Raw genomic sequence first — 55,869 nt, forward strand, 5'->3', positions numbered from 1 at the left:
TCGGCTATCGTCACTACGCCGACGACGTGGTGGACAGGTTCGTCGAGCGCGCCAGGACCAACGGCGTCGACGTCTTCCGCGTCTTCGACGCCATGAACGACCCGCGCAACCTGGAGCGCGCCATCCAGGCGGTGCGCAAGGTCGAGGGTCACGCCCAGGGGACGCTCTCCTACACGGTGAGCCCGGCGCACACCCTGGACGGCTGGGTCGAACTCGGCAAGACCATCGCCGCCATGGGGGCCGATTCCCTGGCGATCAAGGACATGGCGGGCCTGCTCAAGCCCTACGACGCCTATGAGCTGGTCTCCAAGCTGAAGGCTGCGCTGGATATCCGCATCCATTTGCACTGCCACGCCACCACGGGCATGTCCACCGCTACCGCCATCAAGGCCGCCGAGGCCGGCATCGACAACGTCGATACGGCCATCTCCTCGATGTCGATGACCTACGGCCACAGCCCCACCGAGTCGGTGGTGGCGATCCTGCAGGGCACCGAGCGCGACACCGGCCTCGACCTCGAGCTGCTCGAGGAGATCGCCGCCTACTTCCGCGAGGTGCGCAAGAAGTACGCCGCCTTCGAGGGCTCGCTGAAGGGCATCGACTCGCGCATCCTGATCGCCCAGGTGCCGGGCGGCATGCTCACCAACATGGAGGGCCAGCTCAAGGAGCAGGGCGCCGGCGACAAGCTCGACGACGTGCTCCAGGAGATCCCCAGGGTCCGCGAGGACCTGGGCTTCATCCCGCTGGTGACGCCCACCTCCCAGATCGTCGGCACCCAGGCGGTGATGAACGTGATGATGGGCGAGCGCTACAAGTCGATCTCCAAGGAGGTCCAGGCGCTGCTGAAGGGTGAGTATGGCGCCGCGCCGGCCGAGTTCAACAAGGAGCTGCAGGCCCGCGTGCTGGAGGGCAAGGAACCCATCACCTGCCGCCCGGCGGACCTGCTCGAGCCCGAGATGGACAGGCTCGCCGCGGAGCTCAAGGAGAAGGCCGGGACCGACGGCATCCGCCTGGCCGAGGGCGAGCGCGAGATCGATGATGTCCTGACCTACGCGCTGTTCCCGCAGATCGGCCTGAAGTTCCTCAAGAACCGCGACAACCCCGACGCCTTCGAGCCGGCGCCCCAGGCGCCGGATACCAGTGCCAGCGCCAACCTGCCGGCGAAGGCCGAGGCCAGGGCGCCGGTGGCCCAGGGCGCGGCACCGGCCGGTCCCGAGACCTACACCATCACCGTCAACGGCAAGCAGTACGTGGTGGAGGTCGCCGAGGGCGGCGAGATCGGCCAGGTCGCCGAGAAGGGCGAGGCCGCCAAGCCCGCCCAGAGCGCCCCGGCGGCTCCGACCGGCGAAGCGATCACCGCGCCGCTGGCCGGCAACATCTTCAAGGTCAACGTGCGCGAGGGGGACAGCGTCAAGGAGGGCGACGTGGTGATCATCCTCGAGGCGATGAAGATGGAAACCGAAGTGCGGGCCAGCAGTGCCGGTACGGTGTCGGCCATCCGGGTCAGCGAGGGCGACAGCGTCGCCGTCGGTGACACCCTGATCGAGCTTTAAGGGTCTGCCCATGGACAAGCTACTGACGCTATGGGAGGGCTCGGGGGCCTACAACCTGACCCCGGGGCAGGCCGTGATGATCGTCGTCGGCCTGGTACTGCTCTATCTCGCCATCCACAAGCGCTTCGAACCGCTGCTCCTGGTGCCGATCGGCTTCGGCGGCATTCTCGCCAACATTCCCGAGGCGGGGCTGGCCATCTCGGCGCTGGACCAGGCCATCGAGGTGGCGCGCCCGGCGGTGCTGCAGCAGATCGCCGCGGCGCTGGGTGCCACCCTCGACCCGCTGGCCGGCGAGGCGGCCTGGCGCGAGACGCTCAAGGCGGTGGTCGATAACGGTGTCTCGCCGGACCAGCTGCGTGCGGCCAAGGACGTGGCGGTCAACGTCGGCTATGGCGATGGCCTGCTCTACGTCTTCTACTCGGTGGCCGTGGCTTCGGGCATCGCCCCGCTGCTGATCTTCATGGGCGTGGGCGCGATGACCGACTTCGGCCCGCTGCTGGCCAACCCGCGCACGCTGTTCCTCGGCGCCGCTGCACAGTTCGGCATCTTCGCCACCCTGTTCGGTGCGGTGGGCATGTCGGCCATGGGCTGGATGGACTTCTCGCTCAACCAGGCCGCCGCCATCGGTATCATCGGCGGTGCCGACGGTCCCACCTCGATCTACGTGTCGAGCGTGCTGGCCCCGGAACTGCTGGGCGCCATCGCCGTGGCGGCCTATGCCTACATGGCCCTGGTGCCGATGATCCAGCCGCCGATCATGAAGCTCCTGACCTCGCGGCGCGAGCGCGAGATCGCCATGACCCAGCTGCGCCCGGTGTCGAAGCTCGAGAAGATCGTGTTTCCGCTGGCCCTGCTGGTGCTGGTGGCACTGTTCCTGCCGGACGCCTCGCCGCTGCTCGGCATGTTCTGCTTCGGCAACCTGATGCGCGAGTGCGGCGTGGTGGAGCGCCTCACCGACACCGCCCAGAACGCCCTGATCAACATCGTCACCATCGTGCTGGGCCTGGCCGTGGGCTCCAAGCTGATGGCCGAGAGCTTCCTGGCGGTGGAGACCCTGGGCATCATGGGGCTGGGCATCGTGGCCTTCGCCATCGGCACTGCCGCCGGCGTGCTGATGGCCAAGCTGATGAACGTGGTGAGCAAGATGCCGATCAACCCGCTGATCGGGGCCGCCGGGGTCTCGGCGGTACCCATGGCGGCCCGCGTCGCCAACAAGGTGGGGCTGGAGTCGAACCCGCACAACTTCCTGCTGATGCACGCCATGGGCCCCAACGTGGCCGGGGTGATCGGCTCGGCGGTGGCCGCCGGGGTGATGATCAAGTACCTGGCGTGAGCCACGGGCTTGCTGACACGAAGAAGGGCGCCCCTTGGGGCGCCCTTCTTCGTGGAGTGCCGTCAGCAGCCGGCGGCGCCGCCGTCGCTGCGCGGGTCGTGGGCCCCTTCGATCAGGCCGTCCGGGTGATGCACGATACCCCCGGCATGGCCCATGGTGTCGCTGTAGGCCTCCGGGAGCACCTCCACATCGTGCCCCGCCGCGCGCAGCGCGGCCACGGTGCGTTCGGGAAAGCGTGACTCCAGCTTGAGGTTGGTGCTGCTCTCGCCCCAGGTACGGCCCAGCAGCCAGCGAGGTGCACTGACCGCAGCCTGGAGCGGCATTCCGTGGAAGGCATACCGCGAGAACACCGCCGCCTGTGTCTGGGGCTGGCCCTCGCCGCCCATGGTGCCGTACACCAGGGTTCGCCCGTCATGAAAGCGCGCCAGCGCCGGGTTGAGGGTATGGAACGGCTTGCGTCCCGGGCCCAGCCCGCGGAGGGAGTCGGTATCCAGGGAGAAACTGATGCCGCGATTCTGCCACAGCACACCACTTTCCGGGAGCACCAGCCCGCTGCCGAACTCCCAGTAGATGCTCTGGATGAAGCTTACCGCCCGCCCCTGGCGGTCCACGGTGCCCATCCAGATGGTATCCCCCGGCGCCGGCTCATGGGGCCATGGCAGGGCCTTGTGCATGTCGATCCGGGCGGCTTCGCGGTCCAGGAGCGCGGCATCCAGCAGGCCCTGGAGCGGCTCGGGCAGGCGCTCGGGGTCAGTCACGTGTCGGTCGCGCAGGAGGAAGGACCGCTTGGTCGCTTCGATGAGGCCGTGGATGTGCTCCACGCGCTCGCCCTCGGCAACCCTCAACCGTTCATAGAGCGCGAGGATCATCAGCGAGGCGACACCCTGGGTCGGCGCCGGCAGGTTATACAGAGTGACGTCCGCGAGACTGACCTCGAGTGGCGTGACTTGCCGGGCACGGTAACCGCTGAAGTCGTCCCGGCGCAGCGGGCTGCCGACGGCATCCAGGTCATGTGCCATGCTGGCGGCCAGCTCGCCGCGATAGAAGTCAGCGAGGCCCGCCGAGGCGAGGCGCTCGAGGGTCACGGCGAGGCGTGGCTGGCGCAGCCGCTCCCCCTCGTGGGGTGCCTGGCCATCGATCAGGAATGTCTCGTTGAAACCGGGGCTCTGCGACAGGCGAGCCTGATGCCTGGCGGTGAGCTGCTGTTGGCTCCTGGAGACGGCCACGCCCTCCCGGGCATGGCGAATGGCGTCGGCCAGCAGGTCGGGCAACGGCACGGCCGAGCCCCAGCGACCGGCAAGCTTCAGGGCCTCGTCCCACCCTCCCACGGTCCCGGCCATGGTCAGGGCCGCCTCGGGCCCGCGCTCGGGTATGGTGTCATGCCCCCGGTAGAAGGCTGGCGTGGCGAGCCCGGCCGCGGCGCCACAGGCGTCGATCGCCACCGGCGGTTGTCCGGGTTCGTGGATCAGCCAGAAGCCGTCGCCGCCGATGGCATTCATGTGAGGGTAGGCCACGGCAATGGTGGCGGCAGCGGCGACCATGGCCTCCACGGCGTTGCCGCCGGCCCTGAGCACATCGCGACCGGCCTCCGCCGCCAGGTGGTGTGGGGCGACACACATGCCGCCGTAACTGCGTCGGGTATGGATCATCAGGCATGCCTCTTCATGGGAATGAAAGCGATGGTGCTGGCGGTATTGTCACCAGCGGGCGTCGTGGTGTCCCTTCCCTACCAGCCGATCGCGTCGGGCAGCCAGGTGGCAATCGAGGGAAAGGCAAACACCAGGGCCACTGCCATGAACTGCAGGGCGATGAAGGGCAGCGCCCCCTTGTAGATATCGAGCGTGGAGACATCATCGGGGGCCACGCCCTTGAGGAAGAACAGCGACCACCCGAAGGGTGGGGTCAGAAACGAGGTCTGCAGGATCAGGCCCACCAGGATTCCCAGCCATACCATGTCCACTCCCATCTGCACGAAGAACGGCAGGAACAGGGGGAGTGCGATATAGGTGATCTCGATCCATTCGAGGAAGAAGCCGAGAACGAACATCAGCAGCAGCATGAAGAGCAGGGTGCCGGTCTCGCCGCCGGGGACCCACTCGAACATCCGTGCCACCAGGTGCTCGCCGCCGAGTCCCCGGAAGGCCAGGCCAAACACCTGGGCACAGATCAGGATGAAGAACACCATGGCCGAGATCAGCAGCGTCGACTTGGCCACCGCCATGAGCAGCGCCAAGTTCAGACGGCCGGAGAGGCCGACGAACAGCAGGGCACCGATGGCCCCCATGCCCGCGGCTTCGGTGGGAGCGGCGATGCCGCCGATGATTGATCCCAGCACGGCGATCACCAGGCCTACGGGCGGGCCTACCACCAGGACCACCTTGCTCAGCAGTTCGGCACGCGGCATCGCCGTTCGCTCCTCCAGCGGGATCGGCGGCATCAGGCCCGGACGCAGTGCGGCCAGCACGAGAATGGCGATGAGGTACACCGCAGCGAGGGTCAGGCCCGGTACCATCGCGGCCGCGAACATGGTGCCGACCGATTCCCCGAGGATCTCGGCCAGCAGGATCAGGACCAGGCTGGGAGGGATGATCTGTCCCAGCGTGCCCGACGCACAGATCATCCCCGTGGCCAGCGGCTTGGGGTAGCCGCGTCGCAGCAGGGGCGGCAGCGTCAGCAGCCCCAGTGTGACGATAGTCGCGCCGACGATGCCGGTGGCCGCGCCGAGCAGCACGCCGACGGCGATGATGGCGACTCCCATGCCCCCCGGCACGCCGCCGAACAGGTGGCCGACCACGTCGATCAGTTCCTCGGCGAGCCGTGACTTCTCCAGCATCACTCCCATGAACACGAACAGGGGAATGGCCATGAAGGTGTAGTTGGTCACCACGCCGAAGATGCGGGAAGGCAGCAGGTTGAAGAGCGCCGGACCAAAGCCCAGGTAGCCGAAGAAGAAGGCGCTGCTGGCGATGGCGATTCCCACCGGCAGTCCGATCAGCAGCAGCACGAAAAAGGCCCCGATCATGGCGATCGCAAGCCACTCGTTGGGAGACATCGGTCATTCACCTCCTGAGGGAAGGGCAAAGGCGTGACGGAGCACATGCGCCAGGCTCTGCAGGGCAAGCAGCAGGAATCCGAGCGGGAGGAAGGCCTTCAGGGCCCAGCGCCATGGCAGCCCGCCGGGATTGGGTGATCCCTCGTTGCGCAACCATGACTGGCTCAGCCAAGGCAGGGTCAACCAGGCGGCATAGAGCGCGATGCCCAGCAGCAGCAAGCCTCCGGTCACCTCGATGGTGCGTTTCAGCGCATCGGGGAAGCGCTCGTAGAACACGTCCACGCGTACCTGCTCCCCGGAGTAGAGGGCGAAGGACATGCCGAATAGCGCAATGGGCGAGATCAGGTGCCACTGCAGTTCCTGAAGCCACACGGCACCGATCCGGAACAGGTAGCGCATGACCACGTCCCCGGTCACCAGCAGGACAAGGACCACGCAGACCCAGGCGGCCATCCAGCCGGACAGCCGGACAACCGCCTCGAGCCCGTGGACCACGCGTTCCACGGCTTTCATCTCAGGCTCCCAGGATCGATGCATGCCAGGGTCCTTCACTGATGTCGGCCCAGCGGTCGTGGTTGGCCTTGAACGCCATGTAGCTGTCGTGAACCCGGCGCACCAGCGGGTCCGCATTGGCTTCCGTGGCCAGGGTGTCGAGCGTCGCTTCACGCAGTGCGCTCACCACCGTGTCGGGCAGGACCCGAGCGATGACCCCGTGGTTCTCCACCAGATCGGTCAGGGCCTCACCATTCACCGCTTCCGACCAGGCCAGGCTGTCGAGGCAGGAGGCCATGCAGGCCGTGCGGACGATCATCTTCAGGTCATCCGGCAGGCTGTCCCAGTGGGATCTGGAGATCAGCAGTTCCCCGGTCGTGGCGGGCTCATGCCAGCCGGTGGTGTGGTAGTACCTGGCGGCGTTCTGCAGGCCCAGGCGTCGGTCCTGATAGGGGCCGACGAACTCTGCGGCATCGATCACGCCGCGCTCCAGGGCGGGGAAGATCTCGCCGCCCGGCAGGACGCGGGCATCGACGCCAAGCGCGGCGTAGACCTTGCCGGCCAGGCCGGGGATCCTCATGCGCAGGCCATTGAGCTGGTTGACGTCCTCGATCGGTTCGCGGAACCAGCCGGTCATCTGCACGCCGGTGTTGTTGAGTGGCAGTGCCACCAGACCATAGGGCTCGTAGACCTCCTGCCACAGTTCCAGGCCGCCGCCATGGAACAGCCAGGCCATATGGCCCATGTAGCTCATGCCGAACGGCACCGTGGTGAAGTACTGGGCGGCGAAGGTGGTGCCGGACCAGAAGTAGCTGTTTGCGGCATTCATCTCGATGGTGCCGGACTGCACGGCCTCGAAGCCCTCGAAGGCCGGAATCAGCTCCCCGGCGGCGAAGTGCTGGATGTTCAGTCGGCCGCCCGACATGGTGTGGATCTTCTTGATCATGTCCGTAGGACTGCCGGGACCCTCGACATAGAAGGGGGAGCCCGGTCCGTAGGCATTGGTCATGCGCCAGTTGAAGGTCCGGGGAGACTGGGCAGTGGCAATGGCCGGCGCGGCGAGGATCAGTCCCGCGGTGGAGGAGGCCGCGGCCGTGGTGAGGAACTTGCGACGTGACAGAGACATGACTTTACCTTTCGTGATGGGTTGGAGAAACATCCTTGACACCCATCAAGTAGCAAGCGGCATGCCAGATAATCGATTTTCCTTGCTTTAAAAGATTTATCTCCCCTGCATCGGTATCGCTCGGCAGGGTCACGCATCCGTATCGCACCAGGGTGGAGCCGGTGTGCGCGCTGTGGCGACCTGCTGGTGCAGCACGAGGGGACGTTCCAATGACGGACGGCGCCCATTCGGGCGCCGTCCGTCATCGCGAGCCGGGCATCGCTATTCGAGGGCCGCGGTCCCTTGCCGATGTTTGAGGCGATAGCGTATGGCCAGGATGATGGAGAGCGCTGCCAGGGTCAGCAGTACCAGAGATATCGGACGAGTGAAGAACAGTGTCCAGTCTTCATTGGTCATCAGCGCCCGGCGCAGGTTGGTCTCGGCGATGGGGCCGAGGATCACCCCCAGGACCAGCGGCGCCAGGGGATAGTCGAGCTTGGCCAGGAGGTAGCCGAATACGCCGATCCCCAGCAGCAGGTAGATATCCGTGACCCGGTTGTTCAGGGTGAAGGCGCCCACCAGGCAGCAGGTCAGGACCACGGGCACGATGATCGACTTCGGCACGTTGGTGACCTTGAGGAACAGTCGCATGCTGAGCAGGCACACCAGGAGCATCATGGCGCCGGCCAGGAACATGGCCATGAACATGCCGTACACCGTATCGGCATGGTCCATGATGAGGCGTGGGCCCACGCCGATGCCATGCACCATCAGGGCAGCCATCAGCACGGCATCGACGGCACTGCCGGGTATGCCGAGGGCGATCATGGGGATCAGGCCGCCGCCGGAGGTGGCCGAGTTGCCCGATTCCGAGGCAATCACCCCTTCGCTTGATCCCTTCCCGAAGGCTTCCGGGTTCCGCGAGCCGCGCTTGGCCTGATCGTAGGCGAGCAGGTTGGCGATACTGCCGCCGGCCCCGGGTACGGCACCGATGAAGACACCAACCAGCGACGAGCGGATCAGGTTGACGGGGTTCATCACGACTTCCCGCAGGGCCGCCAGGGGTCTGAACTCGATGTGCGAGGAGATCAATGCCTTGCCCTGCTTGATCTGTTCGGGATTCTCGACTTCACGCAGCAACTGGCTGACGGCGAAGATCCCGATCAACACCACCAGGAAGGGTATGCCCGCCGACAGCACTCGCAGATCGAAGGTGAAGCGGGTCACGCCCATCAGCGGGTCGGCGCCGACCGTGGCGATCAGCAGACCCATCAGGCCGGCCATCAGGCCGCGGATCATCGAGCGGCCCACCAGGCTGGCAACGATCGTCAGGGCGAAGATGACCAGCGAGAAGTACTCCCAGGCGCCCAGTTTGACGGCGATCATGGCCAGGGGAGGAGCGGCGATGATCAGCACAATGGAGCTGATCAGGGTACCGAAGAAGGATGCCCAGATGCCGATGGCCAGCGCCCTGCCGGGTTCGCCGTTGCGGGCCATGGGGAAGGCATCGAAGGTCGTCGCGACGGCGGAGGGGGTACCGGGAATGCCGAGAAGTGCGGCGCTGATCATGCCACCGGTGTAGCCTCCGATGTAGACCGCCAGCATGGTTGCCACACCCTGCAGGGGAGGCATGGTAAAGGTCAGGGGCAATGTCAGCACGATTGCCATGGTGATAGTGAAGCCCGGGATGGCAGCGGCGATGACCCCTGCTGTCACGCCAATCACCATGGTCAGCATTGTAGGCAGGTTGAACAGCTGATCTGCCCCGGACAGGATGGCTTCCATCATGGTCTGGCTCCTGAAACGGTGTCCTCGAGAAGGCGAAGGCTCAGCCCCACATGCCGCGTGGCAGCGAGATGGTGAACACGTGGCGGAACAGGGCATCGAGCCCGAACGACATCACCAGAGCCACGACCAGCGCGATCAACACTGCCTTTGGTCGGCGTGCACCCAGCAGGCACTGGCTGGCGACGAGAAAGGGGAAGCTGGCCCAGCGGAAGCCGATCACTGGAACGGCCAGGGTGAAGAGGGCGAACAGGCCAAGCACACTGAAGGCCAGCCGGTGCTGCCACAGCCAGCCGCGAACGGCGTGCGGTTCGATGGAGCGACAGCCCAGGTAGCGACGCAACTCCTGGATGATGATGGTGAGGTTGAACAGCAGCAATACACCCAGGATCAGTCGCGGAAAGGTGCCGGACCCCATGGGCTCCCACATCGAGGACGGGAGGTCGCCCGCACGTACGAACATCAAGGTGAAAAGGAGCGCCAGGAGGCCATTGAAGACCACATGCCCCAGGGCCTTGGCCCTGGCGTCTCCGGAATGGACCCGGTCGCCAGGCGACCGGGGTTGGCGGGGGGTATCGGTCATTGTTGCAGATTTCCTGAGAGGCGTTCCACGGTACCGTCGAGGGTCTCGAGATGGCGACGGTACTCCTCGGGACCCATGAACTGGACCTCTGCACCGGCGTTGTTGACGGTCGTCACGAAGGCCTCCTCGGCGGCCATGGCTTCCACGGCACTGGCCAGCACCTCCACGCGCTCCTGGGGGGTGCCTGCAGGGGCGATCAGGCCGCGCAGGATCGACAGGTTCAGGTTGTCGTAGCCCAGTTCCTTCAGGGTCGGGACATCGGGGGTCTGCTTCATGCGTTCGGTGTGCCCCACGGCCAGGAAGCGCAGGTCACCGTTTTCGACAAACTGGTTGCTGGAGGCGATGTCGCCCATGGCCGCATCGATGTGGCCACCGACCAGGGCGCGGATACGCTCCCCGGTACCCTCGAAGCCCACGTAGCGGAACGAGAGTTCCTCGGCTTCCTCGATCATGGCGCCATGGAGGTGCGGAACGCCGCCGAGGGTCACGCCGAACCGTATCTCGCCGGGATTCTCGCGGGCATACTCGACGAAGTCCTCGAAGGTCTCCCAGCCGCGATCGGCGTTCACCGTGATGTACTGGGGCGAGGCGGTGATCGCCGCGATCGTCTCGAAGTCATCCCAGTTGTACGGGGTCAGGCCGGTGTAGTGCGACACCAGGAAGCCGTCGTGAACCTGGCCCACGGTATAGCCATCGGCCTTGCGTTCAGCGAGGTCGGCAAGACCCACCGTGCCGCTCACGCCGGGCATGTTGATTACCGGCATGGGTTGGCCCAGGTGGGGCTCGATATGGTTCGAGACGATTCGCATCAGGGTGTCGCTGCCGCCGCCGGGTGACCAGGGCACGATGAACTCGATGGGCTCTTCCGGGTACTCGTCGGCCAGGGCGGAGGTCGCCAGGCCTCCCATCGTCAGCGAGGCCCCGGCCAGGGCCGCGGCGGCCAGCTTCCAGGGGGCAGTAACTGGATGGCTCGAGGCGTCTTGTTTGATCTTCCGCAGAGTCGGCATCTTGTATCTCCTTGTTGTGGTTGGCATGCGCCATGCGCATGCCCGGTACCCTGGACTACCAGGGTAGAACGGCCGCGTCGGTGCGCGGTTCGGTGCCGCCACACAGCACGCCGGTGTCGGCGTCACGCAGGATGACCTGGCCGCGGCCGAAACTCAGTGAGTCGGCCATCTTGACGATCCGGTGGCCGCGACGTGCCAGTGCCTGGGCGAGGTGATCCGGGAAGTGCGGCTCGACCTCGATGGTCCTGCCCTGGGTCCACTTCCAGCGAGGCATGTCGAGGGCAGCCTGGGGGTTGAGGTGGTCATCCAGCATGGCGGTGATCACCTGCACGTGCCCCTGGGGCTGCATGAAGCCCCCCATGACCCCGAAGGGGCCGATTGCCTGACCATTCCTGGTGATGAAGCCGGGGATGATGGTGTGGTAGGTACGCTTGCCCGGTGCCAGGACGTTGGCGTGCTCGGGGTCCAGCGAGAATGACCAGCCACGGTTCTGCAGGCTGATGCCGGTGCCGGGGACCACGATCCCCGAGCCGAAGCCTTTGAAGTTGCTCTGGATGAACGACACCATGTTGCCGTCACCATCAGCGGTGGCCAGGTAGACGGTGCCGCCCATGATCGGATTGCCGTGCACGGGGTCCAGTGCGGTGTCGCCGATCAGGCCGGCGCGGGCCTTGAGGTAGTCGTCGGAGAGCAGCTGCTCGACGCTCGGCCCCATGGCGTCCCGCTCAGTGACATAGCGCAGGCCATCCACATAGCCCAGCTTGGTGGCTTCGATGCGGCGATGCAGGGTCTCGACGGGGTCGCGCACCTCCTCGCCCATGCGGTCGAGCACCCCCAGTGCCTGGAGGGCAATCAGGCCGCTTCCGTTGGGGGGAATTTCCCAGATGTCGTGGCCGCGGTAGCGGGTGCTGATGGGATCGACCCACTCGGGCTGAAAGGCGGCAAGGTCCTCCTTGCGCAACAGGCCGCCATGCTCGCGGGAGAAGGCATCGATGCGATCGGCCAGCTCCCCCTCGTAGAAGGCGCGTGCCCGGGTCTCGGCAATCGCTCGCAGCGTGCTGGCGTGTCCCGGTGAGGCCCAGCGCTCCCCGGGGCGCGGGGCATGTCCGTTCGGGGCGAAAGTCTCGAACCAGGGCAGGAAGGCCGGATCGTCATAGCCGCTGTAGCTGTCGAAGGCGTCCTCCCACATCTGGTTGACGATCGGCGAGACCGGGAAGCCATCCTCGGCCAGGGCAATCGCCGGTGCCAGCAAGTCGGCAAACGGCAGCTTGCCGAAGCGCTCGGAGAGCGCTGCCCAGGAAGCCGGTGCACCCGGCACGGTGACCGGAAGCAAGCCATGCTCGGGAACGCGCTCATGGCCCAGCGCCTTGATGGCTTCCGGTGTCGCGGCCCGGGGAGCGGGTCCACTGGCGTTGAGGCCATGCATCTCCCCATCGACCCAGACGATGGCGAAGACATCGCTGCCGATACCGTTGGAGGTCGGCTCCACCACGGTCAGGGCAGCGGCCGTCGCGATCGCCGCATCCACGGCATTGCCGCCCCGCTGCAGGATCTGCATGCCGACCTGAGCCCCCAGGGGCTGGGAGGTGGCAACCATCCCGCGACTGCCGAAGCTGGCCATGCGTCGCGAGGGGCTTGGATAGTAACGGGCATCATGCTGCATCGATTGACTCCTTTCCCGGCTCAGGCATCACTGCCTCGAGCCTTGAGCTGGTTTCGTTGGATCTTGCGGTTCTGGTACAGAGAGAAGATGACCGACACCACTGCCAGGGCCAGGAACAGCGCTGACAATGGGCGAGTAAGGAAGGTCAGCCAGCTGCTGTCGAGCTCGAGGGCTCGGAAGAGCTGGCGCTCGAGGTTGTTGCCCAGGACGACGCCGAGGATCAGCGGCGTAAGTGGTACCCCGGCCTTCCACAGCAGGTAGCCCAGGATGCCGAAGGCGAAGAGCACCCAGATGTCGAACAGGTTGTTGTTCAATGCATAGGAGCCGATCGCGCACAGCATCAACACCACTGGCACCAGGATCTGCTGGGGGATCAGCGATATCTTGGCGAACCATCGCACCAGCAGCAGCTGGCAGGTCACCATGATCACGGCACCGATCAGCAGGCTGGCATAGATGGCACCCACCAGCACGGGGTTCTGCTCGAACATCAAGGGCCCCGGCGTGATGCCGTGCAGAATCAGCACTCCCATCATGATCGCCATGGGCAGGTCGCCGGGAATCCCCAGGGCGAGGGTCGGGATGAAGGCGCCACCGGCAACGGCGCTGTTCGATGACTCCGAGGCAACGATCCCGTCCGGGGTGCCGGTGCCGAACCGTTCGGGATGTCGCGAGAACTTCTTGGCCTGGTCATAGCTGATGAAATTGGCCACGGTTCCTCCGGTGCCCGGCAGGGCGCCGACCAGGCTGCCGATCAACGACGAGCGCAGCGTGTTGAGCTTCTGCCCGGCCATGTCCCTGACGATCTGGCGGTAGGGGATGGCCACGCCGGTATCGACCCCCTGCCCATCGCTGCCCCCGTTGTCGCGTAGCTTCTCGAGGTTGCCCATCAGTTGGGAGAAGGCGAAGATGCCGATCATCACCGGCAGGATCTCGAAGCCCGAGCTCAGCGCCGGGAGGCCGAAATCGAAGCGCAGGTTGCTGTTGCGATCGTAGCCCACGGTGGTGATCAGCAGGCCCAGTACGGCGGCCAGCAGGCCCTTGAGCAGGGCGCCGTTGGAGAGGCCGGCCACGAGTGTCAGGGCAAAGACGATCAGGGCAGTGATTTCCCAGGGGCGGAAATTCATGCTGAAGCTGGCGATGAGCGGGCCGAAGAACACCAGGACGGCGACGCTGATCAAGGTGCCGAGAAAGGAGGCGGCGACACCGATGCCGAGTGCACGCCCCGGCTCGCCCTTCTGCGCCATGGGGTAGCCGTCGTAGACCGTGGTGATCGACGAGGGCGTGCCCGGAATGCCCAGCATCACGCCCGAGACGATCCCGCCCGAGTAGCCCCCGACGAATACCCCGACCATCAGCGAGACGCCGCTGACCGGGTCCATGGCGAAGGTGAAGGGGAAGACCACCAGGATGGCCATGGTCACGGTGAAGCCCGGGATGCTGCCACCGATGATGCCGAACAGGACGCCGATGATGATCAGTGCCAGGACAGCAGGGGTGCTGACCTGGATGAGTGCCTGGATAAAGAAGTCAGCCATGTTCACTCCGGGGCGTCAGGGCAGCCAGACATTGAGGCCGAAACGAAAGACCAGGTAGACCAGAGGCACCAGCGTGCCGCTGATGATCAGGTTGGTGGCCCATTTCTTCCGCGTGTCGATTCCCAGCAGCAGCGCCAGCGAGGTCACCAGAAATGCCAGGGTGGCAGCAAGGTAGCCGACCAGCGGAAGCAGCGCCGCGTAGCCACCGAAGAGGGCGAACAGGCCCAGCACCGTGCGGTTATGGCTCAGCCACCCGCCGAATGACCGGCGTCGGGCACCACCTGTGGGCGTGCCAGTCAGCAGCGAGCGGACCAGGATCGTGAGCGACAGCAGGCAGATCAGTACCAGCAGGATGCGCGGAAACAGAGCCGAGCCATAGGGTTGCCAGCTGGTGGGTGGCCGGATGTTGCTCGACTCCGCCAGCATGATGCCTGCCATGACCAGCATGGCCAGTGCCAGAGCACGATCCTTGGTAAGCGTCAGCATGATGGGTCTCCAGGGTGGCCAGCCGGCCCGCGGTGGGACCAGCCGGCCAGCCGCTGCTTCAGTTCTGGAAGTCGATGTTCTCTGCGGCGGCGGTCAGTGCTGCCTCGTTGTCGTCGAGGAACTCGAGGTAGTCGTCCCCGGATAGGAAGCGAATGACCGAGCCGAATTCGTTCTCGATGCGGCTGCGCACCTCGTCATTCTCCAGTGCCTGGCCATAGGCGTCGGCAATGGCGTCCTTGACCTCCTGGGGCGTGCCCTTGGGCGCGAAGATCCCGCGGCTTGTCGAGTGGTCCATCTCGATACCCTGTTCGCGCAGTGTCGCCACCCCGGACAGACTGTCGAGCCGCTCCGGGTGTGCCACGCCCAGGGGGCGGAAGGTCCCGTCCTCGAAGAAGGCACCGCCTGAGGGAAGGTTGAACATCGCGAAGTCGATCTCCTCGGACATCAGGGCCGAGACCTGTTCGCCGGTGTCGGGATAGCCGACCAGGCGGATGTCGGCCATGTCGATGCCGGCTTCGTCGAAGAACTGGGCCCAGAAGAAGTGATCGGTGGAGCTCGGGATCATGCTGAAGCGCACCTCGCCTGGATTCTCTCGCACGTAGTCGGCGATCTCGGCGGCGCTCTGTACCGGGTGGTTGGCGTGGGCAGCGGGAATGTTGATGGTCTGGGTGAGCAGGGCGATCGGCTCGAAGGCATCATAGGAGTAGTCCACGGTGCCGGCGAGCTTGGACAGGGCGATCGTGTCATGGCTGCCCAGCAGGGTGTAGCCATCGGGGCGGGCATCCTTGACGTTGCGAGAGCCGAGTGTCGCGCCGGCGCCGGCCATGTTGACCGGCACGATGGATTCACCGAGGGACTTTTCCGCTTCCTGGGAGACCAGGCGGAAGATGATGTCAGTGGCACCGCCCGGGCCATAGGGGATGATCAGCCGGACGTCCTGCTCGGGGTAGTCGGCCTGGGCGTTGCCGGCGATGGCCATGCCGGTGGCAAGGCCGATGGCGGCGAGGGTGAGGGTCAATCCTGAACGCGTCATATCTGAACACCTTTGTTGTTGGTGGTGTGGTGATTGCCACCTGAAGTCGGTGGCAACGGGTGAGCGCGTGATCCCTTGTGCGGGGTTGTTGTTCTTTGCCGGGGTCGCTTCAGCCGAGGAACAGCCCTCCATAGGCCAGGGCGGCCATCACGACGAAGGCCGGGTGGGTCCGGAAGCGCAGCAGGGCGACGGCCGCAGCGGCTGCGATCAGCAGGGTATGGAAGAGGCCTGCAGCGCCGACGCCTTCCAGAAAGAAGCCAAGCGTCAGCCAGGCCATCATCAGCGCGATCACCGGGCGGACCCATTGGCTCATGCGCTTGACGCGAGGGGATTCGCGATGGCGGTACAGTACGCCCAGGGCACCGATCATCAGCAGCAGCGACGGCACCACAGTGGCGAATACCGCGACCACGGCGCCACCGGCGCCGGCCACGTCATAGCCCACGTAGCCGGCCATCTTGGTGGCGATGGGGCTCGGCAGGGCATTGCCGACCGCCAGGGTCTCGGCGAACTGCTGGGCATTCATCCACCCATAGCGACCGACCACCTCCGCTTCGATCAGCGGGATGATTGCCGGCCCACCCCCGTAGCCAATGATGTTGGGGATGAAGAAGGCGAGGAACAGTTCCCAGTAGATCATCGGGTAGCCGCCTTGCCGGACGGCGCCGGTCGCAGCAGCGCGGCGGCCAGCAGGCCGCCGATGATCCAGCCGGGATGCACGCCCAGCAGGTAGATCAGCACGCCTGCCACGCCTGCCATGGCCAGGCTGGCCCCCCAGCCCAAGGCGAGCCGTGACTTGTTCCAGAAGTCCATGGTCAGCTGGGCCATCATCACCATGACGACCGGCACCACAGCCTGGCCCATGCCCTGGATCCAGGCGACATCGCGATAACGGCTGAAGATGCCCAGCAGGGCGATCATCGCCGCGATCATGGGCAGGATCACGGCACCCACGGCGATCACGCAGCCGCCAAGGCCCGCTACCCGATAGCCGATATAGCCGGGCATCTTGGTGGCGATGGGGCCCGGCAGCGTATTGCCGATGGCGAGGACGTCGGCGAACTCCTCGTCGTTCAGCCAGCCGTGCCGCTTCACCACTTCCTGCTGGACCAGCGGTATCATGGCGGGGCCGCCACCGAAACCCAGCAGGCCGATCCGGGTGAAGGCCCAGAAGAGAGCACCTAGCGGTGCCTTGTCGGCGGGGTTCATGGCGTCACCCTGGTCAGGTCGATGAGGGGAGCTCTAATGGATATTATGTGCATTAGTCGTCTTGATATTAAAAAATCGATTATTTGAACTAGACTATAGGTTGCCACGGAAAGATGCGTCAAGCCTGCAATCGGAGTGGGCCGTCGAGGAGGAAACATGGCGATACCCAAGCGGAAGGAGCGGATGACCGCATCCAGCCGGATCTACGACACCCTGCGCCAGGACCTTGTCAATGGTCGCTTCGAGGCCGGTGAAAAGGTTGCCATCAGTGCCCTGAAGGAGCGCTACTCGGTGGGGTTGAGCCCGCTTCGAGAGGCGCTCAACCGACTGGCGGCCTACGGGCTGTTGATACAGGAGAACCAGCGTGGCTTCCGGGTGCCGAGCCTGGATCGTGAGGAACTCGATGACATCTCGGGCATGCGGCGCGAGCTGGAGGGCATGGCGCTGGAACGTGCGATTCGTTTCGGTGATGCCGAATGGGAGTCCGAACTGCTCGCCGCGGCGCACCGTCTCAAGCGTGCCGACATGGCGCCGGAGAAGGTCGACGAGTGGGAGCAACTGCATGCCCGCTTCCATCGGACCCTGGTGGCACCCTGCGGCTCGGTCTGGCTACTTCGCTTCATCGAGCAGTTGCATGATCAGTTCGATCGCTATCGGCGCATGGCGCCCGAGGCCCCCGAGGTACGGCGTGTGCTCGATGCACAGCACGGCGAGCTGGTGGAACTGGCGCTCGAGCGTGACATCGAGTCGGCCAGGGAGCTGATGGATGATCATATCCAGCGCTCCTACGAGGTGGCGCTGGGGGGCTTCGCCATCCGGGGCTAGTCCCGGGAGGCCAGGCGGACCCGTCCACGCAGCCGGGCCTCCAGCGAGGCCAGGTCGAGTTCGGTGTCACGGGGCCAGCCCACGGTCAGGACCACGCCATCGGCGCCGTAGTCGGCCTGTTCCACGGGGATGTCGCGGTCGGCCAGCCAGGCGCGGGCCTCGGCCTCGCCGGCGAAGTCGACCTTCAGCTGTTGCGGGGTGCGTTCGATGACCTCGCGGCGGGGGAGGGTTTCCAGTGCCTGGGCCACGGCCTGGGCATAGGCGCGGGCCAGGCCGCCGGTGCCGAGCTTGGTGCCGCCGAAGTAGCGGGTGACCACGCAACCCACCTGGCCCAGCCCCGAGCCCTGGAGTACCTGGAACATGGGGCGACCGGCGGTGCCGCCGGGCTCGCCGTCATCGGAGAAGCCGATCGCGGCCTGCTCGCCGGGTGGCCCGGCGATGAAGGCGCTGCAGTGGTGGCTGGCATTGGGGTGGGTGCGGCGGGCCTCGGCCAGCAGGGCCTCGAAGGCGGTGATGTCGGGGGCGAGGCAGAGCCAGGTGATGAAACGGCTGCGCTCGACCTCGAGAGCCGTTTCCCGCCAGTGCCCCGCCGGGATATCGGGAACCGCATAGCGCATCAGGCGGCCATCTCCGGTCGTCGCGCCACGCCCATCACCAGTCCCAGCACCTGGATGTCGCTGTTCTTCAGGTAGATGGGGGCCATGCTCTCGTTGGCCGGCTGCAGGCGCACGCCCGACTTCTCTATATAGAGCTTCTTCAGGGTGACCTCCTGGTCGTTGATCATCACCACGGCGGTCTCGCCGTTCTCGGCGCTCTCCTGCCGTTCGATGATGATCACATCCCCGTCGAAGATGTTGCAATCGATCATGGAGTCACCGCGGACCTTCAGGGCGTAGGTGTTGCGGCGCACCATGCGCGAGGGTACGTGGATGCTGCCGGCCTCCAGGCAGGCCTCGATGGGCATCCCCGCCGAGACCTGCCCCAGCAGCGGGATTTCGACCAGTTCGTCCTGGGTCAGGTCGTCGGCTTCGAGGGCCTCCCAGGCCTCTGCCAGTGGCAGGTTGGGCAGGCGATGCAGGAACCGTGTTGTGGCCTTGGGCATGGTGCGTCTCTCCTGTCTGCGGATCGGTGAGCAAACCCCTGTCGATACGTACAGTGAATCTGAAGCATAGCAGGGGGGCGGGATCTGGCAAGGGGCGGCCGCAGACGGTAGCGTTGATGCAGGTCAACTGCGACTGGCTGACGCACGAGCTCCTCTGGCAGCAAAAGCCCTTTCCGTGTAGAGTTCCGGGCGAAATTACCCATGCCGGGAGAGTGCCTTGACCCTGCGTCTGCAAGCCCGTGAGCTGGCCTGCGAGCGTGACGACCGCTGGCTGTTCGAGGGTCTCGAGCTGGACATACGTGCCGGTGAGATCGTACGGGTCGAAGGGCCCAACGGCAGCGGCAAGACCACGCTGCTCAAGATCCTGTCAGGACAGCTGACCGACTACCAGGGCGAGCTCTTCTGGAACGGGATGCCGATGCGCCGCGTGCGTGGCGACTTCCTCTCCAGCCTGCTCTACCTGGGGCACGCGCCGGGGGTCAAGGCGGCCCTGACGCCGCTGGAGAATCTCGCCTGGTACCAGGCGCTGGCCGGCGAGGCCGACGACGAGGAGGCACGCCTGGCGGCCCTGGAGGGCGCGGGGCTTCTCGGCTTCGAGGACGTGCCGACGGGACAGCTCTCCGCGGGGCAGCAGCGCCGTGTGGCGCTGGCCCGGCTGGACCTGACGCCCCGCCCCCTGTGGGTGCTCGACGAGCCCTTCACCGCCATCGACCGTGACGGCGTGGCGGCCCTGGAGGCACGGCTCGTTGCCCATGCCCGGGACGGGGGCTGCGTGCTGGTCACCACCCACCACGAGTTGCGGGCCACCGACGAGCTGAGGCGCATCCGCCTCGGCGGGGGAGGGAGCGATGCCCGGCACTGAGACCTCCATCACCGACTCCGAGGCGGCCATGCCCTTCCGGCGGGAACCTCACGGCGGCCTGATGGTCGCATTGCGGGCAACCCTGAAACGCGACCTGGTGCTGCTGTTGCGGCGACGCAGCGAGGTGCTCAACCCGCTGGTGTTCTTCGCCCTGGTGATCACCCTGTTTCCGATCGGTATCTCGCCGGATCCGGAGTTGCTGGCCACCATCGCCCCCGGCTTGCTGTGGGTGGCGGCGCTACTGGCGGCGCTGCTCTCGCTGGACAGCCTGTTTCGCGGCGACTATGACGACGGCTCCCTGGAGCAGCTGCTGCTCACGCCCCAGCCGCTGGCTGCCCTGGGGCTGGCCAAGGTGGCGGTACACTGGCTGCTCACCGGCCTGCCGCTGTCCCTGATGGCGCCGGTGCTGGGGATCATGCTGTCGCTGCCCGCCGGCAGCTACCTGATCCTGGCGCTATCGCTGGCCCTGGGGACCGCCAGCCTGAGCCTGATCGGGGCCATCGGTGCGGCCCTGACCGTGGGGCTCTCGAGGGGCGGGGTGCTGCTGTCGCTGCTGGTCCTGCCGCTCTACATCCCGGTGCTGATCTTCGGCGCCGGTGCCGTACAGGCGGCCATCCTGGGCGACGGGGCCGTGGCCCATCTGGCCATCCTGGGGGCTCTGCTGGCGCTGGCACTGATGCTGGCCCCCTGGGCGATCGCGGCGTCACTGCGTATCAGCATCAACGGTTGAGAGGTGGAGAGGCATGTGGGCCTTTATTAACAAATTGCGTTCCCCCAAATGGTTCTACGCCATCAGTGCACGCCTGATGCCGTGGTTCTGGGTCGCCGCGGCCGCGCTGATCCTGGTCGGGACCGTCTGGGGCCTGGCCTTTGCGCCGGCCGACTACCAGCAGGGCAACAGCTTCCGCATCATCTACGTGCACGTGCCGGCGGCCTTCCTGGCCCAGTCGATCTTCGTCAGCATGGCGGTGGCCGGGCTGGTCTACATGGTCTGGAAGATCAAGGTGGCCGACATGGCCGCCGCCATGATGGCGCCGCTGGGCGCGGCCATGGCCTTCATCGCGCTGTTCTCCGGTGCCGTGTGGGGCGTGCCTACCTGGGGCACCTGGTGGATGTGGGACGCGCGCCTGACATCCATGCTGATCCTGCTGTTCCTCTACTTCGGCGTCATCGCCCTGCGCGGGGCCTTCTCGAGCCGTGACAGCGCCTCCCGAGCGGCCTCGGTGCTGGCCATGGTGGGCGTCATCAACATCCCGATCATCAAGTATTCGGTGGACTGGTGGTATACGTTGCATCAGCCGGCCACCTTCACCGTCACCGGGCGCGTCGGCATGCCCATGGAGATGTGGGCACCGCTGCTGATCATGGTGCTGGGCTTCTACAGCTTCTTCATCGCCCTGACCCTGATGCGCACCCGCAGCGAGATCCTGCGCCGCGAATCCAACAAGCGCTGGGTGCGTGACCTGGCCGGAGAGGAGCGCTGATGGCCTTCGAATCCTTCAACGAATTCATCGCCATGGGGGGACATGCCCCCTACGTCTGGGCCTCGTGGGCCGTCACCGCGGTGCTGCTGGGCGGCATCGTCCTGCACGCCCGCGCCGAGCGCCGCCAACTGCTGCGCAACCTGCAGCGTCGCGCCCGTCGCGAGCAGCGCCTGGGAGCCGACCAGGGCGAGGTGGCGAGAGTTTCACATCAATCGGGTGGTAATCGTCATGACACTTAGCCTGACACCGAAACGCAAGCAGAAACTCTACGTGATCCTGGGGCTCGTCGCCCTGGCCGCCATCGCCGTGGGCCTGACCCTCTACGCGCTGCGCGCCAACATCAACCTCTTCTTCAGCCCGGTGCAGATCGCCGCCGGTGATGCCCCCTACGAGCGCCAGATCCGCGCCGGCGGCATGGTCAAGGAGGGCTCGGTGTCGCGCAATCGCGATAGCCTGGATGTGGAGTTCACCGTGACGGACTATGTGGACGACCTGCGCGTACACTACAGTGGCATCCTCCCCGACCTGTTCCGCGAGGGGCAGGGGGTGGTGGTGGTCGGCCAGCTGCAGCACGACGGCTACCTCAAGGCCGACCAGGTGCTGGCCCGCCACGACGAGAACTACATGCCCCCCGAGGTGGCCCAGGCGCTGGAGGAAGCGGGTTACTCGCCCGCCGACTACCAGGCCAAGGCCGCCGAGGTCGGCAAGCGGCTCGAAGCCGAGGGCGACGGCGCCAGCCAGAACTGATCCGGAGTGTCCATGCAGACCTTGATGATTCCCGAAATCGGCCACTTTGCCCTGATCATCGCGCTGCTGCTGGCGGTGGTGCAGGCGGTGATGCCCCTGGCCGGTGCGGCGACCCGTCGGCCGTTGTGGATGGCCTATGCCCGGCCCATGGCGGCCGGGCAGTTCCTGTTCGTGGCCGTCGCCTACGCCTGCCTGACGGCGAGCTACATGCTCGATGACTTCAGCGTCGCCAACGTGGCCAACAACTCCAACTCCATGCTGCCCTGGTACTACAAGGCCAGTGCTGTCTGGGGCAACCACGAGGGCTCGGTACTGCTGTGGAGCCTGATGCTCGCCGGCTGGGGCTACTTCGCCGCGCGCTTCTCGCGCGAGCTGCCCCGTGACATGGTCGCCCGGGTCATCGGCGTGATGGGGCTGGTCTGTGTCGGCTTCCTGCTGTTCATCCTGGTCACCTCCAACCCCTTCGAGCGGCTGCTGCCCAACATGCCCCAGGACGGCGCCGACCTGAACCCGCTGCTGCAGGACTTCGGCCTGATCGTCCACCCGCCGATGCTCTACATGGGCTACGTGGGCTTCTCGGTGGTCTTCGCCTTCGCCATCGCCGCCCTGCTGGGTGGGCGTCTGGACGCCGCCTGGACCCGCTGGGCGCGCCCCTGGACCAACCTGGCCTGGGCATTCCTCACCGTGGGCATCGCGCTGGGCAGCTGGTGGGCCTACTATGAGCTCGGCTGGGGCGGCTGGTGGTTCTGGGACCCGGTGGAGAACGCCTCGCTGCTGCCGTGGCTCACCGGCACCGCACTGATGCACTCCCTGGCCGTCACCGAGAAGCGCGGTGCCTTCAAGAGCTGGACGGTGCTGCTGGCGATCACCACCTTCTCGCTGTCGCTGCTGGGCACCTTCCTGGTGCGTTCCGGGGTGCTCACCTCGGTGCACGCCTTTGCCAACGATCCGTCACGCGGCTTCTTCATCCTGGTGCTGCTGGGCATCACCGTGGGCCTGTCGCTGCTCATCTTCGCCCTGCGGGCCCCGCGGGTCAGCCACAAGGTGGGCTTCACCTGGCTCTCCCGCGACGCCCTGCTGCTGATCAACAACATCATGCTGGTGATCATGACCGTCACCGTGCTGATGGGGACGGTCTACCCGCTGCTCCTCGATGCACTGAACCTCGGCAAGATCAGCGTGGGCCCTCCCTACTTCAACGCGCTGTTCGTGCCGCTGACCGTGATCATGTGCGTGTTCATGGGCCTCGGGCCGTTGTCGCGCTGGAAGCGCATGGATGGCCGCGAGCTGTGGCGGCGGCTGTGGTGGGCGGCCCTGGCAGCCGTGCTGATCGGTGGGCTGATCCCGGTCTTCTATGGCGCGGAGTGGAACCTCTGGGTGGCCCTGGGCTTCGTCACGGCACTCTGGATCGTGCTGCCGATGCTGCGCGACCTCCACGACAAGACGCGCAACGCCCCCACGCGGCTGGCCGGCCTCAAGAAGCTCTCGCTGGCCTACTGGGGCATGCAACTCGGCCACCTCGGCGTGGCGGTCACCATCATCGGCGTGGCCGTGGTGTCCAACTACAACATCGAGCGCAACGTGCGCATGGGCCCGGGCGACAGCGTGCAGGTCGCCGGCTACACCTTCACCATGACCGAGCTCACCAGCCGCCGCGGGGCCAACTTCCTGGCCGACCGCGCGCTGATCGAGGTGCAGCGTGGCGAGAGCCGTCGCAGCTTCACCATGACGCCGGAAAAGCGGCTCTACATCGCCCGCGGCATGCCGATGACCCAGGTCGCCCTGCGCCCCGGCCTCTTCCGTGATCTCTACGTGGCCATGGGCGAGGACCTCGAGGACGGCACCTGGGCCATGCGCGTGCAGTACAAGCCCTTCGTGCGCTGGCTGTGGCTGGGCGCCCTGCTGATGGCGGCCGGCGGCATCCTGGCGGTGGCCGACAAGCGCTACCGCCGCCTGGCCACCGCCCGTGATCCCGAAGCGGCGGCCGAGGCCCGGCAGCGGGAGGCCACCGCATGAAGCGTCGTCTGCTGCTGCTGTTGCCCCTGGCCGGCTTCCTGGTGCTCTCGGTGTTTCTCTACCAGGGGCTGTCGTTGAATCCCTTCCACCGGGATTCCGCGCTGATGGCCCGGGACTTCCCCGAGTTCGATCTCGCCACCCTGGAGGAGCCCGAACGCCGGGTGGACCGCTCGCTGCTGACCACCGGCGAGCTCACCCTGGTCAATGTCTGGGGCGAGTGGTGCCCCGAGTGCAAGCGCGAGATGCCGCAGCTGCTCGACCTCTCCCAGCGCCACGACATCCGCATGGTCGGCATCAGCTGGAAGGACACCCGCGAGAAGGGGCTGGGCTTCCTGGAGGAGTTCGGCAACCCCTTCGAGATCAATATCTTCGACCCGGACAACGAGCTGGGCTTCGAACTGGGCGTGTTCGGCGCGCCCGAGTCCTTCCTGGTGGATGCCGACGGGGTGATCCGCTATCACCATGTGGGCTATATCGCGCCGGGTGACGTCCGCGACAAGATCCTGCCGGAGGTGGAAAGATGGCGCTGATGCGATCCCTGATCACGACGCTCGCCCTGCTGCTGGTGGCCGGCCTGGCCCAGGCCGCGGCCATCGAGGTGCGGGAGTTCGACGACCCGGTGCTCGAACAGCGATATCGCAGCCTGACCGCCTCGCTGCGCTGTCCGACCTGCGAGAATCAGGCGATCAACGACTCCGATGCGCCGGTCTCCGGCGACATGCGCGACCGCGTCTACCTGCTGCTGCAGGATGGCCGTTCGGACATGGAGATCCGCGATCACATGGTGCAGCGCTTCGGCGACTACGTGCTCTACAACCCCCGCCTGGAAGGGCGCACCTTCCTGCTGTGGGGGCTGCCCGCCGCCCTGGTGCTGCTCGGCGGCGTGCTGGTGATCCTCGTCGTGCGTGCGCGGCGCAATGCCTCGGCCAGTGCCCTCAGCGCCGAGGAGCGTGCGCGCCTCGATGCCCTGATCAATCGCGAGAGGACCGAATGACCCTACTCTGGATTGCCTTCGCCATCCTGCTGCTCCCGGCCCTGTGGCTGCTGGCGGCTCCCCTGCGGCGCTCCCGTGCCCTGCACGACGCCCAGCGTGACTTCGAGGCCAACGACCGTTCCGCCGAGCAGAACGTGGCCATCTATCACCGTCGCCTGGCTTCCCTCGAGGCCGCCCTCGAGCGGGGGGACATCGACCAGGGCCGCTTCGAGGAGGACCGCCTCGAGCTCGATCGCAGCCTGCTCGACGACACGGAGAGCCTCAAGCGCTCGCCCCTCAAGGGCTCCGCCACCGGGCGCCTCGCGGTGCCGGTGATGATGGTCGCGGTGGTGGTGGCCAGCGTGCTCTGGTATCAGCGCGAGGGGGCCGAAGGCGACCTCACCCTGCTGGCGGTCCAGCAGGACGTGATGAGCCAGCCGGACGCCTCGATGGAGGTGATGATCGAGCGACTCGAGGAGCAGGCCGCCCGCCAGCCCGACAATCCCAATGTGTGGATGTCGCTGTTCCCGCTCTATCGCGATGCCGGCCGGGGCGACCAGGCGATCCATGCCCTGGAGCGGCTGATCGAGATCGAGGGGCGTATCGCACCGCTTCTCGGCCAGCTGGCGCAGATCAAGTTCTTCGTCGCCAACCGGCAGCTCACCGGCGAGGTGCAGGCGCTGGTCGACGAGACCCTGGCGCTGGACTCCAGCCAGCCCACCGTCCTCGGCGTGCTGGGGATCGAGGCCTTCGACCGCGGCAACTACGAGGCGGCCATCGACCACTGGCGGCGTGCCATCGCCGGCATGGACGACCCCGCCTCCGGCGAGGCCCTGCGCGAGGGCATCCGCGTGGCCCAGCAGCGCATGGGGGTTGCCCCGGACGCGCAGGACCCGGTTGCCGCCGAGGGCCCCGGCATCCATGTGCGGGTCAGCCTGGACGACGACCTGGTCGGTCGCCTCGACGACGATGCCGCGGTCTTCGTGGTGGCCCGGGACATGGAGGGCGAGCTGCCGCCGCTGGCCGTGGCCCGGCTGAGCCTGGCCGACCTGCCGACCGAGCTGGTGCTCGACGACAGCCGCTCGATGTCGCCCGAGGCGAGTCTCTCCCAGGTGAACGAGGCGAGGCTGATGGTGCGCGTCTCGTCCAGCGGCGATGCCACTCCCCGGGCCGGCGACCTGTTCGGCGACCGCGAGGGTGTTGCGGTGGGCAGCGTCGACGGTGATCCCGTCGAGGTGGTGATCGACCGCGTCTTCGAGTGACCTTCTTCCAATAACAAGAACGGGAAAGCCGTCATGCGTCTCAAGTCGATCCGCCTGGTCGGGTTCAAGTCCTTCGTCGATCCGGTCACGGTGCCCTTCGACGGCAACATGACGGCCATCGTCGGGCCCAACGGCTGCGGCAAGTCGAACATCATCGATGCCGTGCGCTGGGTCATGGGGGAGTCCTCGGCCAAGACCCTGCGCGGCGAGTCGATGACCGACGTGATCTTCAACGGCTCCACCGGCCGCAAGCCGGTGGGGCAGGCCTCCATCGAGCTGCTCTTCGACAATCGCGACGGTGCCATGGGCGGCATCTACGCCCAGTATGCCGAGATCGCCGTCAAGCGCCTGGTCACCCGCGACGCCCAGTCGAGCTACTTCTTCAACGGCCAGAAGTGCCGCCGCCGCGACATCGCCGACCTCTTCCTCGGCACCGGCCTCGGGCCGCGCTCCTATGCCATCATCGGCCAGGGCATGATCTCGCGGTTGATCGAGGCACGCCCCGAGGAGCTGCGGGCGACTCTCGAGGAGGCCGCCGGCATCTCCAAGTACAAGGAGCGCCGCCGCGAGACCGAGAATCGCATGCGCCGCACCCAGGAGAACCTGGAGCGCCTGGAGGACATCCGCGAGGAGCTCGACAAGCAGCTCGAGCGCCTCAGGCGCCAGGCCGAGGCCGCCCGCCGCTACCAGACCCTCAAGCAGGAGGAGCATCGGGTGAAGGGCGAGCTGGCACTGCTGCGCGCCCGTGCCCTGCGGGCCAGCCAGACCGAGCAGGAGACCCGCGTCCGCGAGCTGGAGACCGGCGTCGAGCGCGAGGTCCTGGGACTGCGCCAGTGCGAGACCCGCCTCGAGGAGGCCCGCGCCGACCACGACCGCCTGGCCGGCGAACTCGATGCCCAGCAGGGTCGCTTCTACGAGACCACCACCGCCATTGCCCGCCTCGAGCAGGACATCGAGCACGCCCGAGCCCGCGATGCCCAGCTCGCCCGCGACCTGGAGAATGCCCGGCGCGAACTGGCCGAGCTCGACCGCCTGGGCGAGGACGACGGCGAACGCCTGGTGCGCCTGGATGAACGGCTCGAGACCCTCACCCCCGAGCGCGAGGAGGCCGCCGAGCAGCTGGCCCAGCTGGAGGCCGGCGTCGAGGAGACAGAGCCCGAGGCCGAGGAGGCCGATGCCGCCTGGGAAGCCTTCAACGAGCAGTGGCGTGAAGCCAGCCGCGAGGCCGAGCGCAGCCAGGACCGCCTGCGCGAGCTGGAGTCGCGACTCGAGCGGATCGAGGGCGACGAGCGCCGCCGCCGCCAGCAGCATGACGAGCTGCCCGACATCGCCCTGCTCGGCGAACAACGCCGGGAGCTGGCCGAGCGCCTGGCCGAGCTGGCGCTGTCGCGCGACGCGGTGGAGGAGCGTCGCGAGTCGCTCCAGGCCAGCCGGGACGAGGCACGGGAGCAGGTGCGCGAGGCCGAACAGGCACGCGAGGCCGATCGTCAGCGGCGCAGCGAACTGCAGGGCGAGCTGGCCTCCCTGGAGGCCCTGATCCAGGCCGGCCTGGCCGATCACGACGAGGCCCTCGACGCTCACCTGGCCGAGCGCGGCCTGGCCGAGGCCCCGCGCCTGGGCGAGAGCCTCGAGGTCGACCCGGGCTGGGAGGAGGCGGTCTCCTGGGTGCTCGCTCCCTGGATACGGGCTCGCCTGGGCCCGCTCGCCGAAGGGCGGGCGGCCCTGGATGCCGCGCCCGGGGAGCTCGGCCTGCTCGAGGCCGACGCGCGCCCCGCCCCGGCCGACAGCCTCGCGGCGCGTGTCCGGGGCGCCGGCGCCGCCGCCCAGTGGCTGGCCGGCATCCGCTGTGTCGAGTCCCGCGAGGCGGCCTGGGCGGAACGGGCCTCGCTCTCGTCCGGCGAGAGCCTGATCACCGCCGACGGCCTCTGGCTGGGGGATGGCTGGGCGCGTCACCGCGGCCAGGGCGAGGGGCTCGATGCCCTGCTGGTCAGCCGACGCCGCGAGGCCGAGGCCCGCAGCGAACTCGACGAGGTCGAGGCGCGCCTGGACGAGCAGGAGACGCGCCTCGCCGCCGCCGCCGAGCGAGTCGAGCAGGCCGAGGGGGCCCTGGAAGCGTCGCGGCTGGAGGAGCGGGACCTCGACCAGCAGTGCCAGCAACTGGCCGTGCAGGACAGTGGCCTGGCCAGTCGCCTCGAGCATCTCGAAGGGCGGGCGGCCGAACTCGACGAAGAGCTCGCCGGGCTGGTCGAGGCGCGCGAGGAGGCATTGCTGGCCATCGAGGAGGTGCGGGATCGCTGGCAGCAGGCCATGGCCCGGCTCGAGGAGGGCACCGAGCGGCGCGAGCGGCTCGACCGCGAGCGCCAGCAGGCCCGCGAGCGGCTCGCCTCGCTGCGCAGTCGGCAGCGTCCGCTGGCCGACGAGGTCCAGCGGCTCGCCCTGGAGCAGGAGCGCCTGAGCGCCGAGCGGGCCGGTCTGGCCGAGCAGCAGGGGCGCGCCGGCGAGGTGCGCGAGCGCCTCGAGCAGCGTGCCGCCGAGCTCGAGGAGGAGCGCGAGATGCTGCGCGAACCGGAGGAGGAGCGCCGCGAGCGACTCGACGAACTGCTCGACCGCCGCGAGCGCGAGGAGCGCGCCCTGAACGAGGTACGCAGCCGGGCCGCCGAACTGGTCGAGCGGCTGCGCAAGGACGAACAGGCCCGCCAGGGCCACGAGCGCAACCTCGAGGGTATCCGCGAGCGGCTGCAGGAGGCGCGGATGCAGGTCCAGGCGCTGAGGCTCAAGGCCGAGACCCAGGACGAGCAGCTCGGCGAACTGGGTCACGACGCCGATGCCCTGGCCGAGTCGCTCGATCCCAATGCCACCGAGTCCGCCTGGCAGACCCGCCTCGAGGAGCTCGGCGAGCGCATCCGCCGGCTCGGGGCCATCAACCTGGCGGCCATCGAGGAGTACGACCAGCAGGCCGAGCGGCGCGACTACCTGGAAGCCCAGCACGCCGAGCTCAGCGAGGCCCTGGAGACCCTCGACCGGGCGATCCGCCGCATCGACCAGGAAACCCGTACCCGCTTCCGCGAGACCTTCGAGCGAGTCAATGCCGGCCTGCAGTCACTTTTTCCGCGGGTCTTCGGCGGCGGAACCGCATGGTTGACCCTGACCGGCGAGGATTTGCTCGAGACCGGCGTGGCCATCATGGCGAGGCCACCGGGCAAGAAGAACAGCACCATTCACCTGCTGTCCGGTGGCGAAAAGGCACTCACCGCCCTGTCGATGGTCTTTGCCATCTTCCAGCTCAATCCGGCACCCTTCTGCATGCTCGACGAGGTGGATGCTCCCCTCGATGATGCCAATGTGGGTCGCTATGCGAAGCTGGTGAAGGAGATGTCGGAGACCGTCCAGTTCATCTATATCACCCACAACAAGATCGCCATGGAAGCATCGGAACGTCTCATGGGCGTGACCATGCAGGAGCCCGGGGTATCACGCCTGGTGGCGGTGGGCGTCGAGGAGGCCGCGGCCCTGGCCGAGGCCTGATGGACTTGATCGTGAACGGCAAAAGGGGTAACAAGGAAGGTAACGTTGCTGCATTGCATGGATGCACTGGGATTATGGAAGGGCGATTGCACAGGGCACTGTCGACTCTCGGCAGAAAAAGGCCGGGCTTGACAAACAAAAAAAGTGGCCCTTTTTTTGGCAATCGCGCTATGCTGTTGACGGACAACCATCAGGCATGGCGCCTTAGCAAAAGGCATGACGACCCATGGAACTTAGAGAGTGGCTGATCATCCTGGGGTTGGCGCTGGTGACCCTCATCGTCATCGATGGAGTGCGTCGCCTGCAGCGTCAGCGTCGAATCCCTCGCCTCGACGAGGTGGAAGGCGATGCGCGAGGGCAGGACCTCGACCCCGAAGCGGCGGCCCGCGAGGCTGAAATCAACTGGGAACTGCCCAATGGAGGGGCGCGAGTCGTCAGGCCCGCGGATTACAGTAGCCTGCAACCCAAGCCCAAGCTCGAACGCCAGGCACATCCCGGCCCCTCTCGCGTGCTGGCCGGCCTGAGGGCGAGCGCCAGCCAGGAGGCGGCCTCGTCGGCAAGCACGGCATCCGCGGAGCCGGAATTCCCGCCTGCGCGTGAAACGCGCCACGAGCCCGCCGCTTCCCGCCCGGCCGAGCCGGCTTCCCGTCAGACGGAAGCCAGCCCGGCGGTGGCGGAAGACCACGGGTCGCCGTCCAGCGAGGGGGCCACTGAGGGGCGGCGTGAACCCAGCCTCTCGGCTTGGGAGGACGATACCGCCGAGACCGGGATGGAGGCAGGGGCCGAACCCCTGGCCGCCGATCCCGGGGACCACGACGACTACCAGGAGATCGAGCGCCATCGCCTGGTGGATCTCGACGGCGTGGGCGACACGATCAAGAGCGGATCGCGGCGCATGGGTGCCACGATGCAGCGCTTCGGTGCCTCGCTGCAGAAGTCCATCGCCGACCGCCGCGAGCAGAAGCGGCTCGAGAGGGAGCGCCGCGAGCAGGAGAGGGCAGAGAAGGCCGCCCGCGAGGCCGAACAGCGTCGCCGGGCCGAGGAGGCGAAGGCGGCCCGCGAGGCCGAGGCCATCGCCCAGGCCGACGACGACGATCCACTGTTCACCCCGCCGCGGCTGCGCAGTGCCGAGGAGCTCGCGTCCGGGGCCGATGCCCGTCGTCCTGACGACAGCGAATCCCCGGCCGCCGAGCGACAGGCGCACCGCGACGAGGCCCCGGCCTTCGAGGAGCGTTACCAGAGCGATGTGGTGCGCGCCCATCCGGTGCTGGAGAAGGCCCTGCGTCACGACGTCAGCGCCGAGCACGCCCGGCACGCGCTCAGCCACGCCGAGGAGATCATCGTCATCAGCGTGATGTCGCGCGAGGAGGAGGGCTTCTCGGGGACCGCGCTGCTCGACCTGATGCTCGCCTGCGGGCTCCGCTACAGCCGCGACATGGGCATCTTCCACCGTTTCGAGACCGAAGACCCGGAGAGTCAGCTGCAGTTCTCGATGGTCAATGTGCTCAAGCCGGGCACCTTCCCCATCGAGTCCATGGACGACTTCCGTACCCCGGGCGTGACCCTGCTGATGCCCCTGCCGGGAGCCAGCGACACCGCGGCCGCCTTCGAGGCGATGGTCGAGACCGCCATGGTCGTCGTGCGTAACATGGGCGGCGAGCTGAAGGACGAGAACCAGAGCGTGATGACCGCCCAGACGGTGGAATTCGCCCGCCAGCGGGTTCAGGAGTTCGAGAGGCGCAACCGCCTCAACCGCTATCAGGTGAACTGAAGCCGGAAGCGGCAAGCTTGAAGCTGGAACAGGAACAACCCCATGAACTCATGGGGTTGTTCCTTTATGGGGTGCAGAAAACGCGGGTATGCGAAAATAGCCCGGCCTTCGTGATACCAGACCAGGGACACCATGAGTCAGCCCGACCAGAAGATCCGCGACGAGGTCGTGCGCCTGCGTGCCGAGCTCGAGGATGCCAACTATCGCTACTACGTGCTCGACGAGCCGCGCCTGACCGATGCCGACTACGACCGCCGGCTGCGCCGGTTGCAGGAAATCGAGGACGCGCACCCCGAGCTGGTGACGCCGGACTCGCCCACCCAGCGGGTCGGCGCGGCACCGGACGCCGGTTTCCCCGAGGTCCAGCACGCCGTGCCGATGCTGTCGCTGGACAACGCCTTCGACGAGGCGGAGCTCGCCGCCTTCGTCAAGCGCATCGGCGACCGCCTCGAGCGGGACGGCGACGACCTGGCCTTCTGCTGCGAGCCCAAGCTCGACGGCGCCGCGGTGTCGCTGGTCTACGAGCATGGCGTGCTGGTCAGCGGTGCCACCCGGGGCGACGGCCGCATCGGCGAGGGCATCACCTCCAACCTGCGCACCCTGCGCTCCATCCCGCTCAGGCTGCGCGGTAATGCCCCCCCGGACCTGCTGGAGGTGCGCGGCGAGGTGATCATGAGCCATGCCGGCTTCGAGGCCCTGAACGACAGGGCACGGGAGGAGGGCGGCAAGGTCTTCGCCAACCCGCGCAACGCCGCCGCCGGCAGCCTGCGCCAGCTCGACCCCAGGATCACCGCCACCCGGCCGCTGGAGTTCAGCGCCTACCAGGTGGCGCGGATCGATCCGGACCCGGGCGACGCCACCCACAGCGAGCTGATGGCGCGCCTCGGCGATCTCGGCCTGCGCACCAGCGCCGAACTCGAGGTGGTCACCGGTAGCCAGGGGCTGATCGACTACTGCCGCACCCTGGGCGAGAAGCGCGACGGCCTCGGTTACGACATCGACGGCGTGGTGATCAAGGTCGATGACCTGCGCCTGCAGCGCGAGCTGGGCTTCGTGGCCCGCGCGCCGCGCTGGGCCATCGCCTACAAGTTCCCCGCCCAGGAACAGACCACCCGGCTCAACGACGTGGAGTTCCAGGTCGGCCGTACCGGGGCGATCACCCCGGTGGCGCGGCTCGAGCCGGTCTCGGTGGCCGGCGTCACCGTCTCCAATGCCACCCTGCACAACGCCGACGAGATCGCCCGCCTGGGGGTGATGATCGGCGACACCGTGGCCATCCGCCGCGCCGGCGACGTGATTCCCCAGGTGGTGCGGGTGCTGGAGGAGGAGCGCCCGGCGGATGCCCGGGAGATCGTCTTCCCCAGCCGCTGTCCGGTGTGCGACTCCGAGATCGAGCGCATCGAGAGCGAGGTCGTCTCGCGCTGTTCCGGCGGGCTCTACTGTGCCGCCCAGCGCAAGGAGGCCCTCAAGCACTTCGCCTCGCGCCGCGCGCTCGACATCGACGGCCTCGGCGAGAAGCTGATCGATCAGCTGGTCGAGCGCGACTGGGTCACCTCGCCGGCGGACCTGTTCCGGCTCGAGGCCGAGCGGCTGGCCGACCTGCCGCGCATGGCGCAGAAGTCCTCCGAGAACCTGGTGGCGGCGCTGGAGAGGGCCAAGCGGACGACCCTGCCCCGCTTCATCTACGCCCTGGGCATCCGCGAGGTGGGCGAGGCCACCGCCGCCAACCTGGCGCGCCACTTCGGTACCCTGGAGGCCCTGATGGCCGCCGAGGTCGAGGACCTCGAGGCCGTGGAGGACGTCGGCCCGGTGGTGGCCGCCCATGTGCACACCTTCTTCCGCCAGCCCCACAACCGCGAGACCATCGAGGAGCTGATCGCCTGCGGCCTGCAGTGGGAGGAGGAGAAGGTCGGCGAGCGTCCCCAGCCGCTGGCGGGCCAGACCTGGGTGCTCACCGGCACCCTGGAGAGCATGACCCGCGACGAGGGCAAGGCACGCCTGCAGGCACTGGGCGCCAAGGTCGCCGGCAGCGTGTCGAAGAAGACCGCCGGGGTGGTGGCCGGCCCGGGGGCCGGCAGCAAGCTCGAGAAGGCCATGCAGCTCGGCGTCGAGGTGCTCGACGAGGCGGCCTTCCTCGCCCGGCTCGAGGCCTGGGAGAACGGAGAGGAAGCGCAATGAATGACGGTCGCTTTATCGAGGTCCCCTACCGCATGCTGCCGGGCGAGACCCTGGATGCCCTCCTCGAGGCCTTCGTCACCCGCCAGGGCTACGACACCACCGACACCGGCGAGGGCATGCAAGGCTGGGTCGCCGAGCTCAAGCGCCAGCTCGAGCGTGGCGAGCTGATCATCGCCCACGATCTCCAGACCGAGAGCACCGAGGTGATGACGCTGGCCCAGTGGCGCGCCTTCGGCCGCGACCTGGCCGACGACGAGGAAGGGTAGGGATCCATGGCCGCAGCCCGTCCGCTGTGGGAGCGGAGCTCCAGGGCAGGCATCGACCACCTTGTGGGAGCCGCGCTTTGCGGGGCGATGCGGCGCGAAGCGGCGCTGGGCGGTGGTCGGCAACGCTGACGGTTGCCGCCGGGGCGCCTTCGGCGCCAATCGCGCAGAAAATCTGCACTCCCACAGGGGCGCTGGCGGTCATCCGCCGCCGAGGCGGGGATTTGCCTGCCTGTGGGAGCCGCGCTTTGCGGGGCGATGCGGCGCGAAGCGGCGCTGGGCGGTGGTCGGCAACGTTGGCGGTTTCCGCCAAGGCGCCTGCGGCGCCAATCGCTCGGCGGAGCCGAACTCCCACAGAAGGCTGCGAGTCAGGCCTGCTTCCCCCTCACCAGGTCCCTGATGATCCGCCGGCCCGGGTGCAGATGGTCCACCAGCGGCTGCTCCAGGGGCAGCGGCTCGTCGCAGATCATCGAGGCCAGCAGCTCCGCGCAGAGCGGCGCGCTGGCCAGCCCCCGGGAGCCATGGGCGGCGCTGATCCAGAGCCCCTCGTGGTGGCGCCCCGTGACGTCGGGCACCTGGGTGGCGTCCCGGGCCAGCACCGCGTAGTCCTCCCGCCACGCCTCGGCGTCGGGTACCGGCCCGGCGTAGGGCGACTTGTCGGGGCTCGCCGCCCGTACGCCCACCCGGCCGGTGAGGCGTGCGGGGGATAGATCCGCCCCCGCGGCGCGCAGCGCCTCGACGAAGGCGGGCAGGCCCCGGGCCAGCTCGGCCAGGTTGGCGGCGTGGTCCGCCTCGCGCTCCGCCGTGTCGGTCTCTCCCGGGGCAAAGGTGGCGCCGAAGTTGAGCACACCGTCCGCCGCCGGGGGCACATAGCCGCCGGCGCACACTACCCGACCCAGGGTGGGGGCGCCTTCGGGGACCGCAAGCTGACTGACCTGGCCGCGCACCGGCTGCAGGGGCAGGGCGGCGGTCTGGGCGAAGCCGGCGGCCTCGCTGGCCCCGGCGACCACCACCTGGTCGGCCCGAAGCACCTCGCCGTCGGCCAGGCTCAGGTTCCAGCCGTCGGCGTCCTTCTCCAGCGCCGTCACCTCGCCCTGCCGGAAGGCGACGCCCGAGGTGGCGGCCAGGCGCGTGCAGAGCGAGAGCGGCCGGACCCAGGCGGCGCAGGGGTAGTCCAGAGCCGGCCCCGGCACCTCGATGCCGGCCACCGCGCTGGCCGCCTCGGCGTCGAGGCCGCGCACCACGCTCTCGGGCAGCGGGTGGTTGGCCAGGAAGCGCGCCTGGCGTGCCTGCTCCTTCTCGCTCAGGGCCAGCTGCAGCACGCCGCTGGGACGCCACAGCCGCTGTTCGGGGTCGAGTGTTTCGAGCCAGCGCCGGCTGTGCAGCAGCCCGGCCAGGTAGGTGCGGCTCTGCAGGTTGGTGTCCACGGCCAGCTTCACGTAGAGCGCCCCCTGCAGGTGGGTCTCGCCGAGGCTGGCACGGTCGAAGCGGTCGATCAGGGTGACCGCGACGCCGCGCCGGGCCAGGGCGGCGGCGGTGCTGGCCCCGGCGATGCCGGCGCCGATCACCGCCACACGGCGCGGCGGCCGGGCGGCGGGGGGCGTGAACCAGGGGGAGCGGGTTCGCCGCTCATCCAGCGGTGGCGCGTCGATCTCGCCGGCGAGCATCTCGCGCTTGCGACCGAAGCCCGGCACCTTGCGCCAGGCAAAGCCTGCTTCGGCCAGGCCGCGCTTGACGACGCCCGCACAGGTGAAGGTGGCGAAGGTCGCCCCGGGGCGCGAGCGGGCCGCCATGGCGAGGAACAGTTCGGGCCGCCACATCTCCGGGTTCTTGGCCGGCGCGAAGCCGTCGAGGAACCAGGCGTCGATCCGGCCGTCGAGGAGCCGCAAGCGTTCGGTGGTATCGCCGAAGTGCAGGTCCAGGGTCACCCTCTCGTCGAGCCACAGTCGGTGTACCCCGGCCACCGGCTCGGGCCATTGGGCCACCAGCCGCGCGGCACGCGGGGCGAGGTCGGGCCAGGCGGCGAGCGCCCGGGCCAGGTCCTCGCGGGTGAGCGGGAACCGTTCGGTGGAGACCAGGTGCAGCCTCGCGCCCGCCGGGGCATGGGTGTCGAAGCAGGCCCAGGCACAGAGCAGGTTGAGCCCGGTACCGAAGCCCGTCTCGCCGATCACGAAGGGGCGCGTCTCGCGCCACTCGGCGAACCGCCGTGGCAGGTCGTTGCCGGCGATGAAGACATGCTCGGTCTCGGCCCGGCCGTCATGGCGGGAGAAGTAGACATCGTCGAAGGCCCGGGAGTGGGGCGAGGACTCGCCCGTCTCGTCCCGGCGCCAGTCGAGGCAGGCAGTCTCCAGGCCCGCCATCGGAGGCAGGCCATCGGCGGTAGCGGTCAAGGCGTGGCTCCGATGGGCAGGTGCTGGTCAGAACTTGATCATTGCCGCCGCAGCGCCATCGTGACAGGGCTGTCGCAAGGCGTCCGCGGCGTATCAACAGCGTTATCCACAGAGTCTGTGCAAAACCCTCGGTGGATAAGTCAGGGGAAGACCTTCTTGTAGGGCTTGACGGTCACCCTGGCGTAGACCCCCGCGATCATGTAGGGGTCGGCATCGGCCCAGGCCTGGGCCTCCTCCAGGTTGTCGAACTCGGCCACCACCAGGCTGCCGGAGAAGCCGGCCTCGCCCGGGTCTTCGCTGTCGATGGCCGGATGCGGGCCGGCCAGGACCAGGCGCCCCTCGTCGCGCAGCGTCTCGAGGCGGGCCAGGTGGTCGGGGCGGGCGGCAAGGCGCCGCTCCAGGCTGTTCTTCACATCTTCGCTGATGATCGCATAGAGCATCGCAGTCGCTTCCTCGGGGTTGTGCGGCACGGGCCGCAGGGGGCCAGCGGGGCTCGACATTGACCGATATCGGCCGGGCGAGCACCATGTAAGGATATTCTGACAAAGTCACCTGCCGGCGTCATGCCAATGAATGCACTTCCCGCCCGTTTCGAGGGCGAGAGCCGCCCGTTGACCGTCGACCTGCACATGCACTCCACCGCCTCGGACGGCGCCCTGCCGCCCGCCGAGGTGGTGGCGCTGTGCCGGGCGCGCGGCCTGACTCACATGGCGCTCACCGATCACGATACCATGGCCGGCATCGCCGAGGCCGCCGCTGCTGCCGAGCGCGAGGGCATCCGCCTGATGCCCGGCAGCGAGCTCTCCACCCGCTGGGCCGGGATCAATATCCATGTGGTCGCCCTGCTGCCCGAGGGAGCGCAGGGTGCCCTGGTCGAGGGGCTCGAGCGCCAGGCCGTGGCCCGCCAGGCCCGCGCCGAACTCATTGCCCGGCGCATGGAGAAGCTGGGGCTCGAGGATGCCCTGTCCCGCGCCCGGGAACAGGCCGGTTCCCTGCGCCCGCTGGGTCGACCCGACTTCGCCAGGGCCCTGGTGGCGGCGGGGCTGGTGCCTGATGTGGCCACGGCCTTCAGGAAGCACCTCGGCAACGGCAAGGCCGGCGACGTCAAGGCGCACTGGCCGGAGCTCGCCGAGGCGGTGGGCTGGATCCTCGATGCCGGCGGCGTGGCGGTACTCGCGCATCCGCTGCGTCACGGCCTGACCCGGCGCAAGCGGGGCCTGCTGCTGGACGCCTTCCGCGCCGCGGGCGGCCAGGCCGCCGAGCTGGTCAGCGGCTTCCAGAACCCGGACGCGACCCGGGACCTGGCCCGCCAGTTCCAGGAGCGCGAGCTCTACGCCTCGCTGGGCAGTGACTTCCACTTCCCCGGCGGCCACCTGGCCCCGGGCAGCATGAGTCCGGTGCCGCGCACCGCCACCCCGCCGGTCTGGTCCCATCCGCGGCTGGCCGGCTTCGCCGAGGCCGCGGCGTGAGCACCGGAGCGCGCTATAGTGACAGACATTCATCGGCCATCGAACAGGGAGCTCGCATGAGCCAGTTCTTCCAGATCCATCCAGACAACCCGCAGAAGCGGCTGATCGACCAGGCGATACAGATCATTCGTGACGGTGGCGTGGTGGCCTACCCCACCGATTCCGGCTATGCCCTGGGCTGCCACCTGGGCGACAAGAAGGCCATCGAGAGGATCAAGTGGTTGCGCTCGCTGGACGACAAGCACAACTTCACCCTGGTCTGCTCGGACCTCTCCGAGATCGGCACCTACGCCAAGGTGGACAACGCCGTCTTCCGGCTGCTCAAGGCCCATACCCCGGGGGCCTACACCTTCATCCTCAACGCCACCACCGAGGTGCCGAGGCTGCTGCTGCATCCCAAGCGCCGCTCCATCGGCATGCGGGTGCCGGATCACAACATCACGCGAGCCCTGCTCGGTGCCCTGGGGGAACCGCTGATGAGCGTGACCCTGATCCCGGTGGACGAGACGTTGCCGATGACCGACCCGGAAGAGATCCGCGACCGCTTCGGCACCCACCTCGACCTGATCATCGACGGCGGCGCCTGCCACCTCGAGGCGACCAGCGTCATCGACCTGCGCGAGCTGCCGCCGAAGATCGTCCGCGAGGGGCGCGGCGACGTCGAGCCGTTCCGCGAGTAGCCGCCAGCGTCCCGGCGGGGCTCAGTCCCCGCCGTTCTCCCGGTTCCCCTCCCTGTCTTCCCGTTCGTCCTTCGGGGCATTGGGATCCGGGGTCTCCTCGTCGAGCCAGGTGCCGCACTTCAGGCAGTACTTGGCTCCCCGCTCGTGCCTGTCGTGGCCGCAGCCCGGACACGCCTCGTCGGAGTAGCGCTCCTGGCGGATCGAGCGGATCACCTCCGCCGAGAACACCCCGGTGGGCACCACGATGATCGAATAGCCGGTGAGCATCACCATGACCGAGAGCCCCTGGCCCAGCGGGGTGACCGGGACGATGTCGCCGTAGCCCACCGTGGTCAGGGTGACGATGGCCCAGTAGATGGCCTGGGGGATGCTGGTGAAGCCGGCCTCGGCGGGTTCGATCAGGTAGATCAGCGAGGCGAAGATGGTCACCAGCATGAACACGGTGAACAGGAACAGGAAGATCGGGTGCCAGGCCCGGCGCAGCGACTCCACCAGCAGCCTGCCCTCGCCGACGAACTGCATCAGTCGCAGCACGCGGAAGATGCGCAGCACCCGCAGCAGGCGCACCACCACCAGCGACTGGGCGCCGGGGATGATCAGCATCAGCCAGGTGGGCAGGATGGCGATCACGTCGACGATGCCGTAGAAGCTGCGCAGGTAGGTCAATGGCTTGTCGAGGCAGTAGAGGCGCACGGCGAGTTCCACCGTGAAGGCGATGGTGAAGCCCCACTCCAGCCAGTAGAACAGGTCGCCGTAGTCGGAATGCCAGGCCGCCACGCTGTCGAGCATCACCACCAGCACGCTGGCCAGGATGATGCCGATCAGGGCGACATCGAAGCCCTTGGCCACCGGGGTGTCGGACTCGAAGATGACCTGGAAGATGCGGGTGCGCAGGCCTTCGGCGGCAGGCTTGAACGGGTTGTTCATCGAGGCGCCTCCCTGGCGACACGGAAAGGGGATGCATCAGAGTTCGGCATCGGCGGGCAGTCGTCGAGCCAGGCGCAACGCCAGGCGACCGAAGGCGGGGGTCGGCCAGTCGGGGGCGTCCAGGGCGGCGGCCAGCGCCTCGGCCTCGCGCCGGTAGCGGCCCTCCTCGAGCCCGGCCAGCCGGGCGAGCGCCTCCCGGGCCCGTTCTCGCCAGGCGGGATCGCCGGTGTCGTCGAGGGCATCCAGCGCCACCACGGCACGATGCAGCCAGGCGTCGGCGGAACCGCCTTCCGGCAACTGCCAGTGGCCGGCGAGCAGGGCACCGCCACGGGCGGCCTTGCTGGTATCCGCCGGGCGCAGGGGGACCGACTCGGCCAGCTCCTCGGCCAGGTCCTGGAGGGCCGCCGGCTCGCCGGCCTCGAGTTCGAGCTCGAGCTCGCGGATCGCCACCGTGCGGCCCTCGGCGCGTATCTCGCCCAGGTCGAGTGCCAGCTCGATGCGCGCGTCGCCGGACTCGATCCGCCAGGTCTCGCGCCGGAAGTCGGTGGCAAAGCGCGGGACCAGCCTGGCCAGCAGGGCGTGGCCGAGCTCCGCCATGGGGGGCAGGGCGGCGAGCCCCTCGAGATCGAGCCCCGGCCCCGGCACCTCCCACTCCCACTCGCCGCGACGCGAGAGCCCGCCGCCGCCCTGGCCGCGGGTCTTGAGGGTCTGCAGCAGGCGCCCGTCGACCCGGCGCAGGCGCAGGGCCATGCGGGCCGCTTCCAGGTCGCCCCCGGGGGTGTCGAAGTAGGTGTTGCCGAGGGTGGCAAGGCGCGGCACGAGCCCGGCGAGCCGTGGATGGTGACGCAGCGCCTCGGGGCCTTGTGGGCCCAGCGCCACCTTGAGTTCGATCTCCTGGCTCATGGCATTGCCACCTCGGTTCGTTAATCCAACATGATATTTTCATGACGAAGGCGGCGTCGATCACTATACTGTCGCCGCCAATTCCTCAGCGAACATGGATCCCATGGTCACACCCAACCCGTTCTCCGCGATGTTCGGCCGCTCGCCATTCCAGCCGCTGCTGGCCCACATCGTCAAGGCCAACGAATGTGCCGACCAGCTGCTGCCGTTCTTCGAAGCCACCCTCGTGGGTGACTGGGAGGCCGCGGAAGCACACCGCGAGACCATCACCCGGCTCGAGCACGAGGCCGACGAGCTCAAGACCGAACTGCGGCTCAACCTCCCCAACACCATGTTCCTGCCGGTATCGCGTACCGACATCCTCGACCTGATCAGTGTCCAGGACAAGATCGCCAACAAGGTGCGCGACATCACCGGCATCATGCTCGGCCGGCGCATGCAGGTGCCCGAGCCCCTGGCCCAGCCGATGCGCGACTACATGCAGACCGCCGTGGCCTGCGTGGCCCAGTCCCGCCATGCGCTGGAGGAGCTCAAGGACCTGCTCGAGTCCGGCTTCGGGCGCAACGTCTCCGACGTCATGCAGAAGCTGATCCGCGAGCTGCACGTGCTGGAGCAGCAGGCCGACGCTCAGCAGGTGGCCATCCGCCGCCAGCTGTTCGAGCTGGAGGGCCAGCTGCCGCCGGTGGAGGTGGTCTTTCTCTACAAGATCATCGACGGGGTCGGCGAGCTCTCGGATCGTGCCGAGCGCGTCGGCAGCCGCCTGCAGATCCTCACGGCCCGCTAGGATGCGATCCCTCGCCGCCCTGCAACCTCGGGTGCGCGGCGCGTCCGCCATCACGCCAATCCGCTACCCCCTGACAGCCACATAGGACGAATCCCCTATGTCGATCATCGTGCAGCACGGCGAAATCTTCATCATCCTGGCCTGTGTCTTCGGCTTCTTCATGGCCTGGGGCGTGGGCGCCAACGACGTCGCCAACGCCATGGGGACCTCGGTGGGGTCCCGGGCCATCACCATCAAGCAGGCGATCATCATCGCCGTGGTCTTCGAATTCCTCGGTGCCTGGCTGGCGGGGGGCGAGGTCACCGCGACCATCCGTGGCGGCATCATCGACCCGGGGCTGCTCGAGGCCGACCCGCAGTTCCTGGTCTACGGCATGCTCTCGGCGCTGCTGGCGGCGGCCATCTGGCTGCTGATCGCCTCGGCCAAGGGCTGGCCGGTCTCCACCACCCACTCCATCGTCGGTGCCATCGTCGGCTTCGGCGCCGTGGGCCTGGGCATGGAGGCGGTGGCCTGGGGCAAGGTCGGCACCATCGCCTCGAGCTGGGTGGTCTCGCCGCTGCTGGCCGGCACCATCGCCTATGTGCTGTTCAAGTCGGTGCAGCACCTGATCTTCGAGGCCCGCGACCCCTTCGTCTCGGCCAAGCGCTATCTGCCGGCCTACGTCTTCCTGGTCGGCTTCATCGTCGCCATGGTCACCCTGAACAAGGGCCTCAAGCATGTCGGGCTCGACTTGAACTTCGGCCAGAGCCTGCTGCTGTCGATCCCGATCGGCCTGGTGATCATGGGCCTCGGCATCGTCATGGAGCGGCGCATCCAGTACGAGCGCCGGATCGACGACCAGTTCGGCTACGGCAACGTGGAGCGGGTGTTCGGCGTGCTGATGATCTTCACCGCCTGCGCCATGGCCTTCGCCCACGGCTCCAACGACGTGGCCAACGCCGTGGGGCCGCTGGCGGCGGTGATCAGCGTGGTACGCAGCGACGGCGTCATCGACGCCGCGGCCCTGGTGCCCTGGTGGGTGCTGGTGCTGGGCGGCGGCGGCATCGTCGTCGGCCTGATCACCTACGGCCACAAGGTGATCGCCACCGTGGGCACCGGCATCACCGAGCTCACCCCCAGCCGCGGCTTCGCCGCCACCCTGGCCGCCGCCACCACCGTGGTGCTCGCCTCGGGGACCGGCCTGCCGATCTCCACCACCCATACCCTGGTGGGGGCGGTGCTGGGTGTGGGCCTGGCCCGCGGCATGGCGGCACTGAACCTGCGGGTCATCGGCACCATCGTGATGTCGTGGCTGATCACCCTGCCGGCCGGCGCCGGCCTGGCCATCGTGTTCTTCTTCACCTTCAAGGGGATCTTCGGCTGACGGGCGCTTCGCGCCGGCCACGCGCGGTCGGCAGCCGCATGCGGCGGCTGCCGACCGGGAGCGGTGTGCCCACGGCAGTGGTGCCGCCGTTTCACTGGCTCTGATATAGTCGAAGTCGATTTCACCCATCCCTCATCTGCTGCCGGAGTGCGGCCTTGGATACTCGCTTCCCCTTCGTCGACTGGTTTCGCAACTCTTCGCCCTACATCAATGCCCACCGGGGCCGCACCTTCGTCATCCTGATCGAGGGCGAGGCCATGGCGCGAGGACGAAGCGAGCAGCTGATCCAGGACCTGGCGCTACTGCATACCCTGGGCGTGCGGCTGGTGGTGGTGTTCGGCATTCGCCCCCAGGTCGAGCAGGCCCTGGAGGCGGCCGAGATCGTGCCGAAGTGCCACCGGGGGCGCTGGGTGGCCGACCAGGCGATCATGGCGTGCGTCGAGCGCGTGGCCGCCGAACAGCGGCTGTGGCTCGAGGCACGGCTCTCGCTGGGGTTGCCCAATACCCCGTTGCACGGGGTGGAGCTGACCGCGGTCTCGGGCAACCTGGTGATGGCCAAGCCGCTGGGGGTGCGCGAGGGCATCGATTTCCACCACAGCGGCGAGGTGCGTCGGGTGAGGGCCGGTGCCATCGAGGGACTGCTGGAGAAGGGGACCCTGGTGGTACTGCCGCCGCTGGGCTACTCCAGCACCGGTGAAGTGTTCGACCTGGATGCCTCCGAGGTGGCGCAGCACGCCGCCATGGCGCTGGGTGCCGACAAGCTGATCCTGCTGGGGGAGGCCAGCGGCCTGTACGACCGGAGCGGCCAGCTGCAGCGCCAGCTGAATCCGGGCGAGGCCGCGCCGCTGCTGGGCCAGGCGGCTCCCGGCAGCGAGCTGGCCCGCCACCTGGGCGCGGCCTGTGCCGCCGCCCGCCACGGGGTGGCCCGTACTCACCTGATCTCCTGGCACGACCACGACGCCCTGCTCGGCGAACTGTTCACCCGGGACGGGGTGGGTACCATGATCACTCAGCACCGCTACGAGCAGTTGCGCCCGGCGGAACTGGGCGACATCGGCGGGCTGCTCGAGCTGCTCGAGCCGCTGGAGAGCCGTGGCATGCTGGTGCCGCGCTCCCGCGAGCGACTCGAGCACGAGATCGACGACTACCTGGTGATCGAGCGCGACGGCATGGTCATCGGCTGTGCGGCCCTGCATACCTTCCGCGACGCCGAGATGGCCGAGCTGGCCTGTGTCGCCGTGCATGACGACTACCGTGGCGGGGCGCGGGGCGAGTTGCTGCTGGCCGAGATCGAGCGCCGCGCACGGCGCCTGGGGCTCACCGCGCTGTTCGCGCTGACCACGCACACCACCCACTGGTTCTTCGAGCATGGCTTTCGCCTCGCCGACATCGAGGACCTGCCGCCGCTCAAGCGCGACACCTACAACTACGCCCGCAAGTCCAAGATACTCACCAAGACGCTCGTCTGAGCGGCGACCCGGGCCGCATCACTCTCTCGGCGCTGGCGGTACGTTGGCCGGAAAAGGCGCCGAGGCCTGCCCCTATGGGATCAGACCCCAGCCAAGTCGCGAAGCCCGCCATAGACGAGAAATCCGTGGGGGTATTCAGGTCCTTCCCCGACAGTGCCCCGCCCGGGCGAAGCCGCCGGGCGTGAGCCCCTGCGCCCTCTTCATGCAAAAATTTGATCATTGTGTATTGTTGTGCAAATATAATTGCAGAGCCTGGCCTTGCCGCATGGCCATGTCCGCCAGCACCCAGGCGACCGGGCTCGATCGTCGTTTCCCGAACAACTCCAACAGTGATGAGGAACGCTACCATGAAGAGGCTGACACCCTGGGCGGCCGCTGCCGCTCTCTCCCTGGCCGCCGTGGCGGCTCACGCCGACCGCCTGGTCGTGGCGACCGATACCGCCTTCGTCCCCTTCGAATTCATGCAGGATGGGGAATATGTCGGTTTCGACATCGACATGTGGAAGGTCATCTCCGACGAGCTGGAGCTCGAGTACGAGCTGCGGGCGATGGACTTCAACGGCATCATCCCCGGCCTGCAGACCGGCCAGGTCGATGTCGCCCTCGCCGGCATCACCATCCGCCCCGACCGTGCCGAAGTCATCGACTTCTCCGATGGCTACTACGAGAGCGGCTTTCGCATCATGGTGCCCACGGGCAGCGACATCGAGAGCGCCGAGGACCTGGCCGGCAAGACCCTCGCCGTGCGCACGGGGACCTCGGCGGCGGACTACGCGCGCGAGAACTTCACCGAGACCGAGTTGCGACAGTTCCCCAACATCGACAACGCCTATCTCGAACTGCGCACCGGGCGTGTGGATGCCGCCATGCACGATACGCCCAACGTCCTCTACTACATCGCCACGGCGGGGGACGGCCAGGTGAAGGCCGTCGGCGAGCAGATGATGGCCCACGAGTACGGCATCGCCTTCCCCAAGGGCAGCGCACTGGTCGAGCCGGTCAACGGCGTGCTCGCCTCCATGCGCGAGGACGGCCGCTACGACGAGATCTACGCCAGGTGGTTCGGCGAAGACGCCGCTCGATAGTCCCGTCGATCACGTTCGATAGCACCGAATGGGCGGGGCACCCCGCCCGTTCGACACTGAGAGTCGGGAGTCGAGCATGAATGTCGATTGGTCCATCATTACCGGATTCCTGCCCCAGCTGCTGGCCGGGGCGAGGGTCACGCTCCACATCACCGTGGTGGGGCTGGCGGGGGGCATGCTGATCGGTGCCGTCGTCGGCCTGATGCGCGCCTACGGGGGGCGTGTCATCAACGGCATCGCCTTCGTCTACGTCGAGGTGATCCGTGGCACGCCCATCGTCGTCCAGGTGATGTTTCTCTATTTCGCGCTGCCCGTGCTGGCCAGCATCCGCATCGATCCCATGACCACGGCGATCCTGGCGATCGTCATCAACGCCGGCGCCTATATCGCCGAGATCGTGAGGGGCGCGGTACTCTCCATCTCCCGAGGGCTGACCGAGGCGGGGCTCTCCATCGGGCTGCCGCGCTGGAAGGTGATCGTCCACATCGTCGGGCCGCTGGCCTTTCGCCGGCTGATACCGCCGCTGGGCAACCAATGCATCGTCAGCCTCAAGGATACCTCCCTGTTCATCGTGATCGGGGTGAGCGAACTGACGCGCACCGGCCAGGAGATCATGGCGGCCAACTTCCGCGCCGTGGAGATCTGGACCGCGGTGGCGGTCTTCTACCTGCTCATGACGGGCACCCTGACGATGATCCTGCGCATCATCGAGAAGCGAATGAGGATCCTATGAGCGCCATCATTCAATTTCACGATGTCTCCAAGCACTTCGGGCCGCTCAAGGTGATCGACCGGGTCGACCTGGAGGTCCACCGCGGCGAGGTGGTCGTGCTGATCGGCCCCTCGGGATCCGGCAAGTCGACCCTGCTGCGCTGCATCAACGGCCTGGAGATGATCAGCGGCGGCGACCTGGTCGTCGATCAGCTGAGCGTCAAGGGGGGCAGCCGGGTGCTGCGCGAGATCCGCCAGGAGGCCGGCATGGTGTTCCAGCAGTTCAACCTCTTCCCGCAGATGACGGCCCTCGAGAACGTCGCCTTCGGTCAGCGCCAGGTACGCCATGTCGGTCGCAAGGAGGCCGACCGCCATGCCCGGGAGCTGCTGGAGAAGGTGGGCCTGGCCGACAAGGCGAAGCACTATCCCCACGAGCTCTCCGGCGGCCAGCAGCAGCGCGTGGCGATCGCGCGGTCGCTGGCGATCAAGCCCAAGGTCATGCTGTTCGACGAGCCGACCTCGGCGCTCGACCCGGAGCTCAAGCAGGAGGTGCTCAACGTCATGCGCACCCTCGCCGAGGAGCACATGACCATGGTGGTGGTCACCCACGAGATGTCCTTCGCCAAGCAGGTCGGCACGCGGCTGATCTTCATGGAGCACGGCAAGATCGCGGTGGACGGCAAGCCGGCCGAGGTGATCGACAGCCCCCCCAACGACCGGATGAGGGACTTCCTGCGCCATGTCTGAGTCCACTTCCCCGATCGGCTGGCAGCGGGCCGGCGGCGACCCCCGGGCGCTGGGCCGGGCGCTGGGTCGGGCGGGCCGTCGAGCCGTGCACGAGCGGCTGTTGCCGAGCCCCCTCTGGGCACGCATCAACGACCCCGGGCATCACCGTGCCCTGGCCCGCATGGCCGAGACCACCCGGCGCCATTTCCCCCGGGTCTGGGCCGAGATCGAGGGCCTCGCCGAGGGGCTGTCGCTGCCGGTCGAGCCGGTGTTCGCCTGGAACTGCCGCGGGGACCTGCTGGCCAGCGTGCCGGATGGCTGCACCACCCTCGTCGTGCCGGGGGCACGCCCCCTGGTGGCCCACAACGAGGACGGCCTGCCGTTCTTCGCCGGCCACTGCTTCATGTTCGAGGCCCTGCCGGACCACGCACCCGGCTTCACGGCGTTCTGCTACCCGGGCTCCTTGCCGGGCCACACCCTGGCGTTCACCGGCCGTGGCATGGTGCAGGCGGTCAACAACCTGCGGCTGACGGGGCTGGCGCCGGAGGTTCCGCGGATGGTGCTGGGGCGTGCCGTGCTCGACCTGGCGGGGGTGGAGGAGGCGCTGGCGCTGCTGCGTCGTCATCCCCGCAGTGGCGGCTTCCACTTCACCCTGGCGGAGGCCGCCGGCGGGGCGATCGTCAGCGTCGAGTTCGGCGGAGGCGAGGTCTCGGTAGAGGAGGTCGTCACGCCACGGGTCCATGCCAACCACGCCCTGCACCATGCCCGGGGCCTGGCACACCAGATCATCACCGACTCGTCCCGGGAGCGTCAGCGGCGTGGCGATGAGCTGCTCGAGGAAGGGGTGCGCGAGCCGCTGGCACTGCTCCACGATCGGCAGGGCAGCGGGCTGCCGATCCTGCGCCTGGACCCCGACGACCCCGACCACGAGAACACCCTGGCCACGGCGGTGATGCAACCCGGCCCGGATGGGGTAGCATGGTGCGTCCACGATCGACCAGGAGCCGCGCCCGCCTATGCCGGACACCTCCCGCATCGCCCGTCCCCCGGAGACGGTTGAAGCCCTGCGTGCACTCTCCCTGCGTATCTCGCGGGGAGAGACCGAGCTGCGCCTCGGGCCCAAGGCCCAGGAAGTCCTGGCACGGCTGATCGAGCTCAACGGCGATCAGGCCCTGCTGTCGATCTCCACCGCCGCCCGCCAGCTGCAGGTCAACCCCTCGACCATCTCGCGCCTGGCGCGCTCCCTGGGCTACGAGCGCTTCAGCGACCTGCAGGGCGTGCTGCTCAGCACGTCGCTGTCGCAGTCGCGCTCCTTCTACCGTGACCACGCCAGTACGGCCCTGAAGGCCGATCGGCACCACCTGCAGGCCCAGGCCGATCGGCTCTGTGCGGAGAATCGGCAGAACATCGAACGGTTCGCCCAGGGGCTCGAGCACGGGGATATCGAGGCCTTCGCCCAGGCCGTGATGGGGGCGGGCCGGGTTCGCCTCCACGGCGTGCGCCAGTTCCACGCCCTGTGCAGCTTCACCGCCTATGGACTGGGCATGCTGCGTGCCGACGTCGGGCTGCTGGGCGGCACCGGCAACGGCATCGCCGAAGGCCTCGCCGCCATGTCACCCGGGGATGTCCTGATCGCCGCCAGCTGCAAGCCCTATACGCGGCAGGTGGTCGACGTCTGCCGGGTGGCCCATGAGCACGGCATGCAGACGCTGGTGCTCACCGACTATGCCAGCTCGCCGCTGGTGCGCCACTCCGATGTCTCGATTCTGGTACCCCACGAGACCAGCTTCCTCTCCAACAGCATGGTGGCCTTCTTCGCCGCCGCCGAATGCCTGATCAACGCCTGTGCCACCGTCGCCGGCGACGACGCCGCAACGGCCATCTCCCGGCGCGACCGCTTCATCGACGAGCTGGGCATCGAGATGTCCTGAAGGCCGGCTGTCCGGCCGCCACCGGCGGCCTCCCCGCGAACCGCACGCGTGGTGCGCTGTCGCCTCACGGCGTCGCGGCCCGTGAGGGTGTCTCCGATCGGCAACGATATATCCTGTTGATCAAGAAAGACTTTTTCTGAGTCCTGGGTTTGGTGTCTCCATAAGGCAACGATATTGGCCCGAAAACCCGCCGCTCGCCGGGCCGCAAGCCGTCGCATGGCGGCGTGCCAACTTTTTGGTGATTTTAAATTACTGAAAATAAAGGGAATGACAATTTCCTGGCACGGCATTGGCAATGGTAAGGGTGAGCAACGGAAGCGGTTCATTACGGCTCGAGCCGCTTTCCGATCGCCAAGGGAGTCCGGTCAAACACTGCCCTGTGCGCCCGGCCCCGAACGCGATCAGCGTCTGCTCCAAGCGATGTGTGACTTTAGGTTGCGATGAGACGGGTACCGCTGCAAGGCAAGGAAGTGTACCAGAAGGGCAAGGACGCCCAGGCAAGGATGCCTCATCCCCCTTTCGAGGGGGATCGAATCGAGCAGCATCGCCGCGGCAAGGGCCGAGGCGGTGATGCCAGGAACGAAGCAGGGCGGCGCGCCGCGCGATGGTTCGCCACCCGCATGTGAAGACGGCTCCCTGGTGGCAAGGGTCTTCGCATGGCTTCGGGGCCTCTGGCCCATGGAAAGCGGGCCGTTCGAGCTGACCAGGCAGACGAGCGGCGTGTTTTCCAGACCCTTCAGTTCCCTGCGTACTTGGGCCGGCTCTGCCGGCCCTTTTTTTTCGGTCGCGCGCGGCGGGGGCTCGGTGGGCAGTCGAGCGCTGTCCGGCAGAATTCTGGTATTCTTTGGGCGTATACGATGGCAGTACCTCTCATCATTCTGCAAAGAGCTCTGGTCATGACCTCCCGAGTCTCGCGTCGCTGGCGCCCACGCTCGCTGCTGCAACTCGTCCTGCTGGCCTTTCTCGTGGTGATGCTGCCGCTGGCCATCCTGATGCTCCAGGCCGGCCAGGCGCTGTCGGAGCTGTCGCGCTTGGCCGATGTCAGCGCCCGTCAGGCGGTCGAGGAGACCCGCCGGGCCCGCTCGCTCAGTGCCCTGGCCCTGGAGATGGAGCGCGGCGCCCGGCAGTACGCGGTGGTCGAGCAGGAGAGCCTGCTGGAGATCTACGACGAGCGAATCGAGGAGTACGGGGCGTTGCTGGCCCAGCAGCGAGAGCTTCTGCCCGACGATCCCGATGTGGCGGCGTTGGAGCAGCAGCTGGAGGCGCTCGCCCGCCTGCCCGAGCTGCCCATGGAAGAGTTCCAGGAACGGCTCGCCGATTTCCTGCCCTTCGCCCAGCATACCGAGGCGATGCGGCGCGCCACCAATCGCCAGATCGACACCCGCATCGAGGCGATTCGTGAGCGGGCCGAGGCCGTGCAGACCCGGCTCTGGCTGCAGACCGCCGCCCTGGTGTCGGCCAGCCTGGTGCTGATGCTGCTGTTCTCCTGGTTGATCATCCGCCCGGTGCGCCAGCTCGAGCGGCGCGTGCTGGGCATCGGCAGCGGCAGCCAGTCGCATGCCGTGCGGCCGATCCAGGGCCCGGCGGAACTCGTCCAGCTCGACGAGCGGCTCGACTGGCTCTCCTCGCGGCTGGAGGAACTCGAGGCGCAGAAGCAGCAGTTCCTGCGCCACATGTCCCACGAGCTCAAGACCCCGCTGGCCAGCGTGCGCGAGGGGTCGGCGCTGCTCGCCGACGGGGTGGCCGGCGAGCTCTCGCCGCACCAGCGCGAGATTCTCGAGCTGATCGACGCCAGCGGCGGTGAACTTCAGCGACTGATCGAGCAGCTGCTCGACTACAACCTGCTGCAGCACAATCGCCAGATGCAGGCCGAGCGGCTGGATATCGCCACCGTGGTCAAGGAGGTGCTGGCCAAGCATCGCCTGGCCCTGAACAACAAGGGCATGCATGTCGACTGCTTCGACGGGCCCCTGGAATGGCAGGCCGACCGGACCGCCACCAGCCGCATCCTCGACAACCTGATCTCGAACGCCATCGCCTATGGTGAAGACGGCGGCGAACTGGAGATCCGCGCCCGTCGCAACCATGACCGCCTGGTGATCGAAGTGGCCAACAGCGGCGAGCCGATCGCCGAGGAGGATCGGTCGAGGCTGTTCGAGGCCTTCTACCAGGGACGCGCCCGCCGCAAGGGGCCGCTCAAGGGGTCCGGCATCGGCCTGTCGGTGGCTGCCGACTGTGCCCGGCTGCAGCATGGCACCCTGACGCTGGTGAATGATCCGTACTTTGCGGTCTGCTTCCGCCTGACTTTGCCGCGTGCCGAAGCGCCGGCGCAGATCGCTGACGAGAACCAGGCGCTCGAAGGGCAAGTGAGCGCATACGCAAGGAACCGATGACAATGAACTATCGTCCTGTGCTGGTCTGCCTGACAGCGGCCTGGCTGGCCGGTTGTGAATTGCTGCCCGAACAGCCGCTGTCGACGGCACCGGTCGCTGCCGAGTCGTCGACCCAGGGCTGTCACGCCGTGATTCCCGACTTCGACAATGAGGCCTGCCTGCTGCCCGACTGGGTTGCCTTCGGGCTGGCCTCCCAGCGCGGCGACCGCGCCTGGCGCGATGCCAAGCTCGCTCGCCTGGCCGGAGAGGCGAGAGAGCAGCGGCTGGCACGAGCCATCCTCCTGGCGTGGGGCAACGAGAACCAGTGGGACCGTGCCTCCGAACTGTTCAAGGCGGACCTGCACACCGCCCCGGCTGCGCTCCAGCCACTGCTGCGCTACTGGCTCAACGAGGTGGAAGGACGCCGCGCCATGGCGGGCCGCCTCGAGAGCTCTCGCGCGGAACTCGCCGCCATGGAGGCGGAAAACGCCGCCCTGGCCGAGAAGCTGGAGGCGCTCACCGCCATCGAACAGAACATCAACCTGCGACAGCAGACCGACTGACAGGGAGATGAAACGTGAAACATGCCACCCGAATGCAAGCCAGCCGAGCGCCCGCGACGCGGTCGTCCAGTTCCCGGGAACCCAGCCCCCATATCCTGCTGGTCGATGATGACGTCAGCCTGCTCAAGCTGCTGGGCATGCGCCTGGAGAGCCGCGGCTACCGGGTGACTACCGCCGAGAGCGGCCGTCAGGCGCTCAAGGTACTGGAGACCGACCGCCCCGAGCTGGTGCTCACCGACCTGCGCATGGACGAGATGGACGGCCTGGCGCTGTTCCAGGAGGTCCAGCGCCAGGCACCGGGGCTGCCGGTGATCCTGCTCACCGCCCACGGCTCGATTCCCGATGCCGTGAGTGCCACCCGCCAGGGGGTGTTCAGCTTCCTCACCAAGCCGATCGACCGCGACGAGCTGTTCGCCGCCATCGACGAGGCGCTGGCCCAGACCACAGGCCCCAATGGTGAAGGTGACGAGGCCTGGCGCGAGGGGATCATCACCCGCAGCCCCGAGATGGAGCGCATCCTGGAGCAGGCGCGGATGGTGGCGGCCTCCGACGTCAGCGTGCTGATCACCGGCGCTTCCGGTTCGGGCAAGGAGCTGCTGGCCAATGCCATCCACAAGGCCAGCTCCCGGGCCGACAAGCCCTTCGTGGCGATCAACTGCGGGGCGCTGCCGGAGCAGCTGCTGGAGAGCGAGCTGTTCGGCCACGCCAAGGGGGCCTTCACCGGGGCGGTGAGCGAGCACCGCGGCCTGTTCCAGGCCGCCGACGGCGGCACCCTGTTCCTCGACGAGATCGGCGACATGCCGCTGACCCTGCAGGTCAAGCTGCTGCGTGCCCTGCAGGAGCGCCAGATCCGCCCGCTGGGCTCGACCACCTCGACCCCCATCGACGTGCGCATCATCTCGGCCACCCACCGCGACCTCGACCGGGCCATGCACGAGGGGGAGTTCCGCGAGGACCTCTACTACCGCCTCAACGTGGTCAACCTCAAGCTGCCGGCGCTCAAGGAGCGGGCCGAGGACGTGCCGCTGCTCGCCAAGCACCTGGTGACCCAGGCCGCCGAACGCCACAAGCCCTTCGTCAAGGGCTTCTCGCCGGAGGCGCTCAACCTGCTGGCCTCCAGCGCCTGGCCCGGCAACGTGCGCCAGCTGGTCAACGTGGTGGAGCAGTGCGTGGCCCTGACCAGCTCGGCGATGATCCCCGAGGCGCTGGTGGCCCAGGCCCTGGCCGCCGAGGACAATGCCCTGCCGACCTTCAACGACGCCCGCGCCGGCTTCGAGCGCAGCTACCTGATCAAGGTGCTGAAGATCACCGAAGGGAACGTCACCCAGGCGGCGCGCATCGCCGGGCGCAACCGCACCGACTTCTACAAGCTGCTGGCCCGCCACGAGCTCGAGCCCGGCACCTTCAAGCCGGCCGCCCGCCACGGCGAGGAGTGAGCGCGCGCGGGAGTGCCGGTCAGCCCGGCCCGGCTGACCAGTGAGCTGCCAGCTTGCGGCAATTGCCCGTCAGTCGTTGCTGGAGCCGTTCCAGTAGTGTGTGCTCCGTCCCGGGGTGGGTCACCTCGCGAAGGGGTTCGAGTGTCCTGTCGATGGCCGCTGGCATGTGTTCTGCCAGCTCGAGCCCGTGCCGGATGAAGTAACGTGGCTGGAACCTCATCGACCTGGCGAGCGACTCGAGATGCGGCCTCTCGATCCTGCCGGGCCGATCCTCGCCGTCAATACGAAAAGCGAAGCGGCGCGACAGGCCGCTATAGAGCGTCGTGCTCATCAGGTCATAGAACGGCGCCAACCGTGGCCCCTCATCGGTCTGCAGGATGGAGAGGTTCTTGGCATGGCTGTCGTTATTGCCTATCAGCAGGTTGAAGAAGAACCAACCGATCAACCGCTGCAGGTCCCTGGCCGGCGCACCTGCCTGCTGCAAGAGTTCGCGGCAACGCACCAGGCCGGGACCGCCGTCGCTCTCGTACTTGATGGTCGAGGGTGTACCGTCGAGCTGGCAGAAGTCCAGCTGATGCAGGCGTCGTAGCCCGCCTCGCTCATCGGGGATCCGATCGTAGCGCCGAACGAGGCATGCCCGGGTATCCGGTTGATAGCTGGCCTGTGCGACCTCGAGCCCGAGCTCGGCAGCCAGTTGCATGCAGAAGGCCTCATTGAGTGCCGAGCACCAGACGCCTCTCCGGCCATGGATGTCCGGCTTGAGGATATGGCTGGATGGCGCTGTCCCCTCGGGGATGGCCGGGCGGCCGTCGTCCAGCAGCATCAGCAGCAGCTTGTCCTGGGCACCGGCCAGCGAGATGCGGGCTTCCTCGCCCTGTTGTGAAAGCAGTGGCCCCCGCTCTCGGTGATGAAGGCGCTCTGCCAGTTCGCCCCAGCCGATGGGGCGGTAGCGAGGCGGTGCCGGTACCTCACCCCGCGGCAGGAGTGTGAAGCCGCTGGCCGTATCGCCACCGACGGATTTCAGCAGTCCGAAGACGGTGGTGGTGTGGCGGCTGATCTCGAGGTGGCGGCGCAGCTCGCCTTCCGGAAGGAGGTTCTCGAAGTAGGCGAGCGCCGCATCGCCGGCATGGACCTGCTGGGTGAGCGGAAGCGACGGCGAGAGGGGCTCGGCATGCGGGTATTCCCGCCATGACGGTGCATACTCGAAGCGCAGCGGCTGTTCGTCATGCAGCCTGCCCACCAGGCGATCGCCGTGATAGACATCCAGGGCGTCGTCACTCGCCATGGCGTCGTCCACCCTTGCGTTGGACGACGACCTCGAGACCCATCAGGTCCAGCACATCCAGGACCTTCTGCAGTTGCAGGGTCGGCTTGCCACGCTCGAGATCCACGATAAAGCGGTTCCCGGTGCCGGCCAATCCGGCGAGATCGGTCTGCAACAGCTCCTGTTCCGCCCGAACCCGGCGAACCAGCTTCCCGAGGTCCTCGCTGTGACGAATCCGTTCGGCCACCAGGCCAGGCTTGGGCGAGTCGTTGTCAGCCATGAGATGTCCTGCCTTAATTACCGTTCGGTAAGTATAGGGCCGAATCCGTTGACTTGCTTGAATGAAATTACCGTTCGGTAATTCTGCATCGAGGTGAGCACTCTTGGTCATCGAAAGTTACCGATCGGCAATTTCGGCGATCTCCCTTCCTGGGGGCAGATCGGATAGGTGTCACTTCTTCAGCCGCCGTTTCACCTCCAGCCTCAGCCGCCCCTCGCCCAGGCGGGCGGTGAGCGCCTGGCCGGGCTGGGTATCCGCCGCGCGGCGGACCACCTGCCCATGGTCATCCTCCAGGATCGCGTAGCCGCGCCCCAGCACCGCCAGCGGGCTCACCGCCTGCAGTTCACGGGCCAGGCCGCCGAGCCTCTCCTGCCGGAAGGCGAGATCGCGCTGCATCGCCGGGATCAGGCGGCCCCGTGCGCGGGCCAGCCGCTGGCTCGCCTGCTCCAGCTGGCGCCCCGGGGGATGGGCCGCCAGCCGCTGGGCCAGGTGCGCCTCGCGACGGCGCTCGGTCGCCAGCTGGCCCCGGATGGCGCGCACCAGCCGCGCCTCCAGCTGGGCCAGGGTCGTGCGTTGGCGCGCCAGCGCCTCGCGGGGGTGGCGCAGCCGGGCGCGCAGGTGGTCGAGACGCTGGGCCTCGCGTTCCAGCCGGCCGAGCTGGGCGCGCTCGAGCCGGCTCCTCAGGGTCGTCAGGCGAGCCTCGAGCTCGCGCCGGTCGGGCACCAGCTGCTCCGCCGCGGCGGACGGGGTGGGGGCGCGCACGTCGGCGGCGAAGTCGGCCAGGGTCACGTCCACCTCGTGGCCCACGGCCGACATCACCGGCAGCCGCGAATGGAGGATCGCCCGGGCCAGGTGCTCGTCGTTGAAGGCCCAGAGGTCCTCCAGGCTGCCGCCGCCGCGAGTGATCAGGATGGCATCGCGGGCAGGGTCCAGTGCCGACTGGCGGTTGAGCAGGCCCAGCGCGGAGATCAGCGCCGGGGCCGCCTCGCGCCCCTGCACCGGCACCGGGATCAGCGTCACCTGCACCTGCGGCCAGCGCGCGGCGAGTACCGCCAGCACGTCGCGGATCGCCGCACCGCTGGGGGAGGTCAGCACCAGCAGGTGGCGCGGCGGGTAGGGCAGGGGGCGAGCATTGGCGAACACCCCCTCGGCGGCGAGCTTGGCCTTCAGGCGTTCGTAGGCCGCCAGCAGCTCGCCGACGCCGGCCGCCTGTACCGCCTCGACGATCAGCTGGTAGTCGCCGCGGGGCTCGAAGATCGACAGCCGCCCGCGGACCTTGACCTGGTCGCCGTCGCGCATCGGCGCCGCGACGAAGCGTGCCCGGTTGCGGAACAGCGCGCAGCGCAGCTGGGCCCGGTCGTCCTTGAGGGTGAAGTAGACATGCCCCGAGCCGGGCCGTGACACCCCCGAGAGCTCGCCCTCGACCCACAGCTCGCCGAAGTCGCGCTCCAGCGCCTGGCGGGCGCGGCGGTTCACGTCGCTGACGGAGAGGGCGGTATCGCTGGCTGACATCGGGAGCGTCTCGGTTGGGGCGTCGCGACAGACTACCACGCTCCCGGGATGCACCCACCCCGTGACGTCACCCACCCTTGGCCGTTATAATGGTCGATTAACTTCAGTTCCTCCCCCCACCAGCTCACTGGGTGTTGCCGATTATGCTACGTATGGC

Annotated in this window: 52 protein-coding genes (2 of these 52 running past the window's edge); 30 read left to right on the forward strand and 22 right to left on the reverse strand. The window is 67.9% G+C overall.

The genetic code is table 11. From position 1 onward, the window contains the following. Both oadA and ACOMD9_RS03070 read left to right on the forward strand, forming a co-directional pair. Nucleotides 1-1,553, forward strand: partial view of a sodium-extruding oxaloacetate decarboxylase subunit alpha gene (gene oadA, locus ACOMD9_RS03065; protein WP_421412082.1) — the 3' portion only. It extends 274 nt beyond the left edge of the window; only the last 1,553 of its 1,827 coding nucleotides appear in the window; the start codon falls outside the window, past its left edge; it ends in the stop codon at nt 1,551-1,553. Nucleotides 1,554-1,563: 10 nt separating this feature from the next. After that, entirely contained in the window at nt 1,564-2,886 is a 1,323-nt protein-coding gene (locus tag ACOMD9_RS03070; RefSeq protein WP_421412083.1) for a sodium ion-translocating decarboxylase subunit beta, read from the forward strand. Nucleotides 2,887-2,948: 62 nt separating this feature from the next. Here ACOMD9_RS03070 and ACOMD9_RS03075 read toward each other — a convergent pair whose 3' ends face one another. The 13 genes from ACOMD9_RS03075 to ACOMD9_RS03135 all read right to left on the reverse strand — a co-directional run bounded on the left by ACOMD9_RS03075 (nt 2,949) and on the right by ACOMD9_RS03135 (nt 16,839). Then, complete coding sequence (locus ACOMD9_RS03075; RefSeq protein WP_421412084.1) at nt 2,949-4,535, reverse strand: gamma-glutamyltransferase family protein; 1,587 nt, start codon at nt 4,533-4,535, stop codon at nt 2,949-2,951. 77 nt (nt 4,536-4,612) lie between these two features. Continuing rightward, nucleotides 4,613-5,938 (reverse strand): TRAP transporter large permease, encoded by a 1,326-nt coding sequence (locus ACOMD9_RS03080; protein WP_421412085.1) that lies wholly within the window; start codon nt 5,936-5,938, stop codon nt 4,613-4,615. 3 nt (nt 5,939-5,941) lie between these two features. Then, on the reverse strand, nt 5,942-6,451 hold the full coding sequence (locus tag ACOMD9_RS03085; protein WP_421412086.1) for a TRAP transporter small permease subunit: 510 nt from the start codon (nt 6,449-6,451) through the stop codon (nt 5,942-5,944). Between the two features lies 1 nt (nt 6,452). Then, nucleotides 6,453-7,556, reverse strand: coding sequence for a TRAP transporter substrate-binding protein (locus ACOMD9_RS03090; RefSeq protein WP_421412087.1), 1,104 nt, complete (start codon nt 7,554-7,556; stop codon nt 6,453-6,455). 261 nt (nt 7,557-7,817) lie between these two features. Then, complete coding sequence (locus ACOMD9_RS03095; protein ID WP_421412088.1) at nt 7,818-9,323, reverse strand: tripartite tricarboxylate transporter permease; 1,506 nt, start codon at nt 9,321-9,323, stop codon at nt 7,818-7,820. 40 nt (nt 9,324-9,363) lie between these two features. Continuing rightward, nucleotides 9,364-9,903, reverse strand: a complete 540-nt coding sequence (locus ACOMD9_RS03100) for a tripartite tricarboxylate transporter TctB family protein (RefSeq protein WP_421412089.1) — start codon at nt 9,901-9,903, stop codon at nt 9,364-9,366. Continuing rightward, nucleotides 9,900-10,910 (reverse strand): Bug family tripartite tricarboxylate transporter substrate binding protein, encoded by a 1,011-nt coding sequence (locus ACOMD9_RS03105; RefSeq protein WP_421412090.1) that lies wholly within the window; start codon nt 10,908-10,910, stop codon nt 9,900-9,902. The genes ACOMD9_RS03100 and ACOMD9_RS03105 overlap by 4 nt, the downstream gene beginning before the upstream one ends. A gap of 55 nt (nt 10,911-10,965) precedes the next feature. Further along, the gene (locus tag ACOMD9_RS03110) at nt 10,966-12,573 is read right to left on the reverse strand and encodes a gamma-glutamyltransferase family protein (RefSeq protein ID WP_421412091.1); all 1,608 of its coding nucleotides are present in this window, start codon (nt 12,571-12,573) and stop codon (nt 10,966-10,968) included. A gap of 20 nt (nt 12,574-12,593) precedes the next feature. Further along, nucleotides 12,594-14,111 (reverse strand): tripartite tricarboxylate transporter permease, encoded by a 1,518-nt coding sequence (locus ACOMD9_RS03115; protein WP_421412092.1) that lies wholly within the window; start codon nt 14,109-14,111, stop codon nt 12,594-12,596. Nucleotides 14,112-14,126: 15 nt separating this feature from the next. Then, the gene (locus tag ACOMD9_RS03120) at nt 14,127-14,597 is read right to left on the reverse strand and encodes a tripartite tricarboxylate transporter TctB family protein (protein ID WP_421412093.1); all 471 of its coding nucleotides are present in this window, start codon (nt 14,595-14,597) and stop codon (nt 14,127-14,129) included. Nucleotides 14,598-14,655: 58 nt separating this feature from the next. Beyond that, nucleotides 14,656-15,630, reverse strand: coding sequence for a Bug family tripartite tricarboxylate transporter substrate binding protein (locus tag ACOMD9_RS03125; RefSeq protein WP_421412094.1), 975 nt, complete (start codon nt 15,628-15,630; stop codon nt 14,656-14,658). Between the two features lie 109 nt (nt 15,631-15,739). Then, nucleotides 15,740-16,270, reverse strand: coding sequence for a chromate transporter (locus ACOMD9_RS03130; protein ID WP_421412095.1), 531 nt, complete (start codon nt 16,268-16,270; stop codon nt 15,740-15,742). Continuing rightward, on the reverse strand, nt 16,267-16,839 hold the full coding sequence (locus ACOMD9_RS03135) for a chromate transporter (protein WP_421412096.1): 573 nt from the start codon (nt 16,837-16,839) through the stop codon (nt 16,267-16,269). Before ACOMD9_RS03135 ends, ACOMD9_RS03130 begins: the two co-directional genes overlap by 4 nt. Nucleotides 16,840-16,995: 156 nt before the next feature. Between ACOMD9_RS03135 and ACOMD9_RS03140 the strand changes: the two genes are divergently transcribed. Continuing rightward, complete coding sequence (locus ACOMD9_RS03140; protein WP_421412097.1) at nt 16,996-17,664, forward strand: GntR family transcriptional regulator; 669 nt, start codon at nt 16,996-16,998, stop codon at nt 17,662-17,664. Here the strand turns inward: ACOMD9_RS03140 and ACOMD9_RS03145 are convergent. Beyond that, the gene (locus ACOMD9_RS03145; protein WP_421412098.1) at nt 17,661-18,281 is read right to left on the reverse strand and encodes an IMPACT family protein; all 621 of its coding nucleotides are present in this window, start codon (nt 18,279-18,281) and stop codon (nt 17,661-17,663) included. The two genes, ACOMD9_RS03140 and ACOMD9_RS03145, sit on opposite strands and share 4 nt — an antisense overlap. Next, nucleotides 18,281-18,766: a transcriptional repressor LexA gene (lexA, locus tag ACOMD9_RS03150; RefSeq protein WP_421412099.1), complete on the reverse strand. Its 486-nt coding sequence runs from the start codon at nt 18,764-18,766 to the stop codon at nt 18,281-18,283. Before lexA ends, ACOMD9_RS03145 begins: the two co-directional genes overlap by 1 nt. Nucleotides 18,767-18,983: 217 nt before the next feature. Between lexA and ccmA the strand changes: the two genes are divergently transcribed. The 13 genes from ccmA (at nt 18,984) to ACOMD9_RS03215 (ending at nt 33,850) form a co-directional block, all read left to right on the forward strand. Then, nucleotides 18,984-19,628 (forward strand): cytochrome c biogenesis heme-transporting ATPase CcmA, encoded by a 645-nt coding sequence (gene ccmA, locus ACOMD9_RS03155; protein ID WP_421412100.1) that lies wholly within the window; start codon nt 18,984-18,986, stop codon nt 19,626-19,628. Beyond that, a complete protein-coding gene (ccmB, locus tag ACOMD9_RS03160) occupies nt 19,615-20,358 on the forward strand; it encodes a heme exporter protein CcmB (RefSeq protein WP_421412101.1) in 744 nt (247 codons plus the stop codon). Before ccmA ends, ccmB begins: the two co-directional genes overlap by 14 nt. 13 nt (nt 20,359-20,371) lie before the next feature. Beyond that, the gene (locus ACOMD9_RS03165; RefSeq protein ID WP_421412102.1) at nt 20,372-21,112 is read left to right on the forward strand and encodes a heme ABC transporter permease; all 741 of its coding nucleotides are present in this window, start codon (nt 20,372-20,374) and stop codon (nt 21,110-21,112) included. Continuing rightward, nucleotides 21,112-21,351 (forward strand): heme exporter protein CcmD, encoded by a 240-nt coding sequence (gene ccmD / locus ACOMD9_RS03170; protein WP_421412103.1) that lies wholly within the window; start codon nt 21,112-21,114, stop codon nt 21,349-21,351. Before ACOMD9_RS03165 ends, ccmD begins: the two co-directional genes overlap by 1 nt. Before the next feature lies 1 nt (nt 21,352). After that, nucleotides 21,353-21,859, forward strand: a complete 507-nt coding sequence (gene ccmE / locus ACOMD9_RS03175) for a cytochrome c maturation protein CcmE (RefSeq protein ID WP_421412284.1) — start codon at nt 21,353-21,355, stop codon at nt 21,857-21,859. Nucleotides 21,860-21,883: 24 nt separating this feature from the next. Next, nucleotides 21,884-23,875, forward strand: a complete 1,992-nt coding sequence (locus ACOMD9_RS03180) for a heme lyase CcmF/NrfE family subunit (protein ID WP_421412285.1) — start codon at nt 21,884-21,886, stop codon at nt 23,873-23,875. After that, entirely contained in the window at nt 23,872-24,405 is a 534-nt protein-coding gene (locus tag ACOMD9_RS03185) for a DsbE family thiol:disulfide interchange protein (RefSeq protein ID WP_421412104.1), read from the forward strand. The genes ACOMD9_RS03180 and ACOMD9_RS03185 overlap by 4 nt, the downstream gene beginning before the upstream one ends. Next, the gene (locus ACOMD9_RS03190) at nt 24,396-24,869 is read left to right on the forward strand and encodes a cytochrome c-type biogenesis protein (protein ID WP_421412105.1); all 474 of its coding nucleotides are present in this window, start codon (nt 24,396-24,398) and stop codon (nt 24,867-24,869) included. The genes ACOMD9_RS03185 and ACOMD9_RS03190 overlap by 10 nt, the downstream gene beginning before the upstream one ends. Further along, complete coding sequence (ccmI, locus tag ACOMD9_RS03195) at nt 24,866-26,110, forward strand: c-type cytochrome biogenesis protein CcmI (RefSeq protein WP_421412106.1); 1,245 nt, start codon at nt 24,866-24,868, stop codon at nt 26,108-26,110. The genes ACOMD9_RS03190 and ccmI overlap by 4 nt, the downstream gene beginning before the upstream one ends. Before the next feature lie 33 nt (nt 26,111-26,143). Beyond that, entirely contained in the window at nt 26,144-29,635 is a 3,492-nt protein-coding gene (smc, locus tag ACOMD9_RS03200) for a chromosome segregation protein SMC (RefSeq protein ID WP_421412107.1), read from the forward strand. Nucleotides 29,636-29,861: 226 nt separating this feature from the next. Beyond that, complete coding sequence (gene zipA, locus ACOMD9_RS03205) at nt 29,862-31,406, forward strand: cell division protein ZipA (protein ID WP_421412108.1); 1,545 nt, start codon at nt 29,862-29,864, stop codon at nt 31,404-31,406. Between the two features lie 132 nt (nt 31,407-31,538). Further along, nucleotides 31,539-33,584 (forward strand): NAD-dependent DNA ligase LigA, encoded by a 2,046-nt coding sequence (gene ligA / locus ACOMD9_RS03210; protein WP_421412109.1) that lies wholly within the window; start codon nt 31,539-31,541, stop codon nt 33,582-33,584. Then, nucleotides 33,581-33,850, forward strand: a complete 270-nt coding sequence (locus ACOMD9_RS03215) for a YheU family protein (RefSeq protein ID WP_421412110.1) — start codon at nt 33,581-33,583, stop codon at nt 33,848-33,850. Before ligA ends, ACOMD9_RS03215 begins: the two co-directional genes overlap by 4 nt. Nucleotides 33,851-34,215: 365 nt before the next feature. Here ACOMD9_RS03215 and mnmC read toward each other — a convergent pair whose 3' ends face one another. After that, entirely contained in the window at nt 34,216-36,237 is a 2,022-nt protein-coding gene (gene mnmC, locus ACOMD9_RS03220; RefSeq protein ID WP_421412111.1) for a bifunctional tRNA (5-methylaminomethyl-2-thiouridine)(34)-methyltransferase MnmC2/FAD-dependent 5-carboxymethylaminomethyl-2-thiouridine(34) oxidoreductase MnmC1, read from the reverse strand. A 140-nt stretch (nt 36,238-36,377) separates the two neighbouring features. Then, nucleotides 36,378-36,677 carry a YciI family protein gene (locus ACOMD9_RS03225; RefSeq protein WP_421412112.1) on the reverse strand — a complete coding sequence of 100 codons (300 nt, stop codon included), beginning with the start codon at nt 36,675-36,677 and terminating at the stop codon, nt 36,378-36,380. Nucleotides 36,678-36,800: 123 nt separating this feature from the next. Between ACOMD9_RS03225 and ACOMD9_RS03230 the strand changes: the two genes are divergently transcribed. Continuing rightward, on the forward strand, nt 36,801-37,706 hold the full coding sequence (locus ACOMD9_RS03230) for a PHP domain-containing protein (RefSeq protein WP_421412113.1): 906 nt from the start codon (nt 36,801-36,803) through the stop codon (nt 37,704-37,706). A 56-nt stretch (nt 37,707-37,762) separates the two neighbouring features. After that, nucleotides 37,763-38,386: an L-threonylcarbamoyladenylate synthase gene (locus tag ACOMD9_RS03235; RefSeq protein WP_421412114.1), complete on the forward strand. Its 624-nt coding sequence runs from the start codon at nt 37,763-37,765 to the stop codon at nt 38,384-38,386. 21 nt (nt 38,387-38,407) lie between these two features. On the opposite strand, the gene ACOMD9_RS03240 is transcribed toward ACOMD9_RS03235, so the two are convergent. Together ACOMD9_RS03240 and ACOMD9_RS03245 are read right to left on the reverse strand one after the other, a co-directional pair. Next, nucleotides 38,408-39,313, reverse strand: a complete 906-nt coding sequence (locus ACOMD9_RS03240) for an ion transporter (RefSeq protein WP_421412115.1) — start codon at nt 39,311-39,313, stop codon at nt 38,408-38,410. A 36-nt stretch (nt 39,314-39,349) separates the two neighbouring features. Next, nucleotides 39,350-40,216, reverse strand: coding sequence for a CYTH domain-containing protein (locus tag ACOMD9_RS03245; RefSeq protein ID WP_421412116.1), 867 nt, complete (start codon nt 40,214-40,216; stop codon nt 39,350-39,352). 103 nt (nt 40,217-40,319) lie between these two features. On the opposite strand from ACOMD9_RS03245, the gene ACOMD9_RS03250 reads away from it, so the two are divergent. The 11 genes from ACOMD9_RS03250 (at nt 40,320) to glrR (ending at nt 52,656) form a co-directional block, all read left to right on the forward strand. After that, on the forward strand, nt 40,320-41,000 hold the full coding sequence (locus tag ACOMD9_RS03250; protein WP_421412117.1) for a TIGR00153 family protein: 681 nt from the start codon (nt 40,320-40,322) through the stop codon (nt 40,998-41,000). A 97-nt stretch (nt 41,001-41,097) separates the two neighbouring features. Continuing rightward, on the forward strand, nt 41,098-42,363 hold the full coding sequence (locus tag ACOMD9_RS03255) for an inorganic phosphate transporter (RefSeq protein ID WP_421412118.1): 1,266 nt from the start codon (nt 41,098-41,100) through the stop codon (nt 42,361-42,363). A 155-nt stretch (nt 42,364-42,518) separates the two neighbouring features. Next, nucleotides 42,519-43,832: an amino-acid N-acetyltransferase gene (gene argA, locus ACOMD9_RS03260; protein ID WP_421412119.1), complete on the forward strand. Its 1,314-nt coding sequence runs from the start codon at nt 42,519-42,521 to the stop codon at nt 43,830-43,832. Between the two features lie 347 nt (nt 43,833-44,179). Continuing rightward, entirely contained in the window at nt 44,180-44,917 is a 738-nt protein-coding gene (gene glnH, locus ACOMD9_RS03265) for a glutamine ABC transporter substrate-binding protein GlnH (RefSeq protein ID WP_421412120.1), read from the forward strand. A 76-nt stretch (nt 44,918-44,993) separates the two neighbouring features. Then, nucleotides 44,994-45,650 carry a glutamine ABC transporter permease GlnP gene (gene glnP, locus ACOMD9_RS03270; RefSeq protein ID WP_421412121.1) on the forward strand — a complete coding sequence of 219 codons (657 nt, stop codon included), beginning with the start codon at nt 44,994-44,996 and terminating at the stop codon, nt 45,648-45,650. Next, the gene (gene glnQ, locus ACOMD9_RS03275; RefSeq protein WP_465249801.1) at nt 45,647-46,375 is read left to right on the forward strand and encodes a glutamine ABC transporter ATP-binding protein GlnQ; all 729 of its coding nucleotides are present in this window, start codon (nt 45,647-45,649) and stop codon (nt 46,373-46,375) included. Before glnP ends, glnQ begins: the two co-directional genes overlap by 4 nt. Continuing rightward, nucleotides 46,368-47,414 carry a C45 family autoproteolytic acyltransferase/hydolase gene (locus ACOMD9_RS03280; protein ID WP_421412122.1) on the forward strand — a complete coding sequence of 349 codons (1,047 nt, stop codon included), beginning with the start codon at nt 46,368-46,370 and terminating at the stop codon, nt 47,412-47,414. Before glnQ ends, ACOMD9_RS03280 begins: the two co-directional genes overlap by 8 nt. Further along, nucleotides 47,371-48,285 (forward strand): MurR/RpiR family transcriptional regulator, encoded by a 915-nt coding sequence (locus ACOMD9_RS03285; RefSeq protein WP_421412123.1) that lies wholly within the window; start codon nt 47,371-47,373, stop codon nt 48,283-48,285. Before ACOMD9_RS03280 ends, ACOMD9_RS03285 begins: the two co-directional genes overlap by 44 nt. Before the next feature lie 896 nt (nt 48,286-49,181). After that, a complete protein-coding gene (locus ACOMD9_RS03290) occupies nt 49,182-50,678 on the forward strand; it encodes an ATP-binding protein (protein ID WP_421412124.1) in 1,497 nt (498 codons plus the stop codon). A gap of 2 nt (nt 50,679-50,680) precedes the next feature. After that, nucleotides 50,681-51,220, forward strand: coding sequence for a hypothetical protein (locus tag ACOMD9_RS03295; RefSeq protein ID WP_421412125.1), 540 nt, complete (start codon nt 50,681-50,683; stop codon nt 51,218-51,220). Nucleotides 51,221-51,252: 32 nt separating this feature from the next. Beyond that, nucleotides 51,253-52,656, forward strand: coding sequence for a two-component system response regulator GlrR (gene glrR / locus ACOMD9_RS03300; RefSeq protein ID WP_421412287.1), 1,404 nt, complete (start codon nt 51,253-51,255; stop codon nt 52,654-52,656). 19 nt (nt 52,657-52,675) lie between these two features. Here the strand turns inward: glrR and ACOMD9_RS03305 are convergent, their stop codons facing one another. From ACOMD9_RS03305 to xseA, 3 genes are all read right to left on the reverse strand, one after another. After that, entirely contained in the window at nt 52,676-53,941 is a 1,266-nt protein-coding gene (locus ACOMD9_RS03305; RefSeq protein WP_421412126.1) for a type II toxin-antitoxin system HipA family toxin, read from the reverse strand. After that, on the reverse strand, nt 53,931-54,200 hold the full coding sequence (locus ACOMD9_RS03310) for a type II toxin-antitoxin system Y4mF family antitoxin (RefSeq protein ID WP_421412127.1): 270 nt from the start codon (nt 54,198-54,200) through the stop codon (nt 53,931-53,933). Before ACOMD9_RS03310 ends, ACOMD9_RS03305 begins: the two co-directional genes overlap by 11 nt. A gap of 171 nt (nt 54,201-54,371) precedes the next feature. Further along, entirely contained in the window at nt 54,372-55,712 is a 1,341-nt protein-coding gene (gene xseA, locus ACOMD9_RS03315) for an exodeoxyribonuclease VII large subunit (protein WP_421412128.1), read from the reverse strand. A gap of 143 nt (nt 55,713-55,855) precedes the next feature. Here xseA and guaB point away from each other — a divergent pair, with 143 nt between their 5' ends. After that, nucleotides 55,856-55,869: the 5' portion of an IMP dehydrogenase gene (gene guaB, locus ACOMD9_RS03320; protein ID WP_421412129.1), read on the forward strand. The gene runs 1,456 nt beyond the window's last position; the window shows 14 of its 1,470 coding nt (coding positions 1-14); the start codon lies at nt 55,856-55,858; its stop codon lies beyond the right edge, outside the window.

This window comes from Halomonas terrestris (assembly GCF_049166755.1).
Classification (GTDB): domain Bacteria; phylum Pseudomonadota; class Gammaproteobacteria; order Pseudomonadales; family Halomonadaceae; genus Halomonas.

Excerpts from the sequence above, each read along its gene's own strand:
- ccmI (WP_421412106.1), top strand. The coding sequence starts at position 24,866 with ATGACCCTACTCTGGATTGCCTTCGCCATCCTGCTGCTCCCGGCCCTG.
- ccmD (WP_421412103.1), top strand. The coding sequence starts at position 21,112 with ATGGCCTTCGAATCCTTCAACGAATTCATCGCCATGGGGGGACATGCC.
- xseA (WP_421412128.1), bottom strand. The coding sequence starts at position 55,712 with ATGTCAGCCAGCGATACCGCCCTCTCCGTCAGCGACGTGAACCGCCGC.
- ACOMD9_RS03280 (WP_421412122.1), top strand. The coding sequence starts at position 46,368 with ATGTCTGAGTCCACTTCCCCGATCGGCTGGCAGCGGGCCGGCGGCGAC.
- ACOMD9_RS03305 (WP_421412126.1), bottom strand. The coding sequence starts at position 53,941 with ATGGCGAGTGACGACGCCCTGGATGTCTATCACGGCGATCGCCTGGTG.
- lexA (WP_421412099.1), bottom strand. The coding sequence starts at position 18,766 with ATGCCCAAGGCCACAACACGGTTCCTGCATCGCCTGCCCAACCTGCCA.
- ACOMD9_RS03140 (WP_421412097.1), top strand. The coding sequence starts at position 16,996 with ATGGCGATACCCAAGCGGAAGGAGCGGATGACCGCATCCAGCCGGATC.
- ACOMD9_RS03090 (WP_421412087.1), bottom strand. The coding sequence starts at position 7,556 with ATGTCTCTGTCACGTCGCAAGTTCCTCACCACGGCCGCGGCCTCCTCC.
- ACOMD9_RS03075 (WP_421412084.1), bottom strand. The coding sequence starts at position 4,535 with ATGATCCATACCCGACGCAGTTACGGCGGCATGTGTGTCGCCCCACAC.
- ACOMD9_RS03310 (WP_421412127.1), bottom strand. The coding sequence starts at position 54,200 with ATGGCTGACAACGACTCGCCCAAGCCTGGCCTGGTGGCCGAACGGATT.
- ACOMD9_RS03185 (WP_421412104.1), top strand. The coding sequence starts at position 23,872 with ATGAAGCGTCGTCTGCTGCTGCTGTTGCCCCTGGCCGGCTTCCTGGTG.
- ACOMD9_RS03290 (WP_421412124.1), top strand. The coding sequence starts at position 49,182 with ATGACCTCCCGAGTCTCGCGTCGCTGGCGCCCACGCTCGCTGCTGCAA.
- ACOMD9_RS03145 (WP_421412098.1), bottom strand. The coding sequence starts at position 18,281 with ATGCGCTATGCGGTTCCCGATATCCCGGCGGGGCACTGGCGGGAAACG.
- ACOMD9_RS03245 (WP_421412116.1), bottom strand. The coding sequence starts at position 40,216 with ATGAGCCAGGAGATCGAACTCAAGGTGGCGCTGGGCCCACAAGGCCCC.
- ACOMD9_RS03295 (WP_421412125.1), top strand. The coding sequence starts at position 50,681 with ATGAACTATCGTCCTGTGCTGGTCTGCCTGACAGCGGCCTGGCTGGCC.
- ccmB (WP_421412101.1), top strand. The coding sequence starts at position 19,615 with ATGCCCGGCACTGAGACCTCCATCACCGACTCCGAGGCGGCCATGCCC.
- ACOMD9_RS03255 (WP_421412118.1), top strand. The coding sequence starts at position 41,098 with ATGTCGATCATCGTGCAGCACGGCGAAATCTTCATCATCCTGGCCTGT.
- ACOMD9_RS03080 (WP_421412085.1), bottom strand. The coding sequence starts at position 5,938 with ATGTCTCCCAACGAGTGGCTTGCGATCGCCATGATCGGGGCCTTTTTC.
- glnQ (WP_465249801.1), top strand. The coding sequence starts at position 45,647 with ATGAGCGCCATCATTCAATTTCACGATGTCTCCAAGCACTTCGGGCCG.
- ACOMD9_RS03240 (WP_421412115.1), bottom strand. The coding sequence starts at position 39,313 with ATGAACAACCCGTTCAAGCCTGCCGCCGAAGGCCTGCGCACCCGCATC.
- glnH (WP_421412120.1), top strand. The coding sequence starts at position 44,180 with ATGAAGAGGCTGACACCCTGGGCGGCCGCTGCCGCTCTCTCCCTGGCC.
- glnP (WP_421412121.1), top strand. The coding sequence starts at position 44,994 with ATGAATGTCGATTGGTCCATCATTACCGGATTCCTGCCCCAGCTGCTG.
- ACOMD9_RS03095 (WP_421412088.1), bottom strand. The coding sequence starts at position 9,323 with ATGATGGAAGCCATCCTGTCCGGGGCAGATCAGCTGTTCAACCTGCCT.
- glrR (WP_421412287.1), top strand. The coding sequence starts at position 51,253 with ATGCAAGCCAGCCGAGCGCCCGCGACGCGGTCGTCCAGTTCCCGGGAA.
- ACOMD9_RS03135 (WP_421412096.1), bottom strand. The coding sequence starts at position 16,839 with ATGAACCCCGCCGACAAGGCACCGCTAGGTGCTCTCTTCTGGGCCTTC.
- ACOMD9_RS03100 (WP_421412089.1), bottom strand. The coding sequence starts at position 9,903 with ATGACCGATACCCCCCGCCAACCCCGGTCGCCTGGCGACCGGGTCCAT.
- ACOMD9_RS03165 (WP_421412102.1), top strand. The coding sequence starts at position 20,372 with ATGTGGGCCTTTATTAACAAATTGCGTTCCCCCAAATGGTTCTACGCC.
- ACOMD9_RS03190 (WP_421412105.1), top strand. The coding sequence starts at position 24,396 with ATGGCGCTGATGCGATCCCTGATCACGACGCTCGCCCTGCTGCTGGTG.
- smc (WP_421412107.1), top strand. The coding sequence starts at position 26,144 with ATGCGTCTCAAGTCGATCCGCCTGGTCGGGTTCAAGTCCTTCGTCGAT.
- ACOMD9_RS03110 (WP_421412091.1), bottom strand. The coding sequence starts at position 12,573 with ATGCAGCATGATGCCCGTTACTATCCAAGCCCCTCGCGACGCATGGCC.
- ACOMD9_RS03230 (WP_421412113.1), top strand. The coding sequence starts at position 36,801 with ATGCCAATGAATGCACTTCCCGCCCGTTTCGAGGGCGAGAGCCGCCCG.
- ACOMD9_RS03070 (WP_421412083.1), top strand. The coding sequence starts at position 1,564 with ATGGACAAGCTACTGACGCTATGGGAGGGCTCGGGGGCCTACAACCTG.
- ACOMD9_RS03105 (WP_421412090.1), bottom strand. The coding sequence starts at position 10,910 with ATGCCGACTCTGCGGAAGATCAAACAAGACGCCTCGAGCCATCCAGTT.
- ACOMD9_RS03225 (WP_421412112.1), bottom strand. The coding sequence starts at position 36,677 with ATGCTCTATGCGATCATCAGCGAAGATGTGAAGAACAGCCTGGAGCGG.
- ligA (WP_421412109.1), top strand. The coding sequence starts at position 31,539 with ATGAGTCAGCCCGACCAGAAGATCCGCGACGAGGTCGTGCGCCTGCGT.
- zipA (WP_421412108.1), top strand. The coding sequence starts at position 29,862 with ATGGAACTTAGAGAGTGGCTGATCATCCTGGGGTTGGCGCTGGTGACC.
- ACOMD9_RS03125 (WP_421412094.1), bottom strand. The coding sequence starts at position 15,630 with ATGACGCGTTCAGGATTGACCCTCACCCTCGCCGCCATCGGCCTTGCC.
- ACOMD9_RS03085 (WP_421412086.1), bottom strand. The coding sequence starts at position 6,451 with ATGAAAGCCGTGGAACGCGTGGTCCACGGGCTCGAGGCGGTTGTCCGG.
- ACOMD9_RS03180 (WP_421412285.1), top strand. The coding sequence starts at position 21,884 with ATGATTCCCGAAATCGGCCACTTTGCCCTGATCATCGCGCTGCTGCTG.
- ACOMD9_RS03250 (WP_421412117.1), top strand. The coding sequence starts at position 40,320 with ATGGTCACACCCAACCCGTTCTCCGCGATGTTCGGCCGCTCGCCATTC.
- ACOMD9_RS03215 (WP_421412110.1), top strand. The coding sequence starts at position 33,581 with ATGAATGACGGTCGCTTTATCGAGGTCCCCTACCGCATGCTGCCGGGC.
- ACOMD9_RS03115 (WP_421412092.1), bottom strand. The coding sequence starts at position 14,111 with ATGGCTGACTTCTTTATCCAGGCACTCATCCAGGTCAGCACCCCTGCT.
- ACOMD9_RS03285 (WP_421412123.1), top strand. The coding sequence starts at position 47,371 with ATGCCGGACACCTCCCGCATCGCCCGTCCCCCGGAGACGGTTGAAGCC.
- ACOMD9_RS03130 (WP_421412095.1), bottom strand. The coding sequence starts at position 16,270 with ATGATCTACTGGGAACTGTTCCTCGCCTTCTTCATCCCCAACATCATT.
- ACOMD9_RS03235 (WP_421412114.1), top strand. The coding sequence starts at position 37,763 with ATGAGCCAGTTCTTCCAGATCCATCCAGACAACCCGCAGAAGCGGCTG.
- ACOMD9_RS03120 (WP_421412093.1), bottom strand. The coding sequence starts at position 14,597 with ATGCTGACGCTTACCAAGGATCGTGCTCTGGCACTGGCCATGCTGGTC.